The 55,614-nt window shown below is 62.0% G+C and carries 57 protein-coding genes and 1 tRNA gene (1 of these 58 cut by a window edge); 36 read left to right on the top strand and 22 right to left on the bottom strand.

Going from position 1 to position 55,614, the window contains the following annotated elements:
• The first annotated feature begins 45 nt into the window (after positions 1–45).
• The 5 genes from ACZYTC_RS06870 (at position 46) to ACZYTC_RS06850 (ending at position 4,159) form a co-directional block, all read left to right on the top strand.
• Entirely contained in the window at positions 46–981 is a 936-nt protein-coding gene (locus ACZYTC_RS06870; RefSeq protein WP_488989176.1) for a hypothetical protein, read from the top strand.
• A gap of 185 nt (positions 982–1,166) precedes the next feature.
• Positions 1,167–2,003 carry a DUF1963 domain-containing protein gene (locus tag ACZYTC_RS06865; protein ID WP_441773913.1) on the top strand — a complete coding sequence of 279 codons (837 nt, stop codon included), beginning with the start codon at positions 1,167–1,169 and terminating at the stop codon, positions 2,001–2,003.
• A 340-nt stretch (positions 2,004–2,343) separates the two neighbouring features.
• Positions 2,344–3,150 carry a signal peptidase I gene (lepB, locus tag ACZYTC_RS06860; protein WP_441773912.1) on the top strand — a complete coding sequence of 269 codons (807 nt, stop codon included), beginning with the start codon at positions 2,344–2,346 and terminating at the stop codon, positions 3,148–3,150.
• A 113-nt stretch (positions 3,151–3,263) separates the two neighbouring features.
• Entirely contained in the window at positions 3,264–3,518 is a 255-nt protein-coding gene (locus tag ACZYTC_RS06855) for a hypothetical protein (RefSeq protein WP_441773911.1), read from the top strand.
• A 194-nt stretch (positions 3,519–3,712) separates the two neighbouring features.
• Complete coding sequence (locus ACZYTC_RS06850) at positions 3,713–4,159, top strand: YdeI/OmpD-associated family protein (RefSeq protein ID WP_488989175.1); 447 nt, start codon at positions 3,713–3,715, stop codon at positions 4,157–4,159.
• Positions 4,160–4,261: 102 nt separating this feature from the next.
• On the opposite strand, the gene cysE is transcribed toward ACZYTC_RS06850, so the two are convergent.
• Together cysE and ACZYTC_RS06840 are read right to left on the bottom strand one after the other, a co-directional pair.
• Positions 4,262–5,116: a serine O-acetyltransferase gene (gene cysE / locus ACZYTC_RS06845; RefSeq protein ID WP_434956799.1), complete on the bottom strand. Its 855-nt coding sequence runs from the start codon at positions 5,114–5,116 to the stop codon at positions 4,262–4,264.
• Positions 5,117–5,187: 71 nt separating this feature from the next.
• Positions 5,188–5,943 carry an alpha/beta fold hydrolase gene (locus ACZYTC_RS06840; protein WP_434956800.1) on the bottom strand — a complete coding sequence of 252 codons (756 nt, stop codon included), beginning with the start codon at positions 5,941–5,943 and terminating at the stop codon, positions 5,188–5,190.
• 144 nt (positions 5,944–6,087) lie between these two features.
• Between ACZYTC_RS06840 and ACZYTC_RS06835 the strand changes: the two genes are divergently transcribed.
• From ACZYTC_RS06835 to ACZYTC_RS06815, 5 genes are all read left to right on the top strand, one after another.
• Entirely contained in the window at positions 6,088–6,333 is a 246-nt protein-coding gene (locus ACZYTC_RS06835) for a zinc-finger domain-containing protein (protein ID WP_434956801.1), read from the top strand.
• 7 nt (positions 6,334–6,340) lie between these two features.
• Positions 6,341–7,507 carry an FAD-dependent monooxygenase gene (locus tag ACZYTC_RS06830; protein ID WP_488989174.1) on the top strand — a complete coding sequence of 389 codons (1,167 nt, stop codon included), beginning with the start codon at positions 6,341–6,343 and terminating at the stop codon, positions 7,505–7,507.
• Between the two features lie 42 nt (positions 7,508–7,549).
• Positions 7,550–7,635 (top strand) — tRNA-Leu (locus ACZYTC_RS06825).
• A gap of 186 nt (positions 7,636–7,821) precedes the next feature.
• Entirely contained in the window at positions 7,822–8,304 is a 483-nt protein-coding gene (locus tag ACZYTC_RS06820) for a hypothetical protein (RefSeq protein WP_488989173.1), read from the top strand.
• A 733-nt stretch (positions 8,305–9,037) separates the two neighbouring features.
• Complete coding sequence (locus tag ACZYTC_RS06815; RefSeq protein WP_488989172.1) at positions 9,038–9,478, top strand: hypothetical protein; 441 nt, start codon at positions 9,038–9,040, stop codon at positions 9,476–9,478.
• Positions 9,479–9,493: 15 nt separating this feature from the next.
• Here ACZYTC_RS06815 and ACZYTC_RS06810 read toward each other — a convergent pair whose 3' ends face one another.
• Positions 9,494–10,048: a recombinase family protein gene (locus ACZYTC_RS06810; RefSeq protein ID WP_488989171.1), complete on the bottom strand. Its 555-nt coding sequence runs from the start codon at positions 10,046–10,048 to the stop codon at positions 9,494–9,496.
• Between the two features lie 223 nt (positions 10,049–10,271).
• Between ACZYTC_RS06810 and ACZYTC_RS06805 the strand changes: the two genes are divergently transcribed.
• Positions 10,272–10,688 carry a hypothetical protein gene (locus ACZYTC_RS06805; protein WP_488989170.1) on the top strand — a complete coding sequence of 139 codons (417 nt, stop codon included), beginning with the start codon at positions 10,272–10,274 and terminating at the stop codon, positions 10,686–10,688.
• A gap of 489 nt (positions 10,689–11,177) precedes the next feature.
• Here the strand turns inward: ACZYTC_RS06805 and ACZYTC_RS06800 are convergent, their stop codons facing one another.
• The 5 genes from ACZYTC_RS06800 to ACZYTC_RS06780 all read right to left on the bottom strand — a co-directional run bounded on the left by ACZYTC_RS06800 (position 11,178) and on the right by ACZYTC_RS06780 (position 16,221).
• Positions 11,178–11,546: a hypothetical protein gene (locus ACZYTC_RS06800; protein WP_488989169.1), complete on the bottom strand. Its 369-nt coding sequence runs from the start codon at positions 11,544–11,546 to the stop codon at positions 11,178–11,180.
• 26 nt (positions 11,547–11,572) lie between these two features.
• Positions 11,573–11,923 carry a thermonuclease family protein gene (locus ACZYTC_RS06795; RefSeq protein ID WP_488989168.1) on the bottom strand — a complete coding sequence of 117 codons (351 nt, stop codon included), beginning with the start codon at positions 11,921–11,923 and terminating at the stop codon, positions 11,573–11,575.
• Positions 11,924–12,049: 126 nt separating this feature from the next.
• Positions 12,050–12,721, bottom strand: a complete 672-nt coding sequence (locus ACZYTC_RS06790; RefSeq protein ID WP_488989167.1) for a hypothetical protein — start codon at positions 12,719–12,721, stop codon at positions 12,050–12,052.
• A 523-nt stretch (positions 12,722–13,244) separates the two neighbouring features.
• Positions 13,245–15,128, bottom strand: a complete 1,884-nt coding sequence (locus ACZYTC_RS06785; protein ID WP_488989166.1) for a hypothetical protein — start codon at positions 15,126–15,128, stop codon at positions 13,245–13,247.
• 220 nt (positions 15,129–15,348) lie between these two features.
• Entirely contained in the window at positions 15,349–16,221 is an 873-nt protein-coding gene (locus ACZYTC_RS06780) for a LysR family transcriptional regulator (RefSeq protein WP_488989165.1), read from the bottom strand.
• 167 nt (positions 16,222–16,388) lie between these two features.
• Here ACZYTC_RS06780 and pdxA point away from each other — a divergent pair, with 167 nt between their 5' ends.
• Both pdxA and ACZYTC_RS06770 read left to right on the top strand, forming a co-directional pair.
• Positions 16,389–17,384: a 4-hydroxythreonine-4-phosphate dehydrogenase PdxA gene (gene pdxA / locus ACZYTC_RS06775; protein WP_488989984.1), complete on the top strand. Its 996-nt coding sequence runs from the start codon at positions 16,389–16,391 to the stop codon at positions 17,382–17,384.
• A gap of 80 nt (positions 17,385–17,464) precedes the next feature.
• Complete coding sequence (locus ACZYTC_RS06770) at positions 17,465–18,472, top strand: cupin domain-containing protein (RefSeq protein ID WP_488989164.1); 1,008 nt, start codon at positions 17,465–17,467, stop codon at positions 18,470–18,472.
• A gap of 21 nt (positions 18,473–18,493) precedes the next feature.
• On the opposite strand, the gene ACZYTC_RS06765 is transcribed toward ACZYTC_RS06770, so the two are convergent.
• Positions 18,494–18,691, bottom strand: coding sequence for a hypothetical protein (locus tag ACZYTC_RS06765; protein ID WP_434956807.1), 198 nt, complete (start codon positions 18,689–18,691; stop codon positions 18,494–18,496).
• Positions 18,692–19,037: 346 nt separating this feature from the next.
• On the opposite strand from ACZYTC_RS06765, the gene ACZYTC_RS06760 reads away from it, so the two are divergent.
• Positions 19,038–20,846, top strand: a complete 1,809-nt coding sequence (locus tag ACZYTC_RS06760; protein ID WP_488989163.1) for a glycosyltransferase — start codon at positions 19,038–19,040, stop codon at positions 20,844–20,846.
• 46 nt (positions 20,847–20,892) lie between these two features.
• On the opposite strand, the gene gpt is transcribed toward ACZYTC_RS06760, so the two are convergent.
• From gpt to ACZYTC_RS06745, 3 genes are all read right to left on the bottom strand, one after another.
• A complete protein-coding gene (gpt, locus tag ACZYTC_RS06755; protein WP_434956809.1) occupies positions 20,893–21,393 on the bottom strand; it encodes a xanthine phosphoribosyltransferase in 501 nt (166 codons plus the stop codon).
• 225 nt (positions 21,394–21,618) lie between these two features.
• Positions 21,619–22,389, bottom strand: coding sequence for a competence/damage-inducible protein A (locus tag ACZYTC_RS06750; protein WP_434956810.1), 771 nt, complete (start codon positions 22,387–22,389; stop codon positions 21,619–21,621).
• Positions 22,390–22,442: 53 nt separating this feature from the next.
• Positions 22,443–23,573, bottom strand: coding sequence for an Mrp/NBP35 family ATP-binding protein (locus ACZYTC_RS06745; RefSeq protein WP_488989162.1), 1,131 nt, complete (start codon positions 23,571–23,573; stop codon positions 22,443–22,445).
• A gap of 358 nt (positions 23,574–23,931) precedes the next feature.
• On the opposite strand from ACZYTC_RS06745, the gene ACZYTC_RS06740 reads away from it, so the two are divergent.
• Positions 23,932–24,552: a 2OG-Fe(II) oxygenase family protein gene (locus ACZYTC_RS06740; RefSeq protein WP_488989161.1), complete on the top strand. Its 621-nt coding sequence runs from the start codon at positions 23,932–23,934 to the stop codon at positions 24,550–24,552.
• A 54-nt stretch (positions 24,553–24,606) separates the two neighbouring features.
• Here the strand turns inward: ACZYTC_RS06740 and ACZYTC_RS06735 are convergent, their stop codons facing one another.
• Complete coding sequence (locus tag ACZYTC_RS06735; protein WP_488989160.1) at positions 24,607–25,101, bottom strand: anthrone oxygenase family protein; 495 nt, start codon at positions 25,099–25,101, stop codon at positions 24,607–24,609.
• On the bottom strand, positions 25,094–25,942 hold the full coding sequence (locus ACZYTC_RS06730; RefSeq protein ID WP_434956814.1) for an NAD(P)H-binding protein: 849 nt from the start codon (positions 25,940–25,942) through the stop codon (positions 25,094–25,096). The genes ACZYTC_RS06735 and ACZYTC_RS06730 overlap by 8 nt, the downstream gene beginning before the upstream one ends.
• 174 nt (positions 25,943–26,116) lie before the next feature.
• Here ACZYTC_RS06730 and ACZYTC_RS06725 point away from each other — a divergent pair, with 174 nt between their 5' ends.
• The 3 genes from ACZYTC_RS06725 (at position 26,117) to radC (ending at position 28,393) form a co-directional block, all read left to right on the top strand.
• Positions 26,117–26,680, top strand: a complete 564-nt coding sequence (locus tag ACZYTC_RS06725) for a TetR/AcrR family transcriptional regulator (RefSeq protein ID WP_434956815.1) — start codon at positions 26,117–26,119, stop codon at positions 26,678–26,680.
• Positions 26,681–26,789: 109 nt separating this feature from the next.
• Positions 26,790–27,620, top strand: a complete 831-nt coding sequence (gene map / locus ACZYTC_RS06720; protein ID WP_434956816.1) for a type I methionyl aminopeptidase — start codon at positions 26,790–26,792, stop codon at positions 27,618–27,620.
• 17 nt (positions 27,621–27,637) lie between these two features.
• Positions 27,638–28,393, top strand: coding sequence for a RadC family protein (radC, locus tag ACZYTC_RS06715; RefSeq protein ID WP_434956817.1), 756 nt, complete (start codon positions 27,638–27,640; stop codon positions 28,391–28,393).
• Positions 28,394–28,456: 63 nt separating this feature from the next.
• On the opposite strand, the gene ACZYTC_RS06710 is transcribed toward radC, so the two are convergent.
• Positions 28,457–28,870, bottom strand: coding sequence for a cytidine deaminase (locus tag ACZYTC_RS06710; RefSeq protein ID WP_434956818.1), 414 nt, complete (start codon positions 28,868–28,870; stop codon positions 28,457–28,459).
• A gap of 71 nt (positions 28,871–28,941) precedes the next feature.
• Complete coding sequence (locus tag ACZYTC_RS06705; RefSeq protein ID WP_488989159.1) at positions 28,942–29,697, bottom strand: DeoR/GlpR family DNA-binding transcription regulator; 756 nt, start codon at positions 29,695–29,697, stop codon at positions 28,942–28,944.
• Between the two features lie 101 nt (positions 29,698–29,798).
• On the opposite strand from ACZYTC_RS06705, the gene ACZYTC_RS06700 reads away from it, so the two are divergent.
• The gene (locus ACZYTC_RS06700) at positions 29,799–30,401 is read left to right on the top strand and encodes an NUDIX hydrolase (RefSeq protein ID WP_441773497.1); all 603 of its coding nucleotides are present in this window, start codon (positions 29,799–29,801) and stop codon (positions 30,399–30,401) included.
• A gap of 28 nt (positions 30,402–30,429) precedes the next feature.
• On the opposite strand, the gene ACZYTC_RS06695 is transcribed toward ACZYTC_RS06700, so the two are convergent.
• Positions 30,430–31,458, bottom strand: coding sequence for a zinc-dependent alcohol dehydrogenase family protein (locus ACZYTC_RS06695; protein ID WP_488989158.1), 1,029 nt, complete (start codon positions 31,456–31,458; stop codon positions 30,430–30,432).
• A 114-nt stretch (positions 31,459–31,572) separates the two neighbouring features.
• Between ACZYTC_RS06695 and ACZYTC_RS06690 the strand changes: the two genes are divergently transcribed.
• The 5 genes from ACZYTC_RS06690 to ACZYTC_RS06670 all read left to right on the top strand — a co-directional run bounded on the left by ACZYTC_RS06690 (position 31,573) and on the right by ACZYTC_RS06670 (position 37,548).
• Positions 31,573–32,487 (top strand): LysR family transcriptional regulator, encoded by a 915-nt coding sequence (locus ACZYTC_RS06690; RefSeq protein ID WP_488989983.1) that lies wholly within the window; start codon positions 31,573–31,575, stop codon positions 32,485–32,487.
• 355 nt (positions 32,488–32,842) lie between these two features.
• The gene (locus ACZYTC_RS06685; RefSeq protein ID WP_434956823.1) at positions 32,843–34,069 is read left to right on the top strand and encodes an MFS transporter; all 1,227 of its coding nucleotides are present in this window, start codon (positions 32,843–32,845) and stop codon (positions 34,067–34,069) included.
• Between the two features lie 205 nt (positions 34,070–34,274).
• Positions 34,275–35,690: a circularly permuted type 2 ATP-grasp protein gene (locus ACZYTC_RS06680; RefSeq protein ID WP_454814230.1), complete on the top strand. Its 1,416-nt coding sequence runs from the start codon at positions 34,275–34,277 to the stop codon at positions 35,688–35,690.
• A 60-nt stretch (positions 35,691–35,750) separates the two neighbouring features.
• Complete coding sequence (locus ACZYTC_RS06675) at positions 35,751–36,692, top strand: alpha-E domain-containing protein (RefSeq protein ID WP_434956825.1); 942 nt, start codon at positions 35,751–35,753, stop codon at positions 36,690–36,692.
• A 16-nt stretch (positions 36,693–36,708) separates the two neighbouring features.
• Positions 36,709–37,548, top strand: coding sequence for a transglutaminase family protein (locus ACZYTC_RS06670; RefSeq protein ID WP_488989157.1), 840 nt, complete (start codon positions 36,709–36,711; stop codon positions 37,546–37,548).
• A 39-nt stretch (positions 37,549–37,587) separates the two neighbouring features.
• Here ACZYTC_RS06670 and ACZYTC_RS06665 read toward each other — a convergent pair whose 3' ends face one another.
• The 4 genes from ACZYTC_RS06665 to ACZYTC_RS06650 form a co-directional block, all read right to left on the bottom strand.
• A complete protein-coding gene (locus ACZYTC_RS06665; RefSeq protein WP_488989156.1) occupies positions 37,588–37,887 on the bottom strand; it encodes a hypothetical protein in 300 nt (99 codons plus the stop codon).
• A gap of 397 nt (positions 37,888–38,284) precedes the next feature.
• Positions 38,285–39,697, bottom strand: a complete 1,413-nt coding sequence (locus ACZYTC_RS06660) for an FAD-binding oxidoreductase (RefSeq protein ID WP_488989155.1) — start codon at positions 39,695–39,697, stop codon at positions 38,285–38,287.
• 32 nt (positions 39,698–39,729) lie between these two features.
• On the bottom strand, positions 39,730–40,662 hold the full coding sequence (locus ACZYTC_RS06655) for a dimethylarginine dimethylaminohydrolase family protein (protein ID WP_434956829.1): 933 nt from the start codon (positions 40,660–40,662) through the stop codon (positions 39,730–39,732).
• A gap of 17 nt (positions 40,663–40,679) precedes the next feature.
• Positions 40,680–42,248, bottom strand: a complete 1,569-nt coding sequence (locus ACZYTC_RS06650) for a zinc-binding metallopeptidase family protein (protein WP_488989154.1) — start codon at positions 42,246–42,248, stop codon at positions 40,680–40,682.
• Positions 42,249–42,382: 134 nt separating this feature from the next.
• On the opposite strand from ACZYTC_RS06650, the gene ACZYTC_RS06645 reads away from it, so the two are divergent.
• The 9 genes from ACZYTC_RS06645 to ACZYTC_RS06605 all read left to right on the top strand — a co-directional run bounded on the left by ACZYTC_RS06645 (position 42,383) and on the right by ACZYTC_RS06605 (position 50,523).
• The gene (locus ACZYTC_RS06645) at positions 42,383–43,291 is read left to right on the top strand and encodes a LysR substrate-binding domain-containing protein (RefSeq protein WP_488989153.1); all 909 of its coding nucleotides are present in this window, start codon (positions 42,383–42,385) and stop codon (positions 43,289–43,291) included.
• Between the two features lie 118 nt (positions 43,292–43,409).
• Positions 43,410–44,543 (top strand): ABC transporter ATP-binding protein, encoded by a 1,134-nt coding sequence (locus ACZYTC_RS06640; RefSeq protein ID WP_441773488.1) that lies wholly within the window; start codon positions 43,410–43,412, stop codon positions 44,541–44,543.
• A gap of 97 nt (positions 44,544–44,640) precedes the next feature.
• Entirely contained in the window at positions 44,641–45,756 is a 1,116-nt protein-coding gene (locus tag ACZYTC_RS06635) for an ABC transporter substrate-binding protein (RefSeq protein WP_441773487.1), read from the top strand.
• A 61-nt stretch (positions 45,757–45,817) separates the two neighbouring features.
• Entirely contained in the window at positions 45,818–46,657 is an 840-nt protein-coding gene (locus ACZYTC_RS06630) for an ABC transporter permease (RefSeq protein WP_434956834.1), read from the top strand.
• The gene (locus ACZYTC_RS06625) at positions 46,654–47,466 is read left to right on the top strand and encodes an ABC transporter permease (protein ID WP_434956835.1); all 813 of its coding nucleotides are present in this window, start codon (positions 46,654–46,656) and stop codon (positions 47,464–47,466) included. The genes ACZYTC_RS06630 and ACZYTC_RS06625 overlap by 4 nt, the downstream gene beginning before the upstream one ends.
• A gap of 148 nt (positions 47,467–47,614) precedes the next feature.
• The gene (locus tag ACZYTC_RS06620) at positions 47,615–48,382 is read left to right on the top strand and encodes a proteasome-type protease (protein WP_434956836.1); all 768 of its coding nucleotides are present in this window, start codon (positions 47,615–47,617) and stop codon (positions 48,380–48,382) included.
• 201 nt (positions 48,383–48,583) lie between these two features.
• A complete protein-coding gene (locus ACZYTC_RS06615; protein ID WP_441773486.1) occupies positions 48,584–48,991 on the top strand; it encodes a DoxX family protein in 408 nt (135 codons plus the stop codon).
• A gap of 363 nt (positions 48,992–49,354) precedes the next feature.
• Positions 49,355–49,750: a DUF930 domain-containing protein gene (locus ACZYTC_RS06610; protein ID WP_434956838.1), complete on the top strand. Its 396-nt coding sequence runs from the start codon at positions 49,355–49,357 to the stop codon at positions 49,748–49,750.
• Positions 49,751–49,779: 29 nt separating this feature from the next.
• Positions 49,780–50,523, top strand: coding sequence for an MOSC domain-containing protein (locus ACZYTC_RS06605; RefSeq protein ID WP_441773485.1), 744 nt, complete (start codon positions 49,780–49,782; stop codon positions 50,521–50,523).
• Positions 50,524–50,763: 240 nt separating this feature from the next.
• On the opposite strand, the gene ACZYTC_RS06600 is transcribed toward ACZYTC_RS06605, so the two are convergent.
• Positions 50,764–51,363: an exopolysaccharide biosynthesis protein gene (locus tag ACZYTC_RS06600; RefSeq protein WP_441773484.1), complete on the bottom strand. Its 600-nt coding sequence runs from the start codon at positions 51,361–51,363 to the stop codon at positions 50,764–50,766.
• A 423-nt stretch (positions 51,364–51,786) separates the two neighbouring features.
• On the opposite strand from ACZYTC_RS06600, the gene ACZYTC_RS06595 reads away from it, so the two are divergent.
• The 3 genes from ACZYTC_RS06595 to ACZYTC_RS06585 form a co-directional block, all read left to right on the top strand.
• Entirely contained in the window at positions 51,787–52,281 is a 495-nt protein-coding gene (locus tag ACZYTC_RS06595; protein ID WP_441773483.1) for a (2Fe-2S)-binding protein, read from the top strand.
• A gap of 152 nt (positions 52,282–52,433) precedes the next feature.
• Positions 52,434–54,803 (top strand): xanthine dehydrogenase family protein molybdopterin-binding subunit, encoded by a 2,370-nt coding sequence (locus tag ACZYTC_RS06590; RefSeq protein WP_488989152.1) that lies wholly within the window; start codon positions 52,434–52,436, stop codon positions 54,801–54,803.
• A 93-nt stretch (positions 54,804–54,896) separates the two neighbouring features.
• Positions 54,897–55,614 carry the 5' portion of an FAD binding domain-containing protein gene (locus ACZYTC_RS06585; protein WP_488989151.1) on the top strand. The gene runs 80 nt beyond the window's last position, so the window shows 718 of its 798 coding nt (coding positions 1–718); its start codon is at positions 54,897–54,899; the stop codon falls past the right edge of the window.

Genomic DNA, 55,614 nt, shown 5'->3' with positions numbered 1-55,614 from the left:
GCTTGAGGGCATATAGCTCCAAGCCCAGCAGGAGGAGCCGGCGAGTTGAATGCGCGTCACTTAGCTGTTCATTGGCCGATGGATGTCATCGACTTCCTGTCGCGCAACATTCCCTTTTCCCTCGAAGGAACGCGGGGCTGGGAAGATATGTCCATGACGGCCTATCAGATCGGTTGCGAAGCGCTGGTGGCGCTTGGTCAGGCCGATGAAGCCGGTTATGGCGCTGTTCCGCGCAAAAATCCTCGGTTACCTGACATTTTGCCCCGTTGGGACGACGTATGTGTTGCAGTCCTCAAACTGGCTAAGCAGCAGAATTTGCTCATATATCGCCTTCCGGATGGAAGCATACCCGCTCCTCCAAATCGGGGCGGATTGATCGATTATAGCGTAGCTGACGCACCACCTCTTCCTGCGCCGAACATCCGCTCGGCCTGGGGGCTTGGTCCTGCTCATGCCGCGTCGGATGTGCAGTCGGTCCTGCAGTCATTGGGCTTGATCACAGATGGCAGTTGGACCAAGGAAGCCGAAACCATTCTTTGGCGCCACCTGCCCCGGGAATGGGAGATCGATGTTCCGTCCGACGCTCGTTTTGCCGACGCCGTTGTCCGGGCCATCGATACGGTGCCGGAGGACATTCGAGCCGAAATGGATCGGATCGTAGCAATCACCGAAGGAGACGTGATGGCATCGGTGGCTCACAGTGCGGCATTTTACGAAGAACAGCGCATCATATTTGGGAAGAATGCCCAAAGAAGCTCTCCTGCCACGGCCGACCAGGAACGAAAAAGCTTAGAATTCGCACGTCGAGGCAATCTCGATTGGCTCTTTTTTTGCCGCTGGCGTCTCAGCGACGGCTGGCTCACGCACGCGGACGCAAGAAAGGCCCTAAAAATATTTCACGATCCGCTCGCGATTGCCATGAGAGGTGCTGTCATTGGGCGGCTTTATCCGGACCTACGCTTCTTGACGGCAATTCCGTAGCCCGCGGGAGAGCGCCAGCAACAGATTGTGAGTGGACTCCGTTCCTTACACAGTTCCTGAATTTTGCAGGCGAGTTTCGCTACCAAAACCTAGAGCGCGACGTCGTACCGGACGATGGCGTCCGGTACAGGATGGCATGTTCGCTGCCCGAAGTCGCCGGAATAGCTGCCAAGCGGGGAAAAACGATGGATGAAATATCGACGACGGCCGAAGTGGACAGCCTGTGTGAACCTGGAATCTGGCTTCGCCGCACGCCGTCGGCGAATACTTCGAACCGACTCGGCGGGTTGCCTGACTTACCCTCCGATTTGGAATGGCCCAGAAATGGTGAAGGCTTGCCGCTTCATTTTCTGGCTCAACTAAACTTGTCGGAGCTCCCCTCGACCCCGTTGAAACCAGGAGGCCCGACGCTCCCCTCCACCGGCATGTTGTACTTCTTTGCCTTCTTGGATGAGGAACTGATCTGGTCGGATGACCCACGGTCAACGCGCGTTCTCTATAGCGCCACGCCCGCATTCGCCCCCTGCGCACTGCCAGCCGATATTCCTGATATCGGGACAATATATCCGCCCGATGGAACGACCCATTTCCCGGCCGCTCCGCTATCGGCTTTCGTGATCGACACCTTTCGCGGGCAAAGTGCCTTCTCGTCGGCACGCGAGGCCTTTACCGAGGTGGAGGAGCGAGTGATCGCATCTGTGGAACGGGCCACCGGAGCGCCGATCCCTATCGTGGATGAAGACGCCATCTATCAGCCTGTTGCGATCGAAGATTGGCGCAACGGGAAGAAAGAACTCTCAATGCGGCAGCATGTCGTGCTTGGTGCTCCATGCGATATTCAAGGCACGGCGGGACAGGCAACCGAAGACGGGTTGATCTGCCTGCTGCAAATAGACACGGACTGGGGCCTGCATAGGGATTTCCAGTTCTGCGACATGGGGATGGCCCAATTCTGGATTTCTCCCCAGGACCTGCGGGACGGCCGTTTTGACCGAGCCTGGGCGACAACCGAAGGAGGTTGAGGCCCGTCCTCGGCTAATTCCCGGCTTTGCACAAGGCCTTCTAAATCGGCGAAATCACTAACCAACCTGGTTGAGGGGCCGCTACGCTAAGCGGATGCAAAACCGTCGTTTCAATCGCAATTGAAGCAACAGACTTATTTCAGCCATAACGCCGTGGCTCTCGTTGCGATCAGACTGCAAGTGCTCTCGCCCCAGACGTTCAACTGGCAAGATGCAGTTCCCTGGAGCAAAACGCGTTCAGTTGTGAACGCTTATTTTCTCTAACCCTTTGGTTCGACGCGTTTTTGCGATTCGAGGTGATTCCGTCTGATCGCAAAAACGCTCCAGCGAGGGAAGATCGATGAGCTTAGCAAACGAAGCCGACAACTCATCTGATGGCAGTCACGCCAGGAACACCTCGAAAGGTGGCGGCATCGGCGGCCTGATCAAGATCATCCTACAGGCCCTGATCATAGCGCTTGCCGTCAGAACCGTACTGATTCAGCCTTTCAACATTCCCTCTGGTTCGATGATCCCCACCATATATGTGGGCGAATATGTCCTGGTGTCGAAATTCAGCTATGGCTGGTCACGCTATTCGGTGCCATTCATTTCCAGCTTTCTTCCGTCCGGCCGACTTTGGGCGGATGATGGGCCGAAACAGGGCGACGTTGCCGTGTTCAAGCTACCTTCCGATAATGCGACCGACTTCATCAAGCGCGTGATCGGCTGGCCCGGCGACAAGATCCAGATGCGCAAGGGGCGTCTTTTCATCAATGGTGCAATGGTGCCGCGTGAACGTATTGCCGATTTCCCATGGAAGGATGACTTCGGACGAACTAAGGGCGTACCGCAATATATCGAGACACTGCCAAATGGAGTGAAGCACACCGTCATCGAAATTGAAGGTGACAATGGGCAGTTGGATAATACTGCTGAATTCGTGGTTCCGCCCGGTCACTATTTCATGATGGGCGACGACCGTGACAATTCTGACGATTCTCGCGCGGATGTCGGCTATGTGCCAATCGACAATTTTGTTGGCCGAGCGCAAATCATCTTCTTCTCCATAGGCGACGATCCGAACGATACCCGCGGTTCGGCTTGGAAATTTTGGGAGTGGCCAACGGCGATCCGAGGCAACCGCCTTTTCAATATTGTTCGTTAACCCTTTTATCGAATTCGCGATATTATAAGCCCATTGAAATTACCACATTTTCAATGGCACTAAATTCAACGTTTGTATCCGGCTTTCATGACGGAAACCTGGAGCCCGACGTCGTGCCAGTAGATGTCGTCCGGCAGCGAGCCGTGCAGGATCGAGTCCATGCTGCACCCGATATACTCCACCGCCGCCGCGAGAGCGTCGAGCATCCCTTTGGCTCGGTCAAACAGTGGATGAACCCGGGCGCCTTCCTGATGCGATGGCTGGACAATGTGCGCGCCGCGTTCTCCCTGACCAGGCTTGCCTACAATATCAGCCGGGCCATCACACTCGTCGGCGTTCCCGGCCTGATCGCCGCCGTCAGAGGCTGAGGTCGAGCTCGCGCTCGGATACTCTCACTGCGCCCTGCAGAGGGCATATCATGCCCATCGGATCAATTCCGAACGCTGCCAGTTGCCAAATCTCGGCAAAGCCTCGAAATTCGACGTGCCACTCGAACTCATCGTCCTCTCAACAGTTTTTCACAAGGTCTGCCGGACGTTTGCGAAAAGAACTAGGAGGTCCAATGGCCAAAAAGACCTTCAAAACTAAAATCGTAAGAGACGGCTCCGCCTGTTTTATCCCTCTGGATTTCGACCCGAAGCCAGTTTTTGGCAAGGTCCGCGCACCGGTCAAAGTCACGCTGAACGGCTATACATATCGCAGTACCATCGCGTCTATGGGAGGGCAAATCTGTATTCCGCTGCGCAAGAGCAACCGGGAGGCGGCGGGCCTCGAAGGTGGTGAAACGTTGGACGTGGAGCTTGAACTCGACGTGGGTGAGCGGACCATCGAGATTCCACCTGCTCTTGAAAAGGCGCTTAGACCTTCCGGCCGAAAGGCTTGGGATGCGTTGAGCTACACACGCCGGAGAGAATATGCGGAAGCCGTGACCGGCGCAAAAAAAGCGGACACCCGAGCGCGGCGCGTCGAGCAGATCAGCCACGAGCTAAATTCGTCGCCGACCTCATGATTTTTCCGACAGCTTACGCACTCAATGAAATTATTGAGTTTTCATTGTCGCAAAAGACCATCGTAAAATTCGACTTTTGCATCCGGCTTTCGTGACGGAAACCTAGAGCCCGACGTCGTGCCAGAAGATGTCGTCCGGCAGCGGGCCGTGCAGGATCTGATCCATGCTGCGCGATGGCTCGGCGCAGCCCGCCTCCCCGACCACACGAGCGGGCACGCCAGCCACCGTGGTGTTGCGCGGCACCGCCTTGAGCACGACGGAGCCCGCCGCCACACGGGCGCATTGGCCGATCTCGATATTGCCGAGGATCTTGGCGCCGGCCCCGATCATCACGCCGCGGGCGATCTTGGGATGACGGTCGCCGGTTTCCTTGCCGGTGCCGCCCAGTGTCACGTCCTGCAGGATGGAGACGTCGTCGCCGATCACCGCCGTCTCGCCGACCACTAGGCCGGTGGCATGGTCGAGGAAGACGCCGCGCCCGATCGGCACGTTCGGGTTGATGTCGCACTGGAACACGGCCGAGGAACGGCTCTGCAGATAGAGCGCGAAATCCCTGCGCCCCGCCTTCCAGAGCCAATGCGCCAGGCGATGAGTCTGCAGGGCATGGAAGCCCTTGAAGTAGAGGATCGGTTCGATATAGCGATTGGCCGCCGGGTCGCGATCGATCACCGCCGCGATGTCGGCGCGGATAGCCGAGGCGATGCTCGGGTCGGCCTCGAGCGCCTTGCCGAAGGCCTGCGCGATCAGGGTCGCCGGCATGTCCGAATGATCCAGGCGCGAAGCGATGCGCTGCACCACGGCGCTTTCCAGCGAATTGAGCTGCAGGATATTGGCGAAGATGAAGCTGGAAAGCTGCGGCTCGGCATGGGTGACGGCTTCGGCTTCCGCCCTGATCCGGCTCCATACCGGGTCGACGACCTCAAGCCCATGGGAAACCAGGCGCTTCGACTGATTCATCTGCCTATCCGCTGAATGGAAGGTACCTCTTTCCTTTTTAGCGCAGCGATGCCGCCAGTGCCAATGTTCATTTAGACGCCCTGCTCTGCGAGGAATGCCAAAACGCCCTGCTTGTAGACCTTGTCGCCGACGGCCGGGTTGTGATCGCGATTGGGAATGTCGAGCACGGCTGCGTTCGGCATCATCGCCGCCAGTTCCTGTGCGGAGCCCGCAATCGGATCACGCGTGCCGACGGCGATCAGGGTCGGCTGCAGGATCCTTGCGACCTCGGCCGGATTGAGCTGGACCCGGGATCCGCGGATGCAGGCCGCCAGGGCCCGTCGGTCCGCGCCGCTCTTGTCGGCAAAGGCGCGGAACATCCGCCCGATCGGATCCGGCACGTCGTCGAGCGAGGGCGCTTCCATGGCCGCCGCGATGGTGGGTGGCAGGGCTTCGCCGTGCACCAGCCGCACGCCCAGGCCGCCGAATACAACCGCATCCACGCGCTGGGGTTGCTCGAGCGCCAGGAAGGCCGTGATGCGGGCGCCCATGGAATAGCCCATCACGGTCGCCGAACCGATACGCAGATGGTCGAGCAGCGCGACGGCATCCCCGGCCATCACGGCGGGGTGGTAGGCGGCGGGATCATAGAGCTTGGAGGACTCGCCGTGGCCGCGATTGTCGAAGGCGACGACTCGCCGGCCCTGCCCGGTGAGCAGGTCGACCCAGCCGGTGCCGACCCAGTTCACCTGATGATTCGAGCCGAAGCCGTGAATGAGGAGGATGGGCTCGCCCTCCCCCTCGTCGATATAGGCGATTTCGACGCCATCATGATCAAAACGCTGCATCGGCGCGGTTTTCCTTTGCTCTCGATCTCTTTAGCCCCTATCGCATCCCGTGCGGCGCCGCTATGGTCCGCCGAGAGAAAATTACCGACCCCAAGTCCACATCCAGGTCGACATCGGGCACTCCAAATCGCGGACTGAAGATCAATGGCAGGCCATTCCATTCCCCATTTCCACAATGACCTCGGCTTGAAGGTCATTCGCGTCGGCTCGAAGGAATTCATGTGCCAGGGCGCGAGCGCTCCCTTCGATCACCCTCACATCTTCATCGACCTCGGGTCGGACGACGAGGCGGTGTGCTCCTACTGCTCCACGCTCTACAAATATGATCCCAAGCTGGCGGAAGGTACCTCGGACCCGGCATCCTGCACGGTGACCGCGAACGCCGCCTGAACCCGGCATGGATATCGCGATCGCCGGCGCCGGCATCGGCGGGCTGACGGCTGCCCTGGCCCTGACCCGGCGCGGCTTTGCGGTTGAAATCTATGAGCGCGCCGATAAGCTGGAGGCGGCTGGGGCCGGCATCCAACTCACACCCAATGCACTCAACGTCCTGTTCGGCCTCGGTCTCGGCCCGGCGCTCGAGGCGCATATGGCGGTGATAGAGGCGGTGCGCATCCGCAAAGGCGCGACCGGCGGCCTGATCCAGCAAATTCCGCTCGACCAATGCCGCCAACGCTGGGGTGCCCCCTATGGCGTCATCCATCGCGCCGACCTGCAGGCCGTGCTGGTGGAGGCGGTGCGCCAGCACGCCATTCCGCTGAAGCTGGGACAAGAGATCCATGCGGCCCGACAGGACGGGCGGCGGGCGATCCTGTCCTTCACCGGTGGCCACACCGATGTTTCCGCTCGTATACTGATTGGCTCCGACGGGCTGTGGTCGAAGCTGCGGCCCCTGCTCGGCCTCGAGCCGCCCCGTTTCGCTGGACGGCGAGCCTGGCGGGCGGTGATCCCGAGTGAGGACGCCCCCAGCTTGTTTCAAGGCCTGGTGACCGGGCTCTGGCTCGGCGACAACGCGCATTTCGTGCATTACCCCGTGCGTTCGGGGCAGGCGCTCAATCTCGTGGCGGTGACGCACGACGAAGACGCCGGGCCCGGCTGGTCGACGCCGCAACCCGTGCAGGCGCTGCTGCCCCATTATGCCGGCTGGGATGGGCGCTTGCGCGCCTTGCTCGCCATGGTGCCGCAATGGCGGACCTGGCCGCTGTTCGAAGGCCGCGCCGACAGCCGGATCGCCACTGGCAATATCGCCCTGATCGGTGATGCCGCCCACCCCATGCTGCCCTTCATCGCCCAAGGCGGCGCGGCGGCCATCGAGGATGCGGCCGAACTGGCCGCCCGGCTGGACGGCGCCGTCGACGGGGATGTTCCCGCCCGCCTGCAGGACTGGTCGAGACTGCGTCTGCCTCGTGTCACCCGGATCCAGATCGAGGCGCGCAGCAATGGCGAGCGCTACCACTGGCGCTGGCCCCTCGCCGCCGCGCGCGACCTCGGGCTGTCGGCCCTCGGCGGCCGGCGCCTGCTGGAGCGCTATGACTGGCTCTATGGCTGGAAGCCGACAGAATAGGCTTGAGCCGACATGATTCCGGCCCTAAGCAAGGCCGGCGCTGCGGACGTGGCGAAATGGTAGACGCAGCAGACTTAAAATCTGCTTCGGGAAACCGGGTGCGGGTTCGAGTCCCGCCGTCCGCACCAGCATCTGGCTTTTAGCCATTCAGGCCAATAAGTTACGTGTTGTCAGACAGTTAGGATTGCGCCACTGTACAACAAAAGTGGCACACAATGCGTTATCGGATGGTCATGTCCATGCAGCGGAAAGGCACCCGCAGTCGCTATTTCGTTCAGCGAATTCCCAAGGATGCGCAGCCCCAGGCCCTCGGTATGAAGCTCAGCGTTCCCGTTGGGGGTGCTGCTCAATCGATCACCATCACGCCCGCCATGATCAAGGGGTCCCTCCGCATATCGCTCCGCACGGATGACCCCGTGACCGCCAAGATACGGCATGCCGAAATCGTGGCGTATCTGGAAGCCATCTGGCGCAGCCTCCGGGAGGACGCCCCGGTTTCCCTCACTGCCAAGCAAGCCCATGCCCTGGCTGGGTTCCTCTATCTCGCCTGGGCAAACGAAGAGGAAGACGAGCGGACCGTCTCGAGCACCATCGGGTTTGACGGGACGTGGACCCCCGAGCCTCCCCCGCTCCCCCACGAGATGGCCGCCGCCTGGGAGAACCTCCGCGAGAAACCAGACGCCCTGCCCGCCGATGACACGGAGGCACTGGAAGCTGTTCTAGGCCCCATCGTGGACCGCCTCTTGCTTGCTCACGGTATCCGCAGGGTTGTCACATGCCTCCCCCCCTGCCGTTGATATTGTCCCCCGCCTCCGCATGATGGCGACAGAGGTTGCAGCCCTTCCTTCGGGCGGTGCTGACGGATGGCCCATTGATGAGGTGGTCGCGCTATTGATCGAGGCAGCGGAAGATATCGAGACCCTCCGTCTCCTGGTGGGCATCCGAAAGGAAATCGAGCTGGAAGACGCTGAGCCGGAAGGCCGCGCCTAGCATCATCGATAGCCGCTATCCGCCCCATAGACCGCCGCAAGCAACGTCGCTACCTTCGTGAGGCTGGCTTTGAGGGCATCACTATGCGGCTATTTGGTTTTGTGGCTCTCGCGGTGGGGCTGTTGTGTAGTCCGCACGCTAGAGCGGATGAGCCGGGTGTCCCCTGGTATCTCGAAGTGGATACGTACAAAGGCGGCGTCTTCTCGATTTGGCAAGAGGGCAAGAAGCAGTGTCACGCCTCCCTCAAGAAAATGCTTCAGCGCCCCCTGACACGACGGGAACAGAAAGAGCAGGATAACGACCGGGGCATCCGAAATAAGTTCGCGGATGCACATGGATGTATCGCCTACGATTCCCGTCCCGGTCCTGCCGGCGTCGATACCTCGGGGCCATACAGGGTTTGCCATATGCCCCCGTGTTGCCTGTGGGCACCTCAGGTCTACAAGGAGTACAAGGGGTACTCGGTTAGGAAAGTGGAATGTGCTCAGGTCATAATGGATTGATGGGCCGCAAAGCGGACAAACAGGAGCTTTTCACCATATGCCCACGTATTTTCCCATATCGGCGGTCCCAACCATCCAGGCGAGCGCAAGTGATTTGCTTCAATTATCCTGGCGACTTGGCAAGAGAGGAAACGGAGATGGTATTGTTGCAGATTTCATTATACCGAAGGATGAAAAATCCGCGCTGAGAGCAACCTTTGACAACACGATTATGTTGCGAGTTCTGGACGAAATGTACCTCAGCACAGAAGAGGACGAGGAAAAAGAAGGTTTGATACCAGATCATTTTGCTTATCGGGTCGAGAATGCAAAATTCTGGCGGGATCAATCTGCGGTCCTAAAGGTGGGACCCGAACTAGCAACCCACTACCGCCTCGTCACTGGCTGGACCTGCCTTGACGTACTCGCCTTCGATCAACCTCGTTTCTCCGTGATTCCGCGCCCAGAAGGATACAGCAGTGGATGGCGTGACGATTAGACCGGCCAGCCCGACCTACGCCTCAATGGCCCTGTAGACGCTCCCCCTGCCTATCCCCAAGGCCTTCGCAATCTCTGTGGGGGTCTTGCCCTCACCGTGCATCTTGCGGACCTCATCGGCCTTGGCCCTCGCAGTGGGCTTCCTGCCCTTGTAGACCCCCTCAGCCTTAGCCTTGGCGATCCCTTCCCGCTGCCGTTCAAGCATCATCTCCCGTTCGAACTGTGCGAACCCCGCGAAGATATTCAGGATGAGCCGCCCGGTGGCACTCTTGGTGTCCACCGTCTCGCCGCCCAGATTGAGGACCCGCAGCGCGGCCCCCTTCTCGTCAAGCTCCTTCACGATTTCCCAGAGCCCCACCGTAGAGCGGGCCAAGCGGTCCACCTTCGTGACCACCAGCGTGTCGCCTTTGCGCGTGAATGTCAGCGCCTCTCGAAGCTGCGCCCTCACGTCCACAGAGGATATCTGCTCCGAATAGACCTCCTCGCATCCTGCCTCTTTGAGGTCCCGAAGCTGAGCCTGAAGGCCAGCCTCTTGTTCCGTGGTCGATGTCCTGGCGTATCCGATAAGCATGCCCGTCAAGCCCCCTTGGTGTCCAATAGGATCAAGGGATGATGAGTCGTAACGTCCAGAATGTCAAGAGGGAGTCTATTGGACGCACCTGCGGCCCAAAGCGGACACGTCCACATGGGCAGGGGCTATTGGACACGCCATCTCCCAGCGGTGTCCGTTGACAAGCCAAGCGCAAGTGAAAGGATGCAACGCTATATCGATGTTGATCGCTGGAAGGTATGTGATGGCGAGCTACGAATTAGAACTAGCTCCGCCCCCGGAACCGGGCCGTGACCGGGAGTTGTGGTTGATGCACGCGGCTGGGCTCATTCTATTCGAGGATGTAGGAAAGTACGCCCGAGGCGAGATTGCCCCCGGCCTCGATCCGGTTGCACGCGAAGCCGCCGAAAAGGCAATCAATGACGCACTCTATGGGCTGATGATGGTCATAGACGGCGTTTCTGGCCGTTTGAGGAATGATGAACATCAAGTGACGCTGGGCTTCAGCGCAAAACTAGAGCCAGTTCCCCATGCTGCGCCAAGCGAATCCACAGTCCTGGATCTATTCAACTCCGATGGTATGTGCATGGGCTTCCACCAATGGCGCGAGGGCGATTTCGGTCCGGATGCGGTGATACGAACTAGCGGCGACAAGCTGTAGAGGCTGAGTAACGAAACGAGGCAGCCGAAACAATTCGCCGCAACACAGAAAGTCCCCCACCCGCCACGGGGGGAAAACCCGCCGCCGCTCCTACGTATGGGGTCTCACATGAGTGACCCAAATTCACGGCCTCGGGGAGTTCCCTCTAGGTCCGGTACAGATATTCCCCTGCCCGTGCCTTAAGTTCCCTCTCCGCCTGCTCCGCGTCTTTCCTTGTGAGACACGCTAGGGTCCGATATTCGAGGTCCGCTAGGTGCTCTAAGCAGTGGTCCCGCTTGCCCTTGTTGTTCCTCCTCCCGGTGCCGAGAGGTTCGGGCAGTAAGGAACTCAGCCGAGCCGCTACGTGCCCACCCATCCCGAAGAGCACCTTCTGTCCATTGCTGATGTGCCTTACCTCGTAGCAGCCGGGACCATAGGGGGCCATGAGGATGCCCCGGTGCCTGGGGTCCGGGAAGGGGCGCCATTCAGACCACTCGTTGTCCGTCTCGGTCATTTCATCCGCACTTCCCAGGGCTCATCAAAGGCGAGATCGAAGCGGGCAGCACTCGGTATAGGCCGCAATGAATACGAGAAGGGACCGTGTGGCCCGCCGTTGAATTCGAACATTGCACGACACCTCACCACGCCCTCCTTCGAGGTCCCGAGCGTCTCAATGCCGCTGATGTGTATGGCATCCATGTTCAACCTACCGCCCGCGTCCGGCGACTGCCTTGTGACCAGACTTCGAGCTGTCAGGGTTTCATCCTGACCATCACATTTAGGAGGCGAACGGGGCGCGAAGAGGTATGCCAGGAAAATCACGAAGACCAGGAGGCCAATGGCCAAACTGCCGGCCACACGGCGCGGAACCTTACGCATGCCCCAGGCTCCCAATTCGTTCCATCTCAGCGGCTCCCCACTGCATCCGGCCCGCACCAATAGAGCCGCTTCTCCTCGTGTGCCGCCGCGCCAGTCTTATAGGGAACCGCCAAGTCCTCTCGGACTAGCTGCATGCCGGCATTAAGCCCGCTCGGACTGCCGATCCTGAGGGACGCCGGGGTGTGCCCATAGATATCCTTGCGGGGCTTGGGGTCCCGCTCAATGAAGATCGTCTTGCCCCGGAGGAGTTGGACCAGCCGAGCCTTGGCTTTGAGACCCCACTTCAGCCCCTCCTCGCAATCCGGGTGGAAGACTTCGGGAGCGTCAATGTCCTTGAGCCTGATGCGTTCCGAGCAGCCGGGCCGTGGGGGGCACAAGGGAGAGCCACTGTGTCGCCGTCAAGGACGATGATGCGGGAGCCGTCTATGGGCTGATAGGTGGCTGCCTCCGCGTGAGTAGCCCCCAACATGGCAACGAGCACCATTAAGCCGGATGCCACGTGATCACTTCGCGTTCGCACGATGCTTACTTATCAGATAGCTCGTAAAGGCTGAGCAGGCGGTCAGCATGAAGAGAGCTTCGTCCTCACCTACGTTGGCACTACCTTTTTCCAAGAGAGCATGGCGTACTCCCTCCTCATCGCTTGCATAGCCATAAAGGGAGAGGAAAGCTGATTTGAGCGCTCTGTGCATTGTCCACTTGTGCTCGAACTCGTTCAGCGCGTCCGATAGCTTGTCAGACCCAGTGAAGCCCCGCGCAACCGACTCTACAGCATGAATGCTCTCTCGGATTGAACCAGCACTGTCCCCTTTGCTTAAGGCGCTAGCCGATTTTCTGAGATGCGTATTGGCCCCTTGAAATTCCTTCTGACCGGTATCCACAAGGGCCTTACTCACTGCCGCAACTTCCTCATCAGAAGCAACGGGCATTATGGTATCGCCATTAACAACTCTGTAGGCTGCCCGATACTTTGCGAGTGCCAGTGCAAAGGCTTCCCGCCAACTCTGCGGGCACAGTCGGTCGCGAATAATAAATTCTACTAACTCCAATACAGATTCATAAGGAGCGCTTTGAAATAGATTCCTTAATTTGTCTTTCCAAACATACAATGTAATATCAAACTCTGCAAAGCTTACGAATAATTCAACATGCACCCTACGAAGTATATCCTCCATGGGCCGTATTATCATTCCCTCAAAGGAACTTAGTTCCAGCATACTATCCACTTGAGACCACAGATATGCTCTCAGCGGATGAGTGAGGACGCCTCTCTCCATCTGCGAAGGCAATGGGTCTATCCATTCCGCCTGCCGAAATGTTAGTTCCCGCCTTCTCTTGTACTCAGCATCCATTGGACTACAGCTCCCACAAACATCGACAATTCAAGCGTTTGAAGGCGAGGAGCACAATGGGGTGTCCTTACTTCGCGGTGGACATTTCTTTAGATTGAGCTGTACAACGCTACTGGCATACATTCAGAATTGACTACGAGAAATTCCCCTTTAGAATCAACGACATTCAACTCCCTAGGCGCAGTCCCGCCGTCCGCACCAGAGATACAAATTCCGTTAGGAATTCCATTAAGTTAAGCAATATCATAATATTAGCTCGATTACCGCTCCGTTATAAAGGTGCGTACGGCACTCTTTAACCTGGTTTATTTTGTCGCCTATTTCGTTCGACGCCTCGTTCCGCGACCTACTCGCAGCGGTAGGTTACATTGATTGGACCTTTGGCCCGTTTGTAGATCAACTGAGTCTGAGAGACGCTAGTGATAGTCACCGGGATGGCCCCGCTGGAACTCTGGACGATGCAGCGGGGAACCATGTTCCAGTATGGCTGAGCGAAGTTGATCGTACAGTCGACCGGCCCATGTGATGGACCTGCATCATTAACCACGCCAGCGCTATTGGAGGAACCGGGCGACAACGACGAACCTGTACCGCACAGAGAAGCGCTCGTCGTGGTCAACCCACGCTTGAAAATCTCCATGTTGTAGTAGGTATAAGTTCGCTCCGTGCTTGAGATAGAGAATCCGCCAGCGGGGTCAGTCTCCGTATAATAGGCATTCGCCGGTGGTATGAACCGGGCGTTGGGGGAGCGCCATCTAGTCCCATACTCCGTGACTGTGTTGGGCCTCATCCAGAATTGGAAATCCAGGTCTGGGTGATGATAGTTACTAAAGTAGAAGAAGCCTTTGGTCACAGCGAGGTGCGGAAGACCGATCTGGTTATTGGCAAAGACGACGTCGCTGGTGCGGGAGTTTAGCCGGAAGACACTTTCTACCGTGGCTCCTGCCGCATCCGAGGTATAGATGTTGTTGTTTTCTACGCGAATCGAGGTGGTGTCGATGTCGGCTTGACCAGACACACCCACATCGCCGCCGAACTCGAAGAGGGACTTGTTGTCTACCCAAGTGCTCGTGAGCGGCTTACTGTAGATCAGCCAAAGGCCGTCACGGACGACGACGTGAGTTCCCCCGCGCATTTGGATAAACTGGCCGATAGCCTCACCCGAGATCCCCTCAAACTTGAAGAACAAGCCACCATAGCGGCGGTCATCGGAGGTCACCGTGATGCAATCCTGGCTATGCCCACAGCCGGAGTTGCGGATGGTGAAGTCTTCAAGGCCGATAGTTCCTGCCGGCTTTCCTGCCACAAGTGACTTCAGATAATATGCCTGCCGAAATGCTTGGTTCCCGCTGTCGTAAATCTTATTCTCGAAGGACGCTGTTCCCTCATAATAAAAGCCGATACCGGTATTCTTCCGTTCACCGTCCGGATTGTAGCACTGGACGCGGGTCAACATGGTGCCTTGAGGATCGGTAAACTTCAGGCAGTTGTTGAAGCCATCGATCCTCACATTGTCCAAACGGGTCCAGTTCGCTTTCCTGTCATAGAGCGCCCAGGAGGTGCTCGTCGCGGATTGATAGCCCGAGTCGAGGGTGAGGTCGATATTGCGGAGCTCGAGGCGAGATCTCTGCGGCGCGCCAGCACAGTGTTCAATACCGTTGCCACTATGTCTTATCAGTATCTTGGTCACGCTATTATAAGATAACAGACCCTCCCCCTGGATAATTACAGCCTTATCGCAAAGGACCAGCGGCCTTGTGAACACGATCGTTCCGGGACCCAGTCTCAGAATGACATCGCCCATGGATGACTGAATGGCCGAAGCAATGGCCGCTTCATCGATGTTGTCCGTGAGGGCCTGGGCTCCAGGCAAGATGGCTCGCCACTGCGAGAGGGTCAAGCCGGCTGTACCGCGACCATTGAGGCTCGTCACCCCAGAAAGCGGGCGGCTGATGCCATCTCCCACATATCCATAGCCTGCGAGGTCCTTCTCCGTAACTTCTCGCGCTTTGAGCACTCCTGGTGGGCCGCGCCATGCTCCCGTGACATCAAAGCATCCCTGACGCGCGCCTTTACCGGCTGCCGTCACATTGTTGGAGTTCAGAAAATCGAGGCACTGCGCCGAACCGACGCGGTCTACTTGAAGGGGTGAGACATCCCCAGGTTGAGTCTGCGCGATCGCCGGCCCTGCACATAGGATAACGAGCAGAACCGCTATAAAGCGGATCATGATGATCAGTCCTTAGTTTTCTTGATCATGTTGCAGGCAGCATACCGGGTCACCCCATGAGCAGCTAGTTTTCGCAACCTCGGAAGTGCGCATCCTGTATGAAAGTACGCAAGCGGCACGAAAGAGAACATCGCGACGCTCCCACGTGTGAAGCTGCAACGACGTACAGTCCACGTACCGGCATCAATTGCACCTGGGTCTCCGCTCCTCTGGGGGATCGCTATCCGAACGAGCGCTGGCACTCGGCCACGAGCCAGTCCATCAGTTGCTGGGCATTCGGTTCGCGTTCGCCCGGCCAGATCAGGCCGTAATGCGTGCCGTCGGCCCAGAAGCCGGCCGGCGCGCGCAGGCGGCTTCGCTTGATGTCGTCGGTAGCCAGCACCAGCGGGCTGAGGGCGACGCCCAGGCCCGCCGAGGCCGCTTCCATCATCAGGAAATGGTGGTCGTAGAAGCGGATTTCCTGCGGGCGCGGCCGGTGGGGGTGGCGCGCCAGCCATGTCGACCAGGCGTCGGGGCGCGTCCTCGAGCCAAGGCCGATATAGGCGCCCTCCTCGAAATCGGCGAGGAGATCAGGCACCATTACCGGTCCGACCTTTTCGGCGAACAGGCGCTTGACCTGCCAGGTTTCTGGCATGGCAAAGTCGAGGCGGCGGATGGCGAGATCGATCCGCTCGCGCGCGAAATCGATCGGGCCGCCGCCAACCGAAAGATGCAGGGCGATCGCCGGATGGGCTGCCTGGAAGCCGCCCAGACGCGGGATCAGCCAGCGCATCGCCACCGAAGGTTCGCAGGACAGCACCAGGGCATCGTCCTGCGTCGCCACGGCGCGCAGGCCCTGAACGGTGGTGCGCAATTCGCCAAAGAAGCGGTTTACCGTCAGGAACAGCGTCTCGCCGGCCGTCGTCAGCTTGAGGCCACGCCCGCTCTTCTCGAACAGCCGGAGACCCAGATCCTCCGAGAGCTTGGCGATGCGCCGGCTGACCGCACCATGCGTCAATGCCAGGGTGTCGGCGGCAAGGCGTACCGAACCCAGCCGCGCCGTGGCCTCGAAGGCGCGCAAATCGTCCAGCGAGGGAATGTCGGAGCGGTCCATTGGTGATCTGGTATCACCGATTTTGGATAGAAACTATCGCTTTTTTTGGGCTCCATTTCCTCGATAATCAGGCCATGCAAACCGTTCCTTCTGAAATCGCGAGCCTTCCCGGCAGAGAGCAGTCCGGCACCGTCCCCGCTGCGGCCCCCTCGCCGCTCTCCATCACCATGGGCGATGCCGCCGGCATCGGACCGGAGATCATCGCCAAGGCGTTTACCGCAGGCTGCGGGCCCTCCGTCGTCTATGGCAGCGCGCGCGTGATGGCCGACGTCGTGGCCCGCCTCGGCCTGACGCTGCAGGTTCATAAGGTTGCCGGGCCGGAGGAGGCTCACTTTCGCGCCGGCGTCATCGATGTCGTCGACGCCTGCGATATTCGCGAGCCGCCGCCCCTCGGCCGGATCAGCCCAGCCTGCGGCAAGGCAGCCTTCGATGCGCTGCTGACGGCCATTGACGCCGCCAAGGCGGGCACGGTCAAAGGCATCGTCACGGCTCCGATCAACAAGGAGGCGATGGCGGCCGCGGGCCTGTCCTACCCAGGCCACACCGAGATCCTCGCCGCCCATGGCGGAGCCACGCGGGTGGCGATGATGCTGGCCAATGATGAAATCCGGACAGTTCTCGTCACCATTCACACCGCATTGCGCCTAGCGATCGAACAGGCCGATTTCGCGGCCCAGATGGCAGCGATCCGCTTTGCGCGTGAAGGCGGGCGGGCGCTCGGCATCCCGGTGCCGCGCATCGCCGTTGCCGGCCTCAACCCGCACGCCGGTGAAGGCGGCCTGTTCGGCACCGAGGAAATCGAGATCATCGCGCCGGCCATCGCAGCGGCGCGCCGCGAGGGTATCGACGCCAGCGGTCCCTGGCCCGGCGACACCGTGTTTCTTCAGGCCCGGCAAGGCCGGTTCGACGTCGTGGTCGCCCAATATCACGACCAGGGCCTCATTCCGATCAAATATCTCGGGCTGGACAGGGGCGTGAACATCACGCTCGGCTTGCCTTTCATCCGCACCAGCCCCGATCATGGCACGGCGTTCGATATCGCCGGACAGGGCATTGCGGATCCCGCGAGCCTGATGACCGCCATTGCCTATGCCCGGCGCCTCATCGAGGCCAAAGCCGATACTGAACGAGGGCAAGTGTGTTTTCCTCAAATTGAACTTTAATATAACTCTTTGTTTTGGCGCGTTTTCTTAATCGAAAAGTCTATCAACTTTTCTTGAAAACACTACGAGAGGGTCTCCTGATGGGTCTTCGCTTCATCTTCATGCTCACCCGCAACGACCAGACGGTCGAAGATGCCGCCACGCAGCTTCAAACGGCGCTGAAGCTCGGGATCCGCCATATCGGCTTCAAGGATATCGGCCTGCCGATCGAGCGGCTCAAGGATCTCAGCCGGGCGATCCGGCTGGGAGGCGCGACCTCCTATCTCGAAGTGGTCTCGCTCGATCGCGACAGTGAACTGGCCTCCGCCCGGGCAGCCCTCGAGATCGGCGTCGATATCCTGCTTGGCGGCACGCATGTCGAGGAGGTGTCGGCGATCATCAGGGGCACGTCCATCCGCTATTGCCCCTTCCCCGGCCGCATCAGCGGCCATCCCAGCGTGCTCGAAGGCAGCATCGAGGAAATCGTCGCCAGTGCCCGCAAGCTCGCGGCCCATGAAGGCGTGCACGGCCTCGATCTGCTTGCCTATCGTTCGAAGGAAGACGTGCCTGCGCTGATGAAGGCCGTATGCGCCGCGGTTTCCAAGCCCATCTACATGGCCGGATCCATCGAGACGCCCAGGCAGATCGCGGCGGTGAAGGAGGCGGGCGGCATGGGCTTCACCATCGGAACCGCCGCGCTCGACGGCCGCTACCCGGCCGACGGCAAGGATGTGGCAAGCCAGCTTGCCGCCATCATGCGGGACGTGGCCGAGATCAACAACCATTTGTCCCCCTATCACAAGCAGAGCCTGGCATCCGCCTTCGGCGCCTTTGCGGGCACCGCTTCACCCAGGATTGCCGGGCGGATCAACGACATCGAGGTCAAGCTCGCCAAAGTCGAGGCCGAATCCGGCTGGCATTTCAACGCCAGGGAGGACGCCTTCCTGCTGGTGCACAAGGGCCGCCTGCTCATGCGCTTCCGAGACCGCGATGAAGTCGTCGAGGAAGGCGATTTCATCATCGTGCCGCACGGGGTCGAACATTGCCCGGAAGCGCTGACCGCAGAATGCCAGATCGTGCTGATCGAGCCGCCACGCAACCGGGCCTGAAGCCGTGCCCGACCGCGACGTTCAATCCCCGCTCCCCTCCGCCGGCCGTCCCCTCGCCTCCACGATCGCGGATTGCAGGGTGAACAGGCGATACAAGGTCAGCGCCGCCTTGTAGGGATCGCCGTCGCAATCGCGGATGATGCCGTCCAGGGCCGCCGCTTCCTCGGCCGTCGCCGGCACGACCTCGTCCGCGAAGAGTATTTTCGGATCGATCGCCATCCTTGCCTCCCATCCTTCGAATCCGCCGGAAATTAACCGGGAAGCTCGGCGATGGCCAGGAATTTGTTCTTGAATTGTTCTTATTCCAAGGTCCACGGCCACCCTGGCTCGAAAGCGAGGGAGGCAGGCGCCGATACGGCTCTCGCTCCACTCGGGAACAGCGGCACGCGGCAGAGCGGCAGCCCGATCAAGCTGTGGCCTCCCTTGTGTCCCGACCCATTAAAGAGCTCGGCCGACCCGGTCCAGACCTTGCAAGGCTTCGCCCGCTCGTGCTCTGCATCCTTGTGGAAAGATCGTCATTGCCTCGGCGGTCGGCACCGATAATGAAGACGAAACGGGACAAGGGATGAGCGAAACCACTCTCTCGATCACGCTTTGCGGCATCGACCTTGCGCTGATCTATCCTGAAGATCTGGACGAAGCGATCTGGCCCTATTTCTGGCATGTCGCCGGTGATAGCCAACCGGGACCTCCATCTGCGACGTTGCGCCTGTACCGCCAGGATTCGAGCCGGTTCGAGCTCTATCGTGACGGCACCCTGGTCTGGAGAGAGCTGTTCTGGCCGGATGCCCTGCATCCCCTGCTCGACGAGATCGGCCGCGTGGTGGCGACGGCCTCCATCCGGCCGGTTCTGCGCGCTGCAGCGGTGGCTTATGACGGCAAGGTCGTGCTGATTGCCGGGCCTCCCGGCTGCGGTAAGACCAGTCTTGCCGCCTGGCTGGTCGAAAAAGGCTTCCAGTTCCTCGCCGACGATCTCGTCTGCCTCGGGGACGCGGAGACATCTGTCAGGCCGGGCGCGCTCGCCCTCGCGCCCCATGCGCAGGTGTCGGCCCGCATCCTGTCCTCTCCGGCCCTTATCGATGCCTACGCCTCGCTCACCCAGGCAGGCGCCGTGATCAAGCCAGAGGCCCTGGCCGGGGACCACGCGGCCGAATGGCCCTGCGCCCTCGTCCTGGTGCCGCAGCGCCATGAGGGCGCCGAACCCGACCTGCAGACGGTTTCCTTAGACAGGCGGCGCTTCTTTCTCGAACTCTCCCAGCATCCGGACCAGCGGATGTCGGCCGCGATCGAGGCCAAGCTCACCGACTTCGCCCGGCAGATCCCGGTCGTCAAAGCGCGCTTCGGCCAGCCTGGCGACTGGCTCGACAGCTTCCTGCGCCGCAGGTTCGATGCCGACCTGCCGGTAGCGAACACGGCCCGTCAGCACAGGATCGAGGCGCGCCAGCAACTGGACACCGCAGCGGCAGTGACGGTACGCCCGGCCGGCGACTGGTTCTTCTCCCAACCGGCCATCGCCAGACCGCGCAAGCGCCTGAGCATCGGCATGGCGACGTTCGACGATTATGACGGGGTCTATTTCACGCTGCAGGCCCTGCGGCTCTATCATCCCGAGATCGCCGACGACCTCGAATTCCTGGTGGTCGACAACAATCCGAACGGGATCTGCGGCGATGCCCTTCGCCGTCTTGCCAAGGGGTCAGGCGGGTTTCGCTACATTCCGGTGGCGGAGAGCATTGGCACCGCCGTGCGTGATTTCGTGATGCAGGAAGCCGCCGGCGAGCATGTCGTCTGCCTGGACTGCCACGTCCTGCTGGTGCAGGGGGCATTGGCCAGGCTCCTGCGCTATTTCGAGGAGCATCCCGGCAGCAACGACCTGTTGCAGGGGCCGCTCGTCAGCGACGACCTCGTCACCCTTTCCACCCATTGGACGGGGGAATGGTCCGGCGGCATGTATGGCACCTGGGCGCTCGACCCCGCAGGCAGGGATCCCGAGGCGCCGCCCTTTGACGTTCCGATGCAAGGCCTGGGCCTCTATGCCTGCCGCCGCGCAGCCTGGCCGGGTTACAACAAGCTTTTCCGCGGTTTTGGCGGCGAGGAAGGCTATATCCACGAGAAATTCCGCCAAGCGGGCGGGCGCACCTTGTGCCTGCCCTTTCTGCGCTGGATCCATCGCTTCGACCGCCCCATGGGCGCACCCTATACGATCAGTTGGCACGACCGCATCCGCAACTACATGATCGGCTTCGACGAGCTTGGCTTGCCGATGGACGGGATGCTGGCTCATTTCCGCGAGCATGTCGGCCCGAGCGCCGAGCCGATCATCCGGACCTGTTGGGAGGAAGTGGAACGGCTGCGCCTCGCGCAGCCGGGCTAACGACGTAGAGTTGGTTTCAATACCGCGCTTTCAGTGCCTGCCGATATCACCCCTCGGAGCCCTGGGCGATCGGCGGCTGGAAGGCCAGGCCCATGTCCCACGGGAAATAGATCCAGGTATCCTGGCTCACCTCGGTGACAAAGGTATCGACCAGCGGGCGGCCGAGCGGCTTGGCATAGACGGTGGCGAAATGCGCCTTAGGCAGGCGGTCGCGCACCACCTTGGCGGTCGAGCCGGTGTCGACGAGATCATCGACCACCAGGATGCCTTCGCCGCCATTGGCGGCCAGCTTCTCGTCGACATCCTTGAGTACCTGCAGGCCGCTCTGGGTCTTGTAGTCGTGATAGCTGGCAATGCAGACGGTCTCGATCAGGCGGATGCCAAGCTCGCGCGAAATGATCGCTGCCGGAACGAGGCCGCCTCGCGTGATACAGACGATCGCATTGAAGGGGCCGCTGCCGGACAATCGCCAGGCAAGCGCACGCGCATCGCGGTGGAACTGATCCCAGGATACGGGGAAGGCCTTGTCCGGCTTGGGCGAGTTCATGATCCGGTCCCTAGCAGAAATTCACCAGCTTCATCCACGGGTGGATGAAGCTGGTGAATTTTGCAAATGTTAAAAGTCCAGCAGACTATGGCTCATGGGATCAAGGATCCCACGAGCCATAGTCTGCTGGTTCGCGGGTCGCTCTTCATAGCGGCGAAATCGAACGGATCAAGCCCCGAATTAGCCCTTCCACGCCATTTTGCGACCGATGAAGGCGCCCCGTCCTCAGCGTTTGATGGTGGCGACCATCGCCTCGATGTCGGCCTTGGCAGCGGCGACCTTGGCCGCGTCCTTGCCCCGGATCACCAGCTGGGTCTGAAAGCCGGCCGGGCCGAAGGAGGGATAGGAGCCGATCGAGACCTCGGGATGGGCCTGCGCGATCGCCGCGAGTGGCTCGGCGACCGCGCCCTCGCCGATCCCCGGCCCCGGCGAAACGCTGTCCGATAGCGTGACGGCTCCCGTGCGCATCTTCAAAATCGCATTGTCGAGCATGCGCTGCATGATGTTGGGCACGCCCGCCATCACGATGACATTGCCCAGCATGAAGCCCGGCGCAGCGGAGACCGGATTGTCGACGAGTTCGGCCCCAGCGGGAATGCGCGCCATGCGCAGGCGGGCCGGTGTCAGGTTCACGGCGCCGCCATAATGCCGGGTCATCACTTCGACGGCGCGCTGGTCGATCTCGATGCCGACGTCGAAGGCCTTGGCGACGGAATCGGCTGTGATATCATCATGTGTCGGCCCGATGCCGCCCGTCGACAGCACATAGTCATAGCGCGCGCGCAGGGCGTTGACGGCCTCGACGATGCGGTCCTCCTCGTCGGGAACGACACGCACCTCTTTCACGTCCACGCCGGCTCCGGTGAGGAATTCGGAGATGTAGCCGATATTCTTGTCCTTGGTCCGGCCCGACAAAATCTCATCACCGACGACGAGGATGGCGGCCGTCACGGATACCGGAGCGACTTGCTCGGGATTTGCAGAGAGCGTTTCCATAGGGCATTTCCGAATGATGTCGCTGTCGAGTGTCGGCGGAAGGTGGCCGACCGTCACTCGATGACAATACGCGGCTGAAGGCGTTGATCAACACCTTCCCCCGACAGACCAGCCCAAACCTGCGCCGCGATGCGGCGATAGATGCCGGCTTCCAGGCTGTCCGGCAAAGTGGCGGTCACCGGTCTGCCGGCATCCGAGCGCTCGCGCACTTCCATGGACAAAGGCAATTCGCCGAGGAAGGGCACGCCGAGTTTCTCGGCCTCACGCCGCGCTCCGCCATGACCGAAGAGATGGCTGACATGGCCGCAATTGGGGCAGGAGAAGGTGGACATGTTCTCGATGATGCCGAGGATCGGGACATTCACCTTCTGGAACATGCCGACGCCGCGACGGGCGTCTATCAGGGCCAGATCCTGGGGCGTCGAGACGATCACAGCGCCAGCCAGCGGCGTGTTCTGCGCCATGGTGAGCTGCGCATCGCCGGTGCCCGGCGGCATGTCGACCACCATGACGTCGAGTTCGCCCCAGAGGACATCACGCAGAAGCGTCGTGAGCGCCGACTGCACCATAGCGCCGCGCCAGATCATCGCGGTCTCCTGATCGACCAGGAAGCCGATCGACATCGCCTTCACGCCATAGGCCTCGAGCGGAATGATCTTCTTGTCGGCATTCTGTTCGGGCCTGTCGGTCAAGCCGAGGAGTTTTGGAACCGACGGTCCAAATATATCGGCATCGAGCAACCCGACGCTCAGCCCCTGCGCGGCCAGGGCGATGGCCAGATTGCAGGCGGTCGTCGACTTGCCGACACCGCCCTTGCCGGAAGCGACGGCAATGACGCGCTTCACGCCGGGCAGAACCGGGGCCCGCTGCTGCGGCGCATTGTGGGCCGCGGCCTGCGCCCGCGGGCCAGGCGGCTCCTGGCGTGCGGCACCGGCCGGCCGTTCGGCCGTCAGCCCGACCAGCACATTGGTGACGCCCGGTAGGCCGCGTACCGCATTTTCCGCCGCCGCTCGCACCGGCTCCATCGCCCGCGCCTCGGTCGCATCGATGGCGATGGCAAACATCACTTTCGAGCCGTCGACGCGGATTTCAGTCAGCCGGCCGGTCGAGGGCAGCGATTGGCCGCTTGCCGGCAGCTTGACGAGTTCGAGGGCGCGAATGACATCGGCTGGCGTCAGGGACAAGGAAGGATCCTCACGAAGCAAGGGAAGGTGGCGGCATAGCCGCCCCGGAAGATTCCCTCAAAATTGGGGAGCACGGCCGCGGCATTCAACCACCGCCGGCCTTGGATCGCAGAATAATAGGGCGCGCCGGCACGATTCTCCTATCGGACAGATTGCAGCAAGGGCACGAACGCAAGCCCCGTCACGAATGTGGCAGGCAGCAAGCTTTATAGGAGCGCCTATAAACCAAAAGCACCTTGACCACGACACGAGGCAGCGAGACATTAAAGCCTGTCATATCCGTTCAGGGTCGGGGGACGCTCGGGCAGCGCCATGCAAGCTTTGCCAGCTGGCGCATGCATTCCAGGAGTGACCGGCGATGCCTGTCATCGACCTCGATGTCATCCGCAATGCTGAAATCCATGACAAGCCCTACCGCCACATCATCGGCGAGGGTTTTCTCCGGAAAGACAAGATCTCGTCGCTGCGGCAGGATTTTCCAACCATCGACAAACCCGGCTTTCTGACCGTCGCCGACCTGGCGCTGCGGGGCAGCTTCCGGGATCTGGTCGAGGAACTCGCAAGCAGCGCGATGGCCAGGTCCCTATCCGACAAGCTCGGCCTCGATCTCGATCCCCTGCCCCGGCTGACGACGATCCGCCGGCTCTCGCAGCTGAAGGATGGCCGCATTCACACCGACAGCGAAAGCAAGCTCGCCACGTTCCTCGTCTACATGAACGACGACTGGGATGACGATGGTGGTTGCCTGCGCGTGCTGAACGGGCCTGATGACTTCGACGACATGACGGCGGAAATATCACCCGTCATGGGCTCATGCTTCGGTTTTCGCCGGGCCGCCAATTCCTGGCACGGCCACAAGCCTTTCGCCGGCGAGCGGCGCGTTGTCCAGATTACCTGGCTGAAGGATGCCAGCGAACTCGAGCGCAAGAAGAAGCGCAACAGCGCGGCGCAGTTCTTCAAAGGCATATTCGGACGTTGACAACAGCCTGCCCTGGCGGACTGCTACGCCCCAAGGGCAGATTCACGCCAAATATCAGCTGGCGCTGCGGCTGATCAGGACCAGTGTGAAGAGCATCATGGCCACTGCGGAAGCCGCCGTCCTGACACTGTTCCAGAACGTCCAATCCACCAAAAAGCGCTGCCAAAGTTCACTTGCCTGCGCCGTCTCGGGCAGAGCCGCAGCCAGCGCGTCGTTAAGCGGTACGTTCAAGGCCATGGTCACACCGACGCAGCCGACGAGATAGACCAGGCTGGCGGCGAGCAGCAGCTTGCCGCTCCACTCCCCCAGCCAGAACCAGGAGCCCAGGGCAAGACCGAGGCAAAGCACGGCCGTGCCCATGAAGGCCAGCATGAAGCCGGGATTGATCACGGTGACATTGATCGCCTGCATCGCCGCGATGCCGCTCGCCGGGGCCACGCGCCCGAGGGCCGGCATGACGAAATTGGAGAAGGCAAAGAAAATGCCCGCCACCAGACCGCTGCCGACCGCAGCCATGAAGGTGGTGACGTAAAGGGTGCGCTCAAGCATGGTTTCCTCCCCAGATGCCGGTGGCCGCGGTGCGGGCGACGTAGTCGGCAAAGCGGCGCGGCGGGCGGCTTAGTGCGCGCTCGACCCCATCGGCAATCGGTTCGTTGCGGCCATCGAGCACGGTAGCGAACAGATAGGTGACGAGTTCGATGACCTCAGGCGGCAGGCCCTGCTCGACCAGGCCGGCCCTGTAAGCCTGCTGGGACACCGGCACATAATCGATGCGGCGTCCGGCTGCCTCGGCGATCGCTGCAACGGCCTGCTCGAAGGTCAGGGCTTCGGAACCGGTGATCTCGTAGAGCTGGCGAGAATGCCTGGCATCGGCGAAGGCCGCTACGGCGATTTCAGCGATGTCGTCGGCATCCACGAAGGGCTCGGGCGCAAGCGTATCGGGCAAGACAACCTCCCCGGCCTGGATGGCATCGAGGAAGAAACTCTCGCTGAAATTCTGGAAGAACCAGCTGCAACGCAGGATCGTCCAATCCAGATCCGTGGCCTGCAGTGCCTCTTCCGCTTCCTGGGCTTCCGGCTCGCCCCGCCCGGACAGCAGCACGATCTTGCCGACGCCGGCGGCTTTGGCCTCGGCGAAGAACCGGCTCACCGCCGCCACCGCGCCGGGCAAGGCTAGGTCCGGCTGGTAGGCGACATAGACCGCGGCGATACCGTCAAGGGCGGCGGCCCAGCCTTCCGGCCTTTCCCAATCGAAAGCCGGCTGCGCCTTGCGCGAGCCGAGGCGCACGGACCGCCCCGCCTTTTCCAAGCCGTCGATGACTCGGCGACCCGTCTTGCCCGTGCCGCCCAACACCAGAACCGTACCTCTGGACCAATGTTCATTTGCCATTTCGACCTCCCGCTGATAAACATGAGTAATTCTCATATTTTAGAATGTGATAAATCCTCACATTTTTATTGTCAAGCCATGCCCGCAAAAAGATCTCTGACCGGCTCTCTCGACCAACCGACCACCGCACCGCTTCCCCGACGCGCGCCGGTCCAGCAGCGCAGCCGCGAGCGCATGGACAGGATTCTGGCGGTGGCGACGGCGATGATCGGGGCACGCGGCAGCGACCAGTTGAAGATGGGCGAGGTTGCCGAGCAGGCCGGCATCTCCATCGGCTCGCTCTACCAATACTTCCCCGACAAGAGCGCCATCATCCGCAGCCTCGCCGAGCGCTGCAGCGCCGAGAGCCGCCGCTGCATCGAGGATGCCCTGACACAAGTGCAATCGGTGGCGGAGCTGGAAACGGCCTATGGCTCGCTGATCGACATCTACTACGACATTTACCGGGCCGAGCCGGTGATGCGCGACATCTGGTCGGGCACGCAGGCCGACAAACAGCTCGCGGCCCTGGAACTCGCCGAAAGCCGCATCTGCGGCGGCATGCTGGCCGACGCCATGGCCAGAGCCCATGGCGCACCGGATGGTGCGAGCTATGCCGCCACGGCTTTCCTGATCTGGCAGCTCGGCGAGGCGACGATGCGCCTGGCAGTCTCGGTGGACGAAGAAGAAGGCGCTGCCCTCGTCGCCGCCTTCCGCCGGATGACACTGCGCGAGATCCTCACGCCGCTGCGGGAATAAGTCCCGGTTCCGGGCAGATCACAAGGCAGCCATGCGGTATTCAGAATTTTCTTTCCTGCCCGCATCCCCAGATGGCATAAGAATCGCACACGTTTAATCAGGTAGTTTCATGAGCTTCATCGACGCAGAACTGTCTCCCCAGCGCAAGAACGGCCAGATCAAGATCCATGGCCCGGAGGCCTTTGCCGGCATGCGCGCGGCGGGCAGGCTTGCGGCGCAGGGGCTGGACCTGATGGTGGACGCGGTGAAGCCCGGCGTCACCACTAATCAGCTCGACCGGATGCTGTTCGAATTCGCGATGGACAATAAGGCCTATCCGGCCACCTTGTTCTATCGCGGCTATCGCAAGTCGAGCTGTATTTCGCTCAACCATGTGGTCTGCCACGGCATTCCAGACGACAAGCCGCTGCAGGATGGCGTCATCCTCAACATCGACTACACCGTGGTGCTCGATGGCTGGCATGGTGACTCCAGCCGCATGTATACAGCCGGCGACATCGCCCGCCGCGCCGAGCGGCTGATGGAGGTCACCTATGAAGCGATGATGCGCGGCATCAACGTCATCAAGCCGGGCGCGACAACCGGCGATATCGGCTACGCCATCCAGAGCTATGCCGAAGCCGAGCGCTGCTCGGTGGTGCGCGATTTCTGCGGCCACGGTCTCGGCCGCCTGTTCCACGACGAGCCCAACATCCTCCACTACGGCCGGCGCGGCGAAGGCGTGGTGCTCAAGCCCGGCATGTTCTTCACGGTGGAGCCGATGATCAATCTCGGCCGCCCGGATGTGAAGGTGCTCAATGACGGCTGGACCGCGGTGACGCGTGACCGCTCGCTCTCGGCCCAGTTCGAGCACAGCATCGGCGTCACCGAGACCGGCGTCGAGATCTTCACTCTCTCCCCCGGTGAGTTGAATCAGCCGCCCTACGCCAAGGCTGCCTGAATGAAAGGGCTGCCTGAATGAAGAAGGGGCGCTCGCCATTGTCGGACGCCCCGCTTCCCGGCTTGGGCGAGGCAGCCCTGTTCCCCTCAGCCAGCGAACCGGGGGAGCCGCATTATCATGGCCATCGCGAGAGGCTGCGGCAGCGCTTCGCCGAGGCCGAGGGCCGGTTGCCCGACTATGAACTGCTCGAACTCATACTGTTCCGCTCGATTCCGCGCCGGGACGTCAAACCGCTCGCCAAGGCGCTGATCACCCGCTTCGGCTCGCTGGCGGAGGTCCTGGGTGCGCCGATCGCCCGGCTCAAGGAGGTCGATGGCGTCAGCGACGGCGTAGCCGGCGATCTCAAGATCGTCGAGGCGGCCGGCCATCGCCTCGCCAGAGGCGGCATCGCCAAACGGCCGGTGCTGTCGACCTCGGCAGCGCTCATCGATTATTGCCGCAGCACCATGGCCTTCGCCGAGCGCGAAATCTTCCGCATCCTCTTCCTCGACACCAAGAACGGCCTGATCGCCGACGAAGTCCAGCAACGAGGCACGGTCAATCACACGCCCGTATACCCACGCGAGGTGGTGAAGCGGGCGCTGGAACTCTCGGCCACAGCGCTGATCCTCGTGCACAACCATCCCTCCGGCGATCCCTCGCCCTCCTCGGCCGACGTGTCGATGACGCGCACCATCGCCGATGTCGCCGGGCCCCTCGGCATCGTGGTGCATGACCACATCATCATCGGCCGTGATGGCCATGTCAGCCTGAAGGCGCAGCGCCTGTTCTGAGCGCAGCTCTCATTGGGGGCATTGACCGCGGCTGAAGGCGCCTCTTTCCGGAAACGCCACCAGCTATTCGCTGCGCCGATATTTGCCTGGGAGCAGCGATGCGATGGCGGCCTTCGTCGCCCTCCCCGAGGCGTCCGGCACGATCACCTCGGCCGTCGGCGCATAGTCCGAGATCATCTCGCGGCACATGCCGCAGGGCGCGACGATCTCCATCGAGCCATCGCGATTGTGATAGACCGCGACGATCACCTCGATATCGGAAGAGCCGATCTCGGTGACGGCCCGCCCGATCGCCACCGCCTCGGCGCAAACCGCGATACGCCCCACATTGGCTTCGAGATGAACACCCGTGACGATCTCGCCGCTGCGAAGGCGCAAGGCGGCCCCGACGACATGCCAATCCGGCCGGTAGCGCGCAGCAATCGCCGCCCTGGCCGCTTCGATCAGCACCGTATCATCCACGTTCAGAACAGCCATGAATCCTCGCTTTGTTTACCGGTACCGGCCATGGTTGGAGAATATGACCGATTCCAGCCGGCGATAGCGCATCATGCCCGATTGATGGTAACGCCGAGCGCGCGGAAAGGCTCGACAGCCGGATCGGGCGTATCTTCCTCCACCAGCATGACGTCGATCTCCTCTATCGCCGCGACATGGAAGGGCGAGGCAGCGCCGAGCTTCTCCCGAGACGCCAGCACGACGGTTTCCGCGGCCTGCCGGCGCAGCGCCCGCTTGATGGCGGCCTCCTCGCTGTCGCCGGTGGTCAAGCCGATCTCGGCATGAATGCCCGTCACGCCCATGAAATAGATGTCGGCCCGGATGCGTGCGATCGCTTCGGCAGCGACAGCCCCCACGGCAACCATGGAATGACGGAACAGCCGGCCGCCGATCAGTTCCACCTCGATGCCGGCATGCCCCGCCAGCTCCACCGCGACGTTCGGACTATGGGTCACCACCATGGCCCTGAGGTTGGGGTCGAGATGACGCGCAAGCTGCACCGCCGTGGTACCGCCGTCGAGCATGACGACCTGTCCCGGACGCACCAGGCGCGCAGCCGCGCGGCCGATGGCGATCTTGCCAGCCGCCGAGACGTCGCGGCGCTGAGCGAGATCACCCATGGCCGGCGAAGCCGGCAGCGCGCCGCCATGGACACGCTGCAGCAGCCCCTCGCCCGCCAATTCGCGCAGATCCCGGCGGATGGTATCCTCGGACAGGTCGAGCTCCCGGCTGACCGTCTTGGCGACGACGCGCCCGTCCCGGCAGAGAACCTCGAGAATGTAAGCCTTGCGCTCGCTTGTGAGCATGACGCCGTCCGCCTCACGAATTTTCTTGACTATGCACGAAATTGCACGAAATTTAAGGCCCACTCAAGAAAATTCACGATATTTCGTGCAGAGAGGCTTCCATGAGCTTGGCGGATCGGGTGCGGGTCGAGGATGTCGAACTCCTCTCCGACAACTGGTATGTCCTGAAGAAGACGACGTTTCTCTATCGTCGCGGTGATGGGAGCTGGCAAAGGCAGAGCCGGGAGACCTATGATCGCGGCAATGGCGCCACCATCCTGCTTTACGATCCCTTGCGGCGCACCGTCATTCTCACGCGTCAGTTCCGCTATCCGGCCTTCGTCAATGGCTGCGACGATCTCCTGATCGAAGCCCCGGCCGGCCTGCTCGACAATGCAGGTCCGGAGGAACGTATACGGGCTGAGACCGAAGAGGAAACCGGTTTCCGGATTCACGAAGTCCGGCGTGTGATGGAGGCCTATATGAGCCCGGGCTCCGTGACCGAGAAGCTCTATTTCTTCGTCGCGCCCTACAGCCCCGGCGACCGTGTCGGCGCCGGCGGCGGCCAGGCGGAGGAAGGCGAGGACATCGATCTCCTCGAACTCGACATCGACGAGGCCCTGGCGATGGTTGCACGCGGCGAGATCCGGGACGGCAAGACCATCATGCTGCTCTACCATGCCGCCTTGCATCTCTTCGGCAAGACGGCGGCCGCCGCGGCGTGACGCCTCGCCCCGGTCGGGCTCGCCTCAACTATCGTGCCGTCTCGATCACGATCTTGCCGAAGGCGCCTCGATCAAGATGATCGAGCGCGGCCGGAAGTTCGGCGAAGCCGTAGCGCCTGTCGATGACGGGTTCGAGGCCGAGCGCGTCGACGGCACGCACCAGATCCTCCTGGGCCCGGCGATGACCGACGCCGATGCCCTGGACCGTCAGGCCCTTGAGCATCAGGGGAACCACCGGCGCTGAGACCTCGATGCCTTCCAGCACGCCGATGACGGAGATGCGCCCTCCCATCGCCGCCGCCTGCACGGACTGCCCCAGGTTGGCGCCCCCTGCAATTTCCAGGATGTGATCGGCTCCACGATCGCCCGTCAGGCGATGGGTGGCCTCAACCCAGTTTTCGCGGCTGCGATCGATGCCATGGTCGGCGCCGAGTTCCCGGGCCCGCGCCAGCTTGTCGGCACTGCCGGACGTGACGATCACCCTGGCCCCCGCGGCCTTGGCGATCTGCAGCCCGAACAGCGAAACCCCGCCGGTGCCTTGCACCAGCACGGTCTTGCCGGCCAGAGGCGTCCCGCGCTCCACCAGCGCGAACCAGGCCGTCAGCCCCGCCACCGGCAAGGTACTCGCAGCGGCATCGTCGAGCGTGGCTGGCGCAAGGGTGAACCAGTCTTCCGGAAAAGCGACATAGTCCGCAAGAACGCCGGGCCGCATGCCGCCCAAGGTGCGGTAGGGCGGCACGCGGGCCGTACCATCGTTCAGCCCGTCGATCCAGCCGGGAATGAAGGTGGAGATCACCCGGTCGCCCGGTTTGAATCGCGTGCTTGCCTCTCCAATCGCCTCGACGATACCCGCCATGTCCGATGCCGGGGTGAAGGGGAAGGCCAGAGGCTGGCCGAAACCGGTCTCGATCACCAGCTTGTCGCGGTAGTTCAGGGAAACGGCGGTCACCTTGACCAGGACTTCGCCCGGCCCTGGCCGGGGCTTCGGCACTTGCTCGAACACGAGCCGATCGCGCCCGATCGCATTCATGGACCACCGTTTCATCTGCTCCGTCATCGCCATTCTCCATCGGATGTGGGAGCGGCACAGTAATGTTGAATTTCAAGCACCAGTGGCGATATAATTTCCGTTCATTGGTTCTGTTTTATCTACAAGATCGTTCTTGCAATGGTGGATCGTCTCACGGGTGTCTCGGTTTTCGTCGAAGCGGTGGAGGCTGGCGGCTTTGCCGCCGCTGCCCAACGGCTCAACCTCTCGCGATCGGCTGTCGGCAAATCGATCGCCCGGCTCGAAGAACGGCTGGGCGCCCGCCTGTTCCATCGCACCACGCGCAGCCAGGCGCTGACCGAGGACGGCCAGGTCTTCTATGAGCGCTGCCTGCGGGCGCTGGCCGAGATCCGCGACGGCGAGGCCATGCTCGACAGCGGCCGGCGCGACGTCAGTGGCCGGCTGCGCGTCACCATGCCGGCCCTGTTCGGACGTGCCTGCGTCACGCCGCTTCTGCTCAAGCTCGCGGCCCAGCATCCGGCTCTCGAACTCGAGCTCAATTTCAACGACAGGCGCGTCGATCTGATCGAGGAGGGCTATGACCTCGCCATTCGCAACGGTGCCCTCGAATCCGACGCGAACCTGATCACGCGCCGTGTCGCCCAGCAGCGCATGACGGTGTGCGCCGCACCTGCCTATCTGCGCGAGCACGGCGCCCCCCTCACCCTCGCCGCCATCGCCGACCATCACGCCATTCTCTACGGCCGTTCAGGTCAGCCCCGGTCATGGCTGTTTCCGGTACAAGGCAGGCCTTCCGTCGAGATCATGCCCAGGAGCCGCTTCATCTTCGATGCTCTCGACGCGGTCGCCGATGCGGCGGTGGCCGGAGCGGGCCTTGCCTGGATACCGTGCTGGCTGGCGGCCGACCGTGTACGCAGGGGCGAGTTGGTCCGGGTGCTGACCGAGCATCCGGGCCTGGCCTTCGATGTGCATGCCCTCTGGCCGCGCTCGCCCCTGCTGCCGCTACGCGTGCGTGCGGCCATCGACATACTCGTCGCGAACCTTTCCCGCTTGATGAGCAACGAGGTCGGCCTCTGAAGGCGTAATGCGGGCAATTTAAGAAGGAAACGCCTTGAACTGGCATAGCCGTGCTTGACCCGGCTATCCAGAAGCCGCCTGCGCGCCGCGGCGATCCAGGCCGGAATGCCATGCCCTTGCCATCGGGCACGAATGGGATTATCCATTAATTAATTAACATATTAAATATCTAAAAATCCCACTCGGTCTTCTCGGCAATGATGAGTGCTTCGAGGCGACAAATCGAGGGCGACAGGAGGAAGCCGTGGCAAATCAGGGCTATTCGCAAGGGGATGTCGCTGCGCGGGACTTCGCGATCGATCTGGATACCCAGGCAGTTGGAAACGCAATCCATCGGTTCACCGCGTGGAGGATCATGCCCCTACTGCTGGCGTGCTACGTCTTCGCCCATCTCGACCGCATCAATATCGGCTTCGCCAAGCTGCAGATGACATCCGATCTCGGCTTCAGCAACACCGCCTATGGCCTGGGCGCCGGCCTGTTCTTCGTGGCCTACGCCCTGTTCGGCGTGCCGAGCAATCTGATGCTGGACAGGCTCGGCCCGCGGCGCGGGATCACCCTCATCATGCTCGTCTGGGGAGTTCTCTCGGCCTCGACCTTCCTGGTGACCTCCGCCCAGCAGTTCTACGGCCTGCGTCTCCTTCTCGGCATCGCCGAGGCCGGCTTTTTCCCAGGGGTTCTCGTCTACATCAACCGCTGGTTTCCGCAGCGCCGACGCGGCCAGATCACGGCGCTCTTTGCCCTCGCCGTACCGGCAGCCGGTCTGCTCGGCGGCCCGATTTCGGGCAGCATTCTCGAAAGCTTCAACACCATTGCAGGCTTGCGCGGCTGGCAGTGGATGTTCCTGCTCGAAGGCCTGCCCGTCATCCTGCTCGCCTTCGTGGTCTACGCCGCCCTACCGGACACCGTGCGTGATGCCTCGTGGTTGAGCGAACCACAGAAGGACCACCTGATGGCAACCCTCGCTGCCGAACAGAAGCCGACAGCGAATATCTCGTTATCCCAATGCATTCGGGATCCCAGGGTTTGGCAACTGGTCGGCATCTATTTCGCCGTGATGCTTGCCGTGAACACGATTGCCTTCTGGACGCCGGCCTTGATCAATGGCGCCGGCATTACCAGCGACATAAGGATCGGGCTCCTCAGCGCTGTGCCCTATCTGGCGGGCTGCGTCTTCATGCTCGCCGTCGGCCTTTCATCGGATCGGTTCAGGGAGCGCCGCTGGCATCTTTGCATTCCGCTGCTGATGGCCGCCTGCGGTCTTGCCATCGTCGGCCTCGATCCCGGCAATCCGGTATCGACCATGCTCGGATTGACGCTTGCCGGCATGGGCGCCAGCACCTCCCTGCCCCTGTTCTGGCAATTACCGCCTGCCTTCATGTCTGCGGCTGTCCTGGCAGCCGGCATCGCCTTTGTGAGTTCGCTCGGCAATGTCGCAGCCTTCCTCGCCCCCTATTTCATCGGCTGGATGCGCGATGCGACTCAGAGCTCATCGCTTGCGCTCTACTGCGTGGCGGCTCTCATCGCTATTGGCGGTCTCGCCGTGTTGCGCCTGCCGGCCTCACTCGTCAATCCCCGGTAACCGACTGCCCCCTGATAGGTCGACCGCACCGGAGGCTTCAGCCGCCATTTCAGGCAAACGATGCCAGCGCGGCAGGCAAGTTGCCTTTGCGGTAGGCAAATCCGCAATTCTGCTTACGATCTCATCAATCGATATGCGCAGACCGCTTGCCGCCTTGCACGATCTCGCTCAATGTAACGCCAGATTGCACATCTGGAGGGAATGCATGGCGGCGTTCGATGAGATGACACTGAGCGACGGTTCCATTCGACCCGCCTACGCCGATCTCGCGCAGTGGCTGTCCACGGCCCCAAAGGAATTACTGACCCATCGACGCAATGAGGCCGAGCTGCTGTTCAGGCGCATCGGCATCACCTTCGCGGTCTATGGCGACAAGGCCGGCGCCGAGCGCCTCATCCCCTTCGACATCATCCCACGCATCCTGGCGGCGCAGGAATGGGCGACGCTCAAGCGAGGCCTCGAACAGCGCGTGCGCGCGCTCAACATGTATATCAAGGACGTCTACGGCAAACGCGAAGTGGTACGCGCCGGCGTGGTGCCGGAAGACCTGATCTTCAACAATCCCGCCTTCCGCCCCGAAATGGCGGGCCAGAGCGTACCGCACGACGTCTATGTCCATATTGCCGGCATCGACATCGTGCGCGTCGACGCCGATACATTCTACGTGCTCGAGGACAATGCGCGCACGCCCTCCGGCGTCTCCTACATGCTGGAGAACCGCGAAGTCACCATGCGCCTGTTCCCGGAAGTGGTGGCACGCCACCGCATCGCCCCGGTCGAGAACTATACGGACGAACTGCTCGCCACGTTGCGCTCGATCGCCCCGCGCTCGGCCTCGCGCGATCCGGTCGTGGTGCTGCTTACCCCCGGCATGTACAACTCGGCCTATTACGAGCACTCCTTCCTGGCCGATCGCCTAGGCATCGAGATCGTCGAGGGGCGCGACCTCTTCGTGCGGGACGAGATCGTCTATATGCGCACCACCGAGGGGCCCCGCCGGGTCGACGTGATCTATCGGCGGATCGATGACGACTTCCTCGATCCTCTCGCCTTCCGCCCGGACTCCGCTCTCGGCGTTCCCGGCCTGATGACCGCCTACCGCGCCGGCAATGTCACGCTGACCAATGCCGTCGGCACCGGCGTCGCCGACGACAAGGCCGTTTATTCCTATATGCCTGACATCGTGCGCTTCTTCCTCGGAGAGGAGCCGATCCTACGGAACGTGCCGACGCATCGCTGCCGCGAGCCCGAAGCCTTGGCCTATGTGCTCGACAATCTCGAAAGCCTGGTGGTCAAGGAGGTCTCGGGATCAGGCGGCTATGGCATGCTGATCGGCCCGCATGCCAGCAAGGCCGAGATCGCGGATTTCCGCGCCAAGCTGAAGGCCCACCCCTTCGGCTATATCGCCCAGCCGACCTTGGCGCTCTCGACCTGTCCCTGTTACGTCGAGGAGGGAATTGCCCCCCGCCATGTCGACCTTCGCCCCTTCGTCCTCACCGGCTCGGACAAGATCCGCATCGTGCCGGGCGGCCTGACCCGGGTGGCCTTGAAGGAAGGTTCTCTGGTGGTCAATTCCAGCCAGGGCGGAGGTACCAAGGATACTTGGATCCTGGACCGATGAGGCAGGCCATGCATTGTCTATTATCGCTCCTCCCGCCTCCTCCCGTTCGGACGAAGAGCCATGCTGTCGCGTACCGCTGATAATCTGTTCTGGCTGGCCCGCTATGTCGAACGGGCCGAATATCTCGCCCGCATCCTCGATGCGGCCTATCGGCTGTCCTCCCTGCCGGCCTCCTATGGCGGCCTGACCACGGAATGGGAGAGTGCGGTGGAGACGGCGGGATGCGGCCCAGCCTTCTTTGCCGCCTATGAGGAGGCCAATGAGCGTACGGTCACCGAGTTCCTGGCCTTCTCCGCCGAGAACCCCTCCTCGATCCGGAACTGCTTCGAGATGGCACGCACCAATGCCCGCGGCGTCCGCACGGCGCTGACCGCGGAGATGTGGTCGACCATCAACGACTCCTGGCTCCAGCTCAAGCGCTACAATCCTTCGCATATGAGCCGCGAGGAAGTCTCCCGCTTCCTCGACTGGGTCAAGGGCGTCTCCCTGATGTTCGACGGCTCGGCCTATCGCACCATGCTGCGCAACGATGCCTACGCTTTCGCGCGCCTCGGCCTGTTCCTGGAACGCTCCGACAACACGGCACGTATTCTCGACGTCAAATATCATGTGCTGCTGCCACCGTCCGAAAGCGTCGGCGGCAGTCTCGATTACTTCCAATGGACGGCCATTCTGCGCGCCGTCTCCGCCCTCACCGCCTATCACTGGGTCTACAAGGAAAGCCTCAAGCCGTGGCTGGTCGCCGACCTTCTGATCCTGAACACGCAGATGCCACGTTCCCTCGCTTCATGCTATGAGAACCTCAATGGGAATCTCGATCAACTCGCACAGGTCTATGGCCGGCAGGGCCCGGCCCAGCGCCTGGTGCGCGTGACCCAATCGCGCCTCCAAAATCTGAGTATCGACGAGGTTTTCCAGTCCGGGCTGCATGATTTCATCACCGATTTCATCACCGACAACAACAATCTAAGTGCGGCGATCGCCGAGCAATATCTGATCTGAGAGACTGTTACGGACCATGCGCATCTGCGTCGCCCACGAGACCGTCTATCGCTACGAGCGGCCGGCCAAATCCGTGATCCAGACCCTTCGCCTGACCCCACGCTCGCATGACGGCCAGCATGTGGTGCGCTGGCGCATCGACGTGGACCAGGATGTCAGATTGAGCCAGGCCGAGGATGCGTTCGGCAATATCAGCCATGCCTTCGCGGTGATCGGCAGCATCGACAGCTTGACGGTGCGCGTGGAGGGCGAGGTGGAAACCCATGACAATGCCGGTGTGCTGCTCGGCGTCGTCGAGCGCTTCCCCGTCTCCCTCTATCTGCGCGATACCGATCTCACCCGTGCCGATGTCTCGATCCAGGCGTTCGCCCGCCAGAGCGTAAGCGAGGCCGAGGGCGGTCTTGCCGCCTGCCATGCCCTGATGCAAGCGATCCATAAGCGCATTGACGTCAGCCGCGATCCGAAACGACTGGCATCCAGCCTGGTGGAGGCGTTCGCCGCCGGCAACGGCGTCGCGCAGGACGTCAGCCATCTCTTCATCGCTTGCGCCCGCACGCTCGGCATCCCGGCCCGCTATGTCAGCGGGCTGCTGTGGCAGCCTCAGGCGCAGCAAGGCAGCGCCAGCCATGCCTGGGCCGAGGCCTATGTCGAAGGTCTGGGTTGGGTCGGCTTCGACCCGACGCTGCCGGTCTGTCCGACGGTCCACCATGTCCGTGTCGCGGTCGGCCTGGACTATCTTGGCGCTGCGCCGGTCCGGGGCGCCCATTACGGCGGCGATGGCGAAAGCCTGGAGGTGACGGTCGATATCGCTGAAAAGGGCGAGCGCCCGCAGGCGCAGCATCAGTCACAGAGCTGAGTTTTAAACCCGACCGCCCGTGTCAGTGTCGATGGAGTGTCAAGGCAGGCTGGAATCGTGTTCGTGCTCGTAGCGCACTGCGCCCGGACGCAATTTCGGCGCAAGCTTGCTGATGGCAAACAAAGCGAGGATACCGACAACATAGCCCACCTGCAGGGTCACGGCGATCGCCACCATGTCGATCAAGGCCACGCCAAGGCCGAAGCCGGCCACCCAGATAACGATGGCGCTGCCGACAGACGCGACCACGGCGACGACCGTGAAGGCCAGCACGGGAACGAAGGTTCCGCACACAACCCCTAGCGCCATCGCTACGATGACAGGCCAGATCACGAACATTGTCCTCTCCAAGTATGCCGATGCTCTGTCACCGGAACCCGGTATTTGGCCGCACCCGCCTGCGCGACCGACCCTCGCTTCACCGTATCTGTTCGAGCATTGCCTTGTGTCGTAGCTCCTCCGAAAGAAGGGCGTTTACACCCGGGAAGCTCGATCTCCTTCTTTAGAAAATGCCCCGACAGTGAGCATATTCTCCACGAAGGAAGCAATGCCCTATTCGGATTAGGTAAGCATAATATGCTATCGACGTGACAGGAAAGTAGTTTCTTGGCGTCGAGAGAGGTATGGTGCTGTCCCGACGACTTTTCCAGCGTCAAGCTCCCGCTATCGTCATCCGACCCAGCTTGAGCTCGAGATAGGCAAGGCGTCAGATCGGCGTCAGCACATCTTCGGCGTGTCAGGAAGCGAGCACCTTGCCGGGGTTCATGAGACCCGAGGGGTCGAGCAGGTCCTTGACCGATCGCATCAAGGCCAGCTTGACCGGATCGGCCGTGGCGTAGAGGGCATGGATACGCTTGGAGCCGACACCGTGCTCGGCCGAGAATGAACCGCCACGCAAGCGGATGCCGCCATAAAGCACGGCCTCCACGCCGGCGATATCGTCGGGCGTCAGCGCATCCGCCGCCCGGTTGAGCATGATGTGCAGATTGCCGTCGCCCAGATGGCCGAAGACAAAGGGAGCGAGCCCTGGCGAGACGCCCGCCAGGCCGGCAACACTGGCGCGGACATAGTCGTCCACCTGTGACAAGGGCAGCGAGACGTCGAAACTCGGCGAGTTGGGATAATCGACATAGAGGACTGCGGATTCCTCGCGCAGCCGCCAGATCGCCTGCTCCTGCGCCAGCGAACTCGCCAAGACGGCGCTGGTCTCGGGATGGACGTCCAGCAATTCCTCATAGATCGCCGCCAGTTCTTCCTGCAGTGCCGCTTCGTCGGCACCGCCCAGGGAAAGGATGAGATAGATCTGGTGGTCGAAGGAAAAGTCGGGCGCCGACCAACCGAAATGGCGGGCGGCATAACGGAAGTAATCGGCCCACATCGCCTCGGCCGCGCGCAATTCGCCGACCCGCGCGTCGAGGGCGCGCCGGATGGCGGCAAGTGCCGCGGGCACCGAGCCGAAACCGAACAGGGCGACGGCATGGGCTTTCGGTACGGCGTCCAGTTTGATTGCCACCTTTGTGACGATGCCGAGCGTTCCCTCGGCCCCGATCAATAGATGCTTGAGATCGTATCCGGCGGAATTCTTCACCACCCGGGTGAGATCGGAATAAACAGACCCATCCGGCAGCACCGCTTCCAGGCCGAGGATGCGATGGCGCGTCACACCATTGCGGAAGGCCATGATGCCCCCGGCATTCGTGGAGATCATGCCGCCGATGCTGGCCGACCCCCGTGCCGGGAGGTCGATGCCGGGTTCGAGATGATGGACGAGTGCTGCCTCCTGCAGAGCCTGAAGTGTGCAGCCGGCCTCCACCACCGCCACGCGCTCATCGGCGTCGAGCCGCTCGATCCGGTTCAAGCGGCGTGTCGATACGACGACCTGTCCCGCCGTCGAGATACCGCCGCCGACGAGACCGGTGCGACCACCTTGCGGCACGATCGAGACGCCGTCGCGCAGGCAAAGCCTGACGATCGCAGCGACTTCCCCGGTCGTCGCCGGCGAGACGACGGCTGAGGCGCCGAGATTATCCGGCTCTTCGCCTGGGTCGAGCTCGGCGATCGCCGCGCCGGTACGGATATTCGTGGCACCGACGATGGAGGCGAGATCGGACAGAAAGTCCGCCGGCAGCCCGTTTTCCTGCGCGATCATCGCCTTACCCCATTACTTTTCGCCGTGAGCGCTCAGGCCGCGCGGCGCAGAGCCTGCGCCATGCAATGAATACCGCCGCCCGTCTTGGATATCTCGCCGGTGTCGACGGCCGCAACCTCGAATCCGCGTGCCTTGAGCTGGCCGATCAGGCTCTTGCTCGCGGTGGGCGCGATGATCCGGTCATTGCCGAGCGACATGAAGTTGCAGCCGAGCGCCATGGTGTCCTGGAACGGTACATCGATGATCTCATGGCCCTTGGCCTTCAGCCAGTCGACGATACCGGGCTCGGTGCAAGCCAGGCATACCGCCGTCAGCTTCGGGGCGATCGGCACCACCATCAGGTCGATATGGACGTAATATTCGTCGATGAAGGCAAGCCGGGTTTCCCAGCCTTCCTTTTCGAACCACTCGGCAACCTGGCGGGCGCCCTCCTCCTGGGTGCGGGCTCCACCGCAGCCGATCAGCACGCAACCTTCCTCGATCACGTTGAAATCGCCGCCCTCGAAGGTGCCAGCCGTCACCATGTCGTAGATCGGAATGCCCATCTTCTCATAGGCCCGGATGGCGGCATAGTTCTCGCCCCGGCGCCACCAATTGGCCATGGCGGTGATGACGACGCCATAGGGGGTCATTACGCTGGAATCGCGCGTATAGACCTGCATCGGCAATTCGACTTCCGGCTCCAGCCAGTGAATGTTGACGCCGAAATGCTCATAGGCCGAGGCGAGTTCCTTGTGCTGGGCCTGCGCCGTCTGGATGTTGCAGGGCGCCTCGCGCAGATGCTTGCGCGACAAGGAACTGGTCGCCATATGCCGGAGATAGGCCGGAGAGCCGAGCAGAACGTCGGTCAGGCGGTCGGTCTCGTTGCGAAAGCCCCAATGCTTGAGCGGCTTGGTGCCGCCGGCGAGATTCCTGCGACGCAGGGTGAAGGCGTCGTCGACATGGATCTGTTCTATGCGGTTCATGATCGTTTCTCTTTTCATCAGGTGGGGATCCACCATTCGCGCCCGCGAACGGTGGTGACATATTCAGGCCAGCGAAAGCCGATCGGCGGCGGATAATCGGCCAGCGGTGGGATCCAATTGGAGCCGCCGACGCCGCCGCCGGTACGTTCCTCGAATTCGCGACGGGCGGCGGCGCGCGCCTCCCCGTCCTCGATCAGACGAAGGGCCGAGAGCGCGATCGTCTTGGCAGCGGTCGTCACCATCGGATCGATGGTGGCAGGCATGCCGCCCAGCGCATTCATCACCCAGCCCGGATAGGTGTAGCCCTCCGGCGCCCTGAGGGCCGGCCGGGCCACGTAGAAGCGCGCCGTCGGGGCATGCCAGCTCATGTCGGTATAGTCGTCCGAGGTCGAGTTGAGCTGCGAGGGCGGCAGATCCCGCCGCAGGATCGCCTCGGCTTCCTGCGGGGCGATCAAACGCTCGCATTCGGCCAGGAAGGGCTTTTCCATCGGCTCCAGGCCAAGATTGACCTGGATCTCGCGGGCGAGCCGGCAGGCTTCCTCGCCCCAATGCGGCGCTCCAACCGTTGACATCGCGTCCCACACCACGTTGGCGATGGCATGGTTGGCCAGGCCCGGGCGCGACTTGCACACCCAGTGGCGCTCGTAACGGCAGCCGGTCATCTTTGCCGCCATCTCCGCATTGCGGTCGAGCATGGCAGTCGCCTGCTCGGCCATGTCGAGGGTGGGCATGCGCATCATGTACTGGATCTCGGCGAGGCCCGCGGGGAGATTGTCCGCCGTCGCCTGGCCGGCCGTCAGGATCGCCTCGCTGATCGACCAGCCGCCCTGATGGGTCAGCATGGAATCGCGCAGGGCCTTGGAGGCCATGTACATCATCATCAGCGCGTCATTGGCGCCGGGCGCGCGCGCGGCGGAATGCGATTGCGGGATCGGTGCTCCCGCCGCCCGGTTCCAGGCTTCCGGCTCGTCGCAGACAAAGCGGTAGATCATCGAATAGGCGGCGCCGCAATGGGTATCCCAACGCACCGTGTTGCACATCGGCAGCATGTAGAAGGGATGGAAGGAGAGCATGCCGTCGAGGCCGTCATAATAGCCCTTGGCGGCATGGAGGGGCTTGGATCCCCTCACCTTCTCGGCCGGTTCGCCAGTGAAGCGCAGCGTGCCGGCGAGGCCGTGGCGCTCCATCGCCTGTTTGGTGGCGAGCAGGCCGCCAAGGCTGGAGGTGCCCAGCGCCGAATGGGGGTCGGTGTGGCCGCCGGCGTGCTCGCTGAGGCCCGGGCGCGGGCGCTTGACGGTGGCCGCATCCTGACAATTGCCAGGCACCGCGTCATATTCGGCATACATGCCGATAACAGGCCCGCCAGGTTTGCTGGTCCAGTGCGCACAGAAGGCCGTCGGCATGCCGGCCGAACCTTCCTCGACGGTAAAGCCATGCCGGCGCAGGAGATCGACATACCAGCGCGCGGATTCGTATTCGCGCCAGGCCGTCTCGCCGAGGTCGAAGATGGTGCGCGTCCAGGTCGACAGATCACCGGCGATGGCATCGACATGCGCGAGCGCCGTTTGCTGAGCTGAACTGGTCACATTCCACCTCCCTGATTGCCATGGAGGATAAGCGGTGAACAACGCTATCAAAAAGTGATAAGTTTTGCTTGTTTGAGCAAATTCCATTCACCAATTCGGTACCCACCCAGGGCGCGAGATTTCCGGAGCCTCCTTTGCGTATTCCCTCCACCCAAGCCCTGCGCGCCCTCGACAGCTTCGCGCGCCACGGCAGTGTCTGGCGCGCCGCCGAAGAACTCTTTCTCACGCGCAGCGCCGTCAGCCATCAATTGCGTTTGCTCGAGCGCGATCTAGGCTTCGATCTCCTGGAGCGCAACGGCAAGGGCGTAATGCTGACCGCGCGCGGGCGCCACTATGCCAACGAAGTGCGCAAGGCGCTCACGGTGATCGGCGACGCCTCGCTACAATATGGCGGCAGGGGCGTCGCCGGCACGCTACAGGTGAGCTGCACCCCTGGTTTCGCATCGCTGTGGCTGTGCACCCATATCGCGGAATTCCAGGAGATGTACCCCGACGTGTCATTGCGCGTGGTGACGCCGCGGCGGCTCGACGACGTCTCCAATCCCGATGTCGACCTCTTCATCACCTTCGGTGATGGCAACTGGCCCAACCGGGCCGTCGAACTGCTGTGCGAAGTGCAGTTCACACCGTTGTGCAGTCCCGCTTTGCTCAACAAGGTCGGTGGTCTCAGCGAGCCCTCGGACGTGCTGAGGGCGCCGCTGCTTCACCTGGGCGACTTCGACGATTGGACGCGCTGGCTGGCGCTCGCCAATGTCGAGAATCCCAATGCCGAATGCGGCATGATCTTCTCCGACATGAATCTCGTCTTCGCCGCGGCCACCGCCGGCCAAGGCATCGCCATGGGAGACGAGTTGACCTGCAACACCGCCATGAAGGCCGGCCAGTTGGTCCGCCCCTTCGACCTCGCCATCAAGTCCCCCCGCTCCTATTTCCTGGTGATGGAGCATGCCAAGGCCGGCCATGCCGTGTCGCAGGCCTTCGCGGATTGGTTGAAGTCGGCTTTGGCGCAGACCAGCTCGACGCATCGTTCCAATTATGCTTGAGCGCCTGTAGCGGGCTACCCGTTGGGGTGAATCAAATTTTTCCCCAGAGGCAACAACATTCAATTGTCGTGAACGATAATCACGCTTAGGCTTTGAACGGTTTTCCGGGAGGATATGCATGGCGCAAAGCGGCGGGGTAGCGGCCGGCAAGGCAGCCGGTCATTCGAGCATCGAACACGCTGCCGAGATCCGGGCCCAAGGCATCGGCAAGACATTCGGCAAGTTCGCGGCGCTCAAGGACGTTTCGCTCACCATTGCCCGCGGCGAGTTCCTCACCCTGCTCGGGCCATCGGGCTCCGGCAAGACCACCTTCCTGATGATCCTCGCCGGTTTCGAAAAGCCCACCGTCGGTCGCCTCACCCGCGACGGGACCGATATCACCACTCTCTCCGCCGAAGAGCGCGCCTTTGGCATGGTGTTCCAGGGCTATGCGCTCTTCCCGCACATGACGGTGGAACAGAACATCGCCTTCCCGCTGCATATCCGGAAGATGCCCGGCGACGAGATCCGCCGCCGCGTCGGCGAGATGGTGACCCGCGTCGGCCTCTCCGGCCATGGCCACAAGCTTCCCTCCAAGCTTTCCGGCGGCCAGCAGCAGCGCGTGGCACTGGCGCGGGCGCTGGTGTTCGAGCCGCCTGTGCTCCTGCTCGACGAGCCCTTCTCCGCCCTCGACAAGAACATGCGCAACTCGATGCAGGACGAGGTCAAGCGCCTGCACGAGGAACTCGGCACCACCTTCATCTTCGTCACGCATGACCAGAGCGAGGCGATGGCACTCTCCTCGCATGTGGCAATCTTCAACCATGGCCAACTCCTGCAGGTCGGCACGCCGCAAGAGGTCTATGAGAAGCCGACCAACCGTTTCGTCTCGGAATTCCTGGGCGACATCAACCTCCTGCCGCTGCACGACGTCCAGCGGGAAGCCGGCAACGCCCGCGGCTCCTGCGATGGAGTCCTGCTCGACGTGCCGTCCCAGACCCATGTCGGCAAGACCGGCATCCTGGCCATCCGCCCGGAGCATATGGATATCTCGGTGACCCCTCAGGCGGACGCCGTCAATTGCCTGGCCGGCACCGTGACGGCTTCGACCTATCTCGGCTCCGCCACCAAACTGTCCCTTGCGACCAGGAGCGGCACGCCGGTCAGCCTGACCCTGCCGACGGACAAGGCGACACAAGCCCTGGCGAACGGGCCGGACCTTTGGCTTACCTGGCCGAAGAGCAAGGGCTTCCTGTTGCCCGAAGAGGCCTGAGCCCCAGTTCTATCCGACGGTAAATCCAACAAGAACAAGCAATTAAAGCATAATTCCCACCATCCGCCTTCAGAGACCCAACAGGGGAACATCGGCTATGAATGAAGCCTTCCAGAAAGACTGTCTCGAAATCCTCGCCTCGAAGGTCGAAGCCGGCCAGATCAGCCGCCGGCGCTTCGCCCAGCTCGCCGCCATGGTGCTTGCCGGCGCGCCCTTCGCCCTGCGCGCCGATCCGGCCCGTGCCGATGGCGGCCAGTTGGTGCTGGTCAACTGGGGCGGTGACGCAATCAAGGCCTACGATGCCGCCTATGGCCAGTCCTTTCTCAAGGATACCGGTATCACCGTAAAGGAGGATGGCAGCGGCCCGACCGAGGGCGGCATCATCGCCCAGTCCAAGAGCGGCAAGCCGACCTGGGACATCGTGGACGCCGACCCGTTCTCCGCCATTTCCCTGGGCAAGCAGGGCATGCTCGAGCCCATCGACTATAATGTGGTCGACAAGTCCAAGTTCCGGCCTGGCTTTGGCTGGGAGCATGCCTCCTCGACCTATTTCTTCTCCTATATCATCGCCTATGACGCCTCCAAATATGGCGACAAGGCCCCGACCGGCATGGCCGATTTCTTCGACGTGCAGAAATTCCCGGGCAAGCGTTCGCTCTACAAATGGGGCGCCGGCATGTGGGAGGCGCTCTTGCTGGGTGACGGCGTCGCACCCGAGAAGCTCTACCCTCTCGACCTCAAGCGCGCGCACGACAAGCTGGCCGCCTTCAAGGAAAACATCGTGTCCTATTGGGGTGGCGGCGCCGAGAGCCAGCAGGTGCTGCTGAGCGGCGATGCTTCGATGGCCCTGATCTGGTCGACCCGCGCCTCCATCCTGGAAAAGGATTCCGGCGGGCAGGTCAAGTTCATTTGGGACCAGGGCCTGATCTCGCCTGGTGCCATGGCGGTGATCAAGAACAACCCCGGCGGCAAGGACAATGCGATGAAGTTCATCGCCAGCGCGCAGGATCCCAAGAAGCAGCTGGTGATGTTCGACATGCTCGGACAGGGCCCCGCCAATCCGGCGACCGACGCCCTCATCCCCGCCGATCAGAAGCGCCTCAACCCGGTCGATCCGGTCAATATCGGCAAGCAGGTGGCGCTCGACATGAACTGGTATGCCGAAAATTACGGCGCGGCGCTGGATGCCTACACCAAGATCATTTCGGCCTGACCTTTCATCCACTGCCCGGGCAGGACCCAAGCCCGGGCAGTGAAGACATGCGAGAGCTTTCATGCACAAGCCTTTGTCTTCGCTCTCATTCCTGGTTCTGGCAGGACCGCTTCTGGCGTTCCTGACGTTGGTCTATCTCATTCCCTTCCTTGGCGTGGCCCAATGGAGCATCACGCTGCCCGAACCGGGATTGACGCAATATCAAAGGCTTGCCGGCGATCCCTTGGTGCTCTCGGTCTTCCTGCGCACCTTCCGTATCTGCGCCATGGTGACGGTAATCACCGTCATCGCCGCCTACATGATCGCCTATGTCTGGGTGCGCGGTACGCCGATGCAGCAGCGCCTGGCGGAACTGTGCATCCTCATCCCCTTCTGGATCTCGGTGCTGACCCGCGCTTTCGGCTGGCTCGCTTTGCTGTCCAATCGCGGCCTGGTCAACAGCTGGCTCCAGAGTCTGGGCTTCATCTCGGAGCCGCTGACGCTGGTGCGCAACGAATTCGGCGTCATCATCGGCATGTCGCATTTTCTTATTCCCTTCGCCGTGTTTCCGCTGGCCTCGGCCATGCGCAGCCTGGATGAGCGCGTCTTCCTCGCGGCACGCGGCATGGGAGCCGGTTCGATGCGCATCTTCTGGTCCGTTTTCGTGCCGATGACCTTTTCCGGCATCATCGGCGCCACGCTCATCGTCTTCGTGTTCGCCCTCGGCTTCTTCGTCACACCCGCCATTCTCGGCGGCGGCCGCAGCGTGATGGTGGCCGAACTCATCTATCTGCGCATGTTCCAGAGCCCGGACTGGGGCCTGGGCGCGGCGATCAGCGTCACGCTGGTGGTGATCGTGGCGGTGCTGATGGGCCTGCTGTTCCGCTATGCCCGCCTCGGCGATACGGGAGTGTCCAAATGACGTCGCACCGCCCCGGCCTGATCGCGCTCACCGCGGCCGCCCTCGTCGCCATTTTCCTGCTGCTGCCACTGCTGGCCGTGGTGCCGGTGTCGTTCACGGCGGCCCGCTATCTGTCGATGCCCAACGGTAATTATGCCCTGACCCATTACCGTACGCTCTTCACCAATCCGGACTGGGCCAATGCCATCCTGCTCAGCATCCGCATCGGCGTGGTCTCGTCGGCGCTTGCTACCACGCTGGCGACCTTGTTCTGCGTCGGCATCTGGATGTTCCGCCCCCGCTTCAGCGCGGCCCTTGTCGGCTTCGTGCTGCTGCCGATGATCGTGCCGCCGGTCGTTTCGGCGATGACGCTCTATTTCCTGCTCACGGGACTGTCCCAGGTCAGCTCCGCCATCGGTTTCGATACCTGGCTCGGCGTCGTGCTGGCCCATGTGGTGATGATCGTCCCCTTCTGCGTGGTGCTGATCCTGGTCTCGCTCAGCCAGGTCGACCGGCGCATCGATCTGGCCGCCCGCGGCATGGGCGCCAGCGTCTGGCAGCGCGCCACCAGGATCATCCTGCCCAACATCAAGTTCGGGCTGCTGACGGCGGCTATGCTCTCCTTCGTGCTGTCCTGGGAGGAAATCGGCGTCACCCTCTTCATCACCAGCGTGAACGCCATCACCCTGCCCCGGCTGATGTGGAGCGGCGTACGCGACAACATCGATCCGGCCATCGCCGCGATCTCCGTCATCCTGATCGTGCTGACCACGCTGGTGCTGGTCCTGCGCATGGTCTATTCGAGCCTGCGTTCCGCGCCGAAGCACTAAAAGGTTGCCCTGCCGCCTTTTGCCGCTGTCTCGACCGACGTTGCGCCCGTAGGCGGCAAACGAATCTTGCTCTATGGGAAGATCGCTGCAGCCTGGGGTTCGGGTTCGCATGGGGGCACCGCCGGCGGGCGGCTTGGGAGTTCAGTCGATGACCTATTGCGTCGGGATTTCGGTTCGCGAGGGCCTGGTGATGATCGCGGATACGCGCACCAATGCCGGCATCGACAACATCGCCACATTCCGCAAGCTGCACGTGTTCGAGGAGCCGGGCGAGCGCGTGCTGGCGGTTTGCACCTCGGGCAACCTGTCCGTTAGCCAGGCCGTATTGGACCACATCCAGGAGGGCCTGGAAAATCCCGATACCGGCGCCGTCGACACATTGATGAGCATGCCCAGCATGTTCAAGGCCGCTCAGTTGATCGGCCGGGCCATCCGCGCCGTCTACGCCACCGATGGCCGCAGCCTGGAGGAACATAACAGCCGCTTCGACGTGGCCTTCCTGTTCGGCGGACAGATCAAGGGCGGCAAGATGCGACTCTTCATGATCTATTCTGCCGGCAATTTCATCGAGGTTACGGTCGATACGCCCTATCTGCAGATCGGCGAGCACAAATATGGCAAGCCCATCCTCGACCGCGCCGTGAACTACGAGACGGAAATGCCGGATGCCCTCAAGGTCGGCCTGATCTCGATGGACTCCACCATGCGCTCCAATCTCGGCGTCGGCATGCCGATCGACATTCTCACCGTGCGGCGCGACGCGCTCAAATCCGAGATCAGCCATCGCATCGAGCCGGGCGAGCCCTATTTCCACGATTTGCGCGAACGCTGGTCGGCAGCCTTGCGGGCGGCCCACATCGCCATTCCCAGACCGCCCTACATCATCGGCAAGACAGGCGTGCTCGACACGCCCTGAACCATAACGCATCGGCGCATGTCCTACGGCCAGACAGCGGGACGCCGTGGAAAATCCGTCAAGTCTGGAATGAAGTTAAACAAGAACGTGATGGTTCGTGATCGCCTTGCCGGTCGCGCGGGCTGGAAAGACACCAGCGGGTGACCTAAGGCTGCTCTTCCCCTAGAGCAAAACGCTTTAGCCATCCACGGACGGAGCAGCATGTCACAACCATCGACGCAATCGACCCTCCAGGCCTATGCGCCGACCATCCTTTCCCTTGTTCGCATCGTCGCCGGCCTGATCTTCCTGGCGCACGGCACCCAGAAGCTGTTCGGTTTTCCGGCACTCCCGCCCGATCGCGAGATCGCGCTCTTCAGCCTGATGTGGTTCGGCGGCATTCTCGAGGCCTTTGGCGGTCTGCTCATCGTGATCGGCCTGTTCACCCGCCCCGTCGCCTTCATCCTTTCCGGGCAGATGGCGGTGGCCTATTTCATGTTCCACGCACCGAAATCCTTCTTCCCGGCGCTGAATGGCGGAGACGCCGCCATCCTCTATTGCTTCCTCTTCCTCTATTTCGTTTTCGCCGGCCCCGGATCGATCAGCGTGGATTCGGCACGCAGACGGTAGGATCGAACCGCAGCCACCATGCGGATATCCAGGTCCGCCATGGATCGACAAGGGGCGGATGAAGCGTTAGGTTGCGCTCCCTGAATCGGCGCGGGATTGAATTGGGTTGAAACCGAACCCATTTCGCCTGGGCCGATCCTCCTCGCCATGGAAATGGCCACCTCGGCCACCGGGGCTGGTCGCCTGGAACAGGAAGCGTGGTCACGAAACGCTTGTTGTTCCGGCCCCTCCATTCCAAATGCAGCGCGCTTCCCGGGCCTTTGCCCGATCGCGCGATGCATGGTGAGGATCATGGCCAATACCGGGCCCGTGCCGGTCGTTCATGCGATCCGGCATAGGCCTGTCTCCGCCCGGACTGGATGAATGAAATCGACGCTGCTTTCGATCGCCCTGATCGCCCTTACCCTGACACCTGCTCTAGCGCGCCAGAACAACCGGACCGAAGCCGGTCTCGCCAAACTGGCTCCCGCCGATCGGTTTCAGCAGGCCTGCGACATTGAATTGATGGAAAGGCTGCGCCACGAATCCCGGCCCTACAAACCCGACAGCGTCATCGCCTATGCGCTGGGGGATCCCCATGTGACGGGCGACACCCTCAAGGGCGATGGCGGCGCCTTCCGCAGCGGCGGGATCTGGTACCAATATTCCTTTAGCTGCGAAGCGACACCCGATCGCATGAAGGTGATATCTCTGGACTACAGGATCGGCGAAGCCGTGCCGCGCGACCAATGGGATTCCCACGGCCTCTCCATCCACTGATCCTTCGCAACCTCCGGCGGCGAGCAGACATGAGCCGAGCAGACATGAGCAAGGACGGTTCGATCGGCATCATCCGCCGGATCCAGCGTTTTCCGGTCAAATCCATGGGCAGCGATGCCCTCGACACGGTGGAGCTGCGCTGGAACGGCCTGGCGGGCGACAGGCAATATGCCTTCGTGAAAACCAATGACCGCGGCCGCTTCCCCTACCTCACTGGCCGGGATCTGCCGGATCTGCTGCGCTATCGCGCCCGCTACCTCAAGCCGGAAGATCCCAAGGCCTCGGCGCTAACCGTGGCCTCGCCCAAAGGCGGCGAATACGACATCGACGATCCTGCTTTGTGCCGGGAGTTGAGCGAGGCCGCCGGCGAGCCCGTGCATCTGATGCAACTCGGGCGGGGCCATTTCGACAGCGCCGTCCTCTCGCTGGTCAGCACGACCACGGCAGGGCGCCTGGCGCAGGCCCATGGCGACGACATCGATCTGCAGCGTTTCCGCATCAACCTCCTTGTCGAACCCACGGATACCAAGACCTGGGAGCGCGACTGGCTCGGCAAGCGGGTCGCCATCGGCAATCAGGAGGTCCGGCTGCGCACCGACCGGCCGATCGACCGCTGCGTGATGATCACCCTCGACCCTCAGACGGCCCAGCGAACGCCTGCCATCATGAAGACGGTCGCGCGTCAGTTCGCCAACCAGATCGGCATTTACGGCACCGTGGAGCAGCCCGGGCCGATCAGCCAGGGCGACAGCATCCGCTTCATCGAAGCGTAATTGCTTACGGGGTTTGCGCCGCCCTCAAACAGGACTTGTCCGAACCGCCAGTCTCATACCAAAAGCCTCGAAAATGCCGACGCATTCTCGGCTGGTAATTGCTTAAGGTCGTCCAGCCCCTCAACGGTAGGAGGTGAGCAGTTACCGCGGCTTGAACACCTGACGATTTTCAACACCAAATCAAAAATTTGGCGAAAATCGCCTGAAGAAACCGAGAGTCACTTTCAATGGCTCCTGGTATCAGAAGACCGCCAGAGCGCCCTGGAACATCAGATAGCCGAGGCCGGCCGTGATCAGCAGGCCCACGCTGGTGGCGACATAGCCGGCGAGGATCACCGCGCCGTCGCGCTCCACCAAGCCGAGACCGAGGATGCAGATCGGGATACCGAGCGGGATAGCACCGATGACCGGAATGGCCGGAAGCAGTGCCAGGCCCAGGACAAACCCGACTATGCCGATGATACGACGCGAGCGTGCATCGGCGAAAGGCGCCAGGCGAGGCGTGGCGAACCGCTCGACCCACTGGATCCACGGCTCCGCCCTGGTGACGAGCCGCTGCAGATCCTTTCGGGCGAAACTGCGGCGGGCCAGGAATTGCGGCAACCATAGATTGTCGCGGCCGAGGATCATCTGTGCGGCGATCAAAGTAATGATGAAACCGCAAACGGTGGCAAGGCCGGGAATGGGCAGGCAGATCGGTATGCCGAACAATAGGAACAGAATACCGAAGGCGCGGTTGCGCATGGCGGCCGTCAGGTCACCGAAATAGATACGGTCCTCTCCTTCCGCCGAAGCGATAGCCGCAAGGAGTTCGGATGTTCTGGGGTTACGCGGTTCCAAAATAAGGCTGACTCGTGAGATCCTTGCCGGGCTTATAGTGGGACTCTGCGACAATTTCGAGATGATTGTGGTGTCCAATTCCAAACTGGGCGTCGCACACGTCATTTGCGGATGGGTGTTGTGCTTTTGCCGCACAGTTCCCTTCGCAGCACAGCGTACCATGCTGCATCGCAAGGACTTCGCACTCGTGCTTTCTTGTCGCAGGGGCCCGTTCGCCTGCTTTGTTCGAAAAATCGAAAAAATCGCGAAAAACCCCGTGAAAACGGCCCTCAACTTTTCAAGCTTGTCACTTGACCACCGAAAAGAGGGGGTCCAGACTGGAATTATTCCGATCTGCTATATGAGAGTCTTCCGTTCAGGCCGCCAAATGAATGACGGCGAACATAGAGAGGACAACAGATCGCGAACCGGTTGGAGGACCCCATGGCTTCCGTTTCGCTTCTCGTCAATGGACGGGAAATTACGGCTGATATTGATCCACGTACATTGCTTGTCGATTTTCTGCGCGAGCATCTGAGGCTTACCGGCACCCATGTCGGCTGCGATACCAGCCAGTGTGGTGCCTGCGTGGTGCATATCGACGGCAAGGCCGTCAAATCCTGCACCACCCTCGCCGTTCAGGCCAGCGGCGGCTCAGTGACCACCATCGAGGGTCTCGCCAATAATGGCCAGCTCCACCCGATGCAGGAAGCTTTCAGAGACAATCACGGCCTGCAATGCGGCTTCTGCACGCCCGGCATGATCATGACCTCGGTTGCCATGGTCGACCGGCTCGGCGGCGATCTCGACGAGACCACCATCCGCCATGAGCTCGAAGGCAATATCTGCCGCTGCACGGGCTATCACAACATCGTCAAGGCGGTGGCGGCAGGTGCCAAGGCGATGACCGAAGGCGAAACGCTACAGGCGGCCGAATAACCCTATTCTCTCCTGGGATGCGTCACCTCGAACAAGTTTGGCGGCCTATAGGCACCATCGGCTGACGCTCCAACCTCGAGCTTTTCATCGACTCTCTCGGCGAAGCCTTTGTTTGCCGGGGATTATTCCAATCCTGATGGGGAGAGAATGTTATGAACGCCACAGGCGTGGGCGCACCGGTGCGCCGCAAGGAAGATTTCCGCTTCATTACCGGCAAGGGCAACTATACCGGCGACATCAATCGCCCGGGGCAGGCCCATGCCTATTTCCTGCGCTCGCCGCATGCCCATGCGGCGATCAAGTCGATCGACATCGGCGCGGCCCGCAAGCTGCCGGGTATCATCGAGATCCTCACCGGCGAGGATCTGGCGCAGGACAAGATCGGCGGCCTGATCTGCGGCTGGATGATCCACTCCAAGGACGGCTCGCCGATGAAGGCCGGCGCCCATCCGGCCCTGGCGCAGGGCAAGGTGCGCTATGTCGGCGATCACGTCGCCGTCGTATTGGCCGAGACCCTGGCCCAGGCCAAGGACGGCGCCGAAGCCATCAACGTCACCTATGAGGCACTCCCTTCCAGCGCCGATACCGCCAAGACCCAGGCCAAAGGCGCGCCCCAGGTCCACGCCGAAGCCGAGAACAACACGGTGTTCCAGTGGCACCTCGGCGACAAGGCGGCCTCCGACGCGGCCTTCAAGGCCGCCAAGCACATCACCAAGCTCGACATCGTCAACAACCGGCTGGTGCCCAATGCCATCGAGCCGCGTGCCGCGCTCGGTGATTACGATTCCGGCACCGAGGCCTATACGCTCTACACCACCTCGCAGAACCCGCATGTCGCCCGCCTGGTGCTCTCGGCCTTCATCGGCATTGCGCCCGAACACAAGCTGCGCGTGATCGCCCCCGACGTCGGCGGCGGCTTCGGCTCCAAGATCTTCATCTATGCCGAGGAGACGGTGTGCGTGTGGGCCGCCAAGCGCATCGGCCGGCCGGTGAAATGGACCGGAGACCGCACCGAGGCCTTCCTGGCCGACGCCCATGGCCGCGACCACGTCACCCACGCCGAACTCGCCGTCGACGCGAACAACAAGATCACCGGCCTGCGCGTCCACACCATCGCCAATCTCGGCGCCTATCTGTCGACCTTCTCCTCCAGTGTGCCGACCTATCTCTATGCGCCGCTGTTGTCGGGGCAGTACGATATTCCGGCTGTTTATGCCGAGGTCGACGGCGTCTACACCAACACCGCCCCCGTCGACGCCTATCGCGGCGCCGGGCGGCCGGAGGCGACCTTCGTGGTCGAGCGTCTGGTCGAGGTGGCGGCGCGCGAACTCGGCCTCGATCCCGCCAAGTTCCGCAAGAAGAACTTCGTGAAGTCCTTCCCGCACCAGACTCCGGTGATCATGACCTATGACGCCGGCGATTATAATGCCTCGCTCGACAAGGCGATGGAGCTGCACGACGTCAAGGGTTTCGGCGCCCGCCGCCGTGCCTCCGAGCGGGCCGGCAAGCTGAGGGGCCTGGGCTATTCGGCCTATATCGAGGCTTGCGGCATCGCGCCCTCGGCCGCCGTCGGCTCGCTCGGCGCCGGCGTCGGCCTGTGGGAATCGGCGGAGATCCGCGTCAATCCGATCGGCACCGTCGAGGTGCTGACAGGGTCGCACAGCCACGGCCAGGGCCACGAGACGACCTTTGCCCAGTTGGTCTCCGACCGGCTCGGCATTTCCATCGACTCCGTCGCCGTCGTGCATGGCGATACCGACAAGGTGCAGTTCGGCATGGGTACCTACGGCTCGCGCTCCGGCGCGGTCGGCATGTCGGCCATCGTCAAGGCGGTCGACAAGGTCATCGCCAAGGGCAAGAAGGTCGCCTCCTATGTGCTGGAAGCGTCGGAGGGCGACATCGAGTTCAAGGATGGGCGCTTCTCGGTGGCCGGCACCGACAAGGGTCTCGCCTTCGGCGAGGTGGCGCTGCAGGCCTATATCGCCCATAAATTCTCCGGCCAGGACCTCGAGCCCGGCCTGAAGGAAGGCGCCTTCTACGATCCCACCAACTTCACCTTCCCGGCGGGCGTGCATATCTGCGAAGTCGAGATCGATCCCGATACCGGCGTCACCACCATCGACAAATGGACGGCGGTGGACGATTTCGGCGAACTGATCAACCCGATGATCGTCGAAGGCCAGGTGCATGGCGGCATCGCCCAGGGCGTCGGCCAGGCTCTGCTCGAAGGTGCTGTTTATGACAAGGACGGCCAGCTCCTGACCGCTTCCTTCATGGATTATTGCATGCCGCGCGCCGACGACCTGCCCTCCTTCAATGTCGGCATGACCAAGACAGTCTGCCCCTCCAACCCGCTGGGCATCAAGGGCTGCGGCGAGGCTGGTGCGATCGCGGCACCACCAGCGGTGATGAATGCCATCACTGACGCCATCGGTCTCGAAGACATTGCCATGCCGGCCTCCCCCCAGGTCGTGTGGAACGCCGTCCAGCGCGCCGCCAAGGGCAAGAAAGCCGCGGAATAAACGGAGGCGGGTCTTTGGACCCGCCTGGAACCACGAACCGATCAAGCAAGGCGGGTCTTAAGACCCGCCCCCCAGTCTAACCGGGAGCCTCCCATGTATCCGTTCACCTATCAGCGCCCGACTTCCGTCCGGGGAGCCGTCGCCGCCCTCGCCAAGGCCGAGGACGCCAAACTGCTCGCTGGCGGGCACACCTTGCTGCCCACCATGAAGCAGCGCCTCGCCAGCCCCACCACCCTGATCGACCTCACCAAGATCGAGGGCCTCAGCGGCATCGAGGTGAAGGGCCGAAACCTCATCATCGGGGCCACCACCACCCATGGCGAGGTGGCTGACAGCGCCACTGTCGGCGAAGCCATCCCGGCGCTCGCCGCTCTTGCCGGCATGATCGGCGATCCGGCGGTGCGTTCGCGCGGCACCATCGGCGGCTCGATTGCCAACAACGATCCCGCCGCCGACTATCCGGCCGCCGCCCTGGCTCTCAACGCCACCATCATCACCAACAAGCGCAAGATTCCGGCCGACGAATATTTCACCGGCCTGTTCGACACCGCGCTGGAGGAAGGCGAGATCGTCACCAAGATCTCCTTCCCCATTCCGGCCAAGGCTGCCTACCAGAAGTTCCCCAATCCCGCTTCGCGCTACGCCCTGGTCGGCGTGTTCGTGGCCAAGAAGGGAAGTTCGGTACGGGTCGCCGTCACTGGAGCCGGCGCCGACGGCGTGTTCCGCCACACCAAGGCGGAAGAAGCCCTGTCGTCGCGCTTCCACGCCAAGTCGCTCGATGGGGTGAGCCTGTCGTCGAAGGGGCTCAATG

Source organism: Labrys sp. F242 (assembly GCF_057813875.1).
The sequence above is the reverse complement of the archived record's forward strand: the minus strand, read 5'-3'. Positions and strand labels throughout refer to the sequence as shown.

Bases quoted from the DNA above. Each gene is read 5' to 3' on its own strand.
- ACZYTC_RS06770 (WP_488989164.1), top strand. From the start codon at position 17,465: ATGGGTCTTCGCTTCATCTTCATGCTCACCCGCAACGACCAGACGGTC.
- cysE (WP_434956799.1), bottom strand. From the start codon at position 5,116: ATGAATCAGTCGAAGCGCCTGGTTTCCCATGGGCTTGAGGTCGTCGAC.
- ACZYTC_RS06815 (WP_488989172.1), top strand. From the start codon at position 9,038: ATGCCCACGTATTTTCCCATATCGGCGGTCCCAACCATCCAGGCGAGC.
- ACZYTC_RS06830 (WP_488989174.1), top strand. From the start codon at position 6,341: ATGGATATCGCGATCGCCGGCGCCGGCATCGGCGGGCTGACGGCTGCC.
- ACZYTC_RS06740 (WP_488989161.1), top strand. From the start codon at position 23,932: ATGCCTGTCATCGACCTCGATGTCATCCGCAATGCTGAAATCCATGAC.
- ACZYTC_RS06655 (WP_434956829.1), bottom strand. From the start codon at position 40,662: ATGAACCGCATAGAACAGATCCATGTCGACGACGCCTTCACCCTGCGT.
- ACZYTC_RS06835 (WP_434956801.1), top strand. From the start codon at position 6,088: ATGGCAGGCCATTCCATTCCCCATTTCCACAATGACCTCGGCTTGAAG.
- ACZYTC_RS06810 (WP_488989171.1), bottom strand. From the start codon at position 10,048: ATGCTTATCGGATACGCCAGGACATCGACCACGGAACAAGAGGCTGGC.
- ACZYTC_RS06700 (WP_441773497.1), top strand. From the start codon at position 29,799: ATGAGCTTGGCGGATCGGGTGCGGGTCGAGGATGTCGAACTCCTCTCC.
- ACZYTC_RS06640 (WP_441773488.1), top strand. From the start codon at position 43,410: ATGGCGCAAAGCGGCGGGGTAGCGGCCGGCAAGGCAGCCGGTCATTCG.
- ACZYTC_RS06785 (WP_488989166.1), bottom strand. From the start codon at position 15,128: ATGATCCGCTTTATAGCGGTTCTGCTCGTTATCCTATGTGCAGGGCCG.
- ACZYTC_RS06660 (WP_488989155.1), bottom strand. From the start codon at position 39,697: ATGATCGCGCAGGAAAACGGGCTGCCGGCGGACTTTCTGTCCGATCTC.
- ACZYTC_RS06865 (WP_441773913.1), top strand. From the start codon at position 1,167: ATGGATGAAATATCGACGACGGCCGAAGTGGACAGCCTGTGTGAACCT.
- pdxA (WP_488989984.1), top strand. From the start codon at position 16,389: ATGGGCGATGCCGCCGGCATCGGACCGGAGATCATCGCCAAGGCGTTT.
- ACZYTC_RS06725 (WP_434956815.1), top strand. From the start codon at position 26,117: ATGGACAGGATTCTGGCGGTGGCGACGGCGATGATCGGGGCACGCGGC.
- radC (WP_434956817.1), top strand. From the start codon at position 27,638: ATGAAGAAGGGGCGCTCGCCATTGTCGGACGCCCCGCTTCCCGGCTTG.
- ACZYTC_RS06610 (WP_434956838.1), top strand. From the start codon at position 49,355: ATGAAATCGACGCTGCTTTCGATCGCCCTGATCGCCCTTACCCTGACA.
- map (WP_434956816.1), top strand. From the start codon at position 26,790: ATGAGCTTCATCGACGCAGAACTGTCTCCCCAGCGCAAGAACGGCCAG.
- ACZYTC_RS06680 (WP_454814230.1), top strand. From the start codon at position 34,275: ATGGCGGCGTTCGATGAGATGACACTGAGCGACGGTTCCATTCGACCC.
- ACZYTC_RS06780 (WP_488989165.1), bottom strand. From the start codon at position 16,221: ATGGACCGCTCCGACATTCCCTCGCTGGACGATTTGCGCGCCTTCGAG.
- ACZYTC_RS06620 (WP_434956836.1), top strand. From the start codon at position 47,615: ATGACCTATTGCGTCGGGATTTCGGTTCGCGAGGGCCTGGTGATGATC.
- ACZYTC_RS06595 (WP_441773483.1), top strand. From the start codon at position 51,787: ATGGCTTCCGTTTCGCTTCTCGTCAATGGACGGGAAATTACGGCTGAT.
- ACZYTC_RS06615 (WP_441773486.1), top strand. From the start codon at position 48,584: ATGTCACAACCATCGACGCAATCGACCCTCCAGGCCTATGCGCCGACC.
- ACZYTC_RS06800 (WP_488989169.1), bottom strand. From the start codon at position 11,546: ATGCGTAAGGTTCCGCGCCGTGTGGCCGGCAGTTTGGCCATTGGCCTC.
- ACZYTC_RS06675 (WP_434956825.1), top strand. From the start codon at position 35,751: ATGCTGTCGCGTACCGCTGATAATCTGTTCTGGCTGGCCCGCTATGTC.
- ACZYTC_RS06840 (WP_434956800.1), bottom strand. From the start codon at position 5,943: ATGCAGCGTTTTGATCATGATGGCGTCGAAATCGCCTATATCGACGAG.
- ACZYTC_RS06590 (WP_488989152.1), top strand. From the start codon at position 52,434: ATGAACGCCACAGGCGTGGGCGCACCGGTGCGCCGCAAGGAAGATTTC.
- ACZYTC_RS06710 (WP_434956818.1), bottom strand. From the start codon at position 28,870: ATGGCTGTTCTGAACGTGGATGATACGGTGCTGATCGAAGCGGCCAGG.
- ACZYTC_RS06805 (WP_488989170.1), top strand. From the start codon at position 10,272: ATGGCGAGCTACGAATTAGAACTAGCTCCGCCCCCGGAACCGGGCCGT.
- lepB (WP_441773912.1), top strand. From the start codon at position 2,344: ATGAGCTTAGCAAACGAAGCCGACAACTCATCTGATGGCAGTCACGCC.
- ACZYTC_RS06730 (WP_434956814.1), bottom strand. From the start codon at position 25,942: ATGGCAAATGAACATTGGTCCAGAGGTACGGTTCTGGTGTTGGGCGGC.
- ACZYTC_RS06820 (WP_488989173.1), top strand. From the start codon at position 7,822: ATGAAGCTCAGCGTTCCCGTTGGGGGTGCTGCTCAATCGATCACCATC.
- ACZYTC_RS06850 (WP_488989175.1), top strand. From the start codon at position 3,713: ATGGCCAAAAAGACCTTCAAAACTAAAATCGTAAGAGACGGCTCCGCC.
- ACZYTC_RS06685 (WP_434956823.1), top strand. From the start codon at position 32,843: ATGCCCCTACTGCTGGCGTGCTACGTCTTCGCCCATCTCGACCGCATC.
- ACZYTC_RS06630 (WP_434956834.1), top strand. From the start codon at position 45,818: ATGCACAAGCCTTTGTCTTCGCTCTCATTCCTGGTTCTGGCAGGACCG.
- ACZYTC_RS06670 (WP_488989157.1), top strand. From the start codon at position 36,709: ATGCGCATCTGCGTCGCCCACGAGACCGTCTATCGCTACGAGCGGCCG.
- ACZYTC_RS06635 (WP_441773487.1), top strand. From the start codon at position 44,641: ATGAATGAAGCCTTCCAGAAAGACTGTCTCGAAATCCTCGCCTCGAAG.
- ACZYTC_RS06735 (WP_488989160.1), bottom strand. From the start codon at position 25,101: ATGCTTGAGCGCACCCTTTACGTCACCACCTTCATGGCTGCGGTCGGC.
- ACZYTC_RS06625 (WP_434956835.1), top strand. From the start codon at position 46,654: ATGACGTCGCACCGCCCCGGCCTGATCGCGCTCACCGCGGCCGCCCTC.
- ACZYTC_RS06750 (WP_434956810.1), bottom strand. From the start codon at position 22,389: ATGGAAACGCTCTCTGCAAATCCCGAGCAAGTCGCTCCGGTATCCGTG.
- ACZYTC_RS06605 (WP_441773485.1), top strand. From the start codon at position 49,780: ATGAGCCGAGCAGACATGAGCAAGGACGGTTCGATCGGCATCATCCGC.
- ACZYTC_RS06665 (WP_488989156.1), bottom strand. From the start codon at position 37,887: ATGTTCGTGATCTGGCCTGTCATCGTAGCGATGGCGCTAGGGGTTGTG.
- gpt (WP_434956809.1), bottom strand. From the start codon at position 21,393: ATGAACTCGCCCAAGCCGGACAAGGCCTTCCCCGTATCCTGGGATCAG.
- ACZYTC_RS06790 (WP_488989167.1), bottom strand. From the start codon at position 12,721: ATGGAGGATATACTTCGTAGGGTGCATGTTGAATTATTCGTAAGCTTT.
- ACZYTC_RS06705 (WP_488989159.1), bottom strand. From the start codon at position 29,697: ATGCTCACAAGCGAGCGCAAGGCTTACATTCTCGAGGTTCTCTGCCGG.
- ACZYTC_RS06695 (WP_488989158.1), bottom strand. From the start codon at position 31,458: ATGACGGAGCAGATGAAACGGTGGTCCATGAATGCGATCGGGCGCGAT.
- ACZYTC_RS06765 (WP_434956807.1), bottom strand. From the start codon at position 18,691: ATGGCGATCGATCCGAAAATACTCTTCGCGGACGAGGTCGTGCCGGCG.
- ACZYTC_RS06760 (WP_488989163.1), top strand. From the start codon at position 19,038: ATGAGCGAAACCACTCTCTCGATCACGCTTTGCGGCATCGACCTTGCG.